Source organism: Sphingomonas sp. GV3 (genome assembly GCF_031082075.1).
Lineage (GTDB): Bacteria > Pseudomonadota > Alphaproteobacteria > Sphingomonadales > Sphingomonadaceae > Sphingomonas > Sphingomonas beigongshangi.
In genome coordinates, this window is sequence record NZ_JARWLE010000001.1 from 1056773 (window position 1) to 1114443 (window position 57671).

Consider the following 57671-nt stretch of genomic DNA (forward strand, 5'->3'; position numbering starts at 1 on the left):
GATGGTCGCCCGCATACCATGGCACCTCCCGCTCCAGGAACACTATGTCGTGCCCTCGCGCCGCGAAGGCGGCGAGCAGTGCGCGATAGGTGTTGGCGTGGCCATTGCCCCATGACGATGCGAGGCTGAGGCCGAGCACGACCAGCTTCATGCCGCAACCTCCATCAGATGGCGGCGGAACAGCATATCGACGTCGCGCGCGCGAAGGTCGTAGGTGTGTTCGGCCAGCACGCGCGCCAGCGCGGCGCGCCCGATCGCCTCCGCCCGTCCCGGAGTCAGCGCCGCAAGATGGTCGGCGACGTCCTGCGCGTCGCGGGCGACCAGAATTTCGCTGTCCGGCTTCAGGAACTGCTCGATCCCCACCCAGTCGTCGGTGATGAGGCAGGCCGCGGCGCCCGCCGCCTCGAACACGCGGGTCGCGGGCGAGAAGCCGATATGCGCCATCGAATCCCGCGCGACGTTGAGCACGGCGCGCGGCGTGCAATTGAACGCGTTGTGCTCGGCGGTGTAGACATGGCCGCGGTGGCGGACGTTGCCGGGCATGGCCTTCGTCTCCCAGCCGTTGCCACCGATCAGAAAGCTCTGATGCGGCAGCGCCGCGGCGGGCTTGAGGAAGAATTCCTCCACCCGCGCCTCGCGGTCGGGCAGCCGGTTGCCGAGGAAGGCGAGGTCGCACGCGAAGCGTTCGTCGCGCGACACCGGATGATGCGTGTCGGGGTCGAGCGCATTGTAGACAGGCACGCACCGCGCCGCGCCGAAGCCGCGATAGGCCTCCACCACCGGGGGGCCGCCGCCATAGGTGAGCACCATGTCCAGATGCGGCAGCGCGCGAAGTACGGGATGACCGGCGTCGGCGCGCATCTCGTCGAGGGTCGCGGCGGCGTCGACATCCCAGAACAGGCGCAACGCACCGGGTCGCGCATGGCGGACGATGCCGTCAAGCAGTTCCGCGTCGAATACGCCGACGCCGTTCGCCTTGACGACGATGTCCGCCCCGCCCGCCTCCGCCAGGACAGCGTTCAGGCCATCGGTCGTCGCGGGATAGACGACCGAGCGGGCATAGGGCGGCGGGTCGATATCGCGATGCTGCTGCCGGTCGAAGGCGTCGGGCTCGTAGAAGGTGATGTCATAGCCGCACGCGTGCAGCGCCTTCAGCATGCCGCGATAATAGGTGGCCGCGCCGTTCCAGTAGCTCGACACGAGGCTGGAGCCGTAAAAGGCGATCTTCATGCGGCGTCCTTTGCGGGATGGGCGGCGATCCTGGCGACGATGGCGAGCAGTTCGTCGACGCGATGCGCGCAGGTGTGGCGGGCGAGAATCGTCTCCAGGCCCGCCTTGGCGAGCGCGGCACGCGCATCGGCGTCGTCGCGCAGCAGACGCAGCGCATCGGCCATCTCGTCGCCGGAACGGACCATCAGGAGGTCCTCGCCGATGCGGAACAGTCCCTCCGTCTCCGACCAGGGCGCCGAAACGAGCGGAATGCCGCAGGCGAGCGCCTCGAACACGCGGATCGTCGGGATGCCGGGCAGCAGCGTCGCATAATAGCGGCGCGGCACATGGACGGTGGCGAGCGCGCTCGCGAACAAGGCGGGCGCGGCGGCGTTGGGCGCCCATCCGTAATAATGCGCGCCGTAGCGGGCGAGGGTCGCGCGGGCCTCGTCCGGATAGCGGACGCCATAGACGTCGAGCGGCAGGCCCGCCTCGCGCGCCGGCGCGAACAGGAAGCGTTCGAGTTCCTCGGTCCGCTCCCCGTCGCCCCAGTTGCCGATCCAGACCAAGCCCTCGCGAATGCCCTCCAGCGCGGGCGGGCGGAAGCGGCGCGTGTCGGCCGCCTCGTGCCACGTCCAGACGCGGCCGCCCCATCCCCAGCCGCGATAGACCTCGCTGAGCGTCTCGCCGAACGCGAGTACGCCGTCATAGCCGGACAGGTCGTAGGCGCGCATCTCCGCCGGTGCGCTGACCGCGCGATGATGCGTGTCGTGGAACAGCAGGGTCCAGCGTGCGCCGCGCGCCCGCAGCGCGCCCAGGTCGGCGACCACCCTATGCGCATTCCATTCATGCACGATGACCAGATCCGCGCCATCGACCAGCGCCTCGACATCGGCGTCCTCCGGATAGCTGACCGAGTTGAGTTCCGGATAGGCGGCCCGATAGGGATCGAGCCCCTCCGGGCCATGGTCCGCGAGCAGGTTGACGAGGCTCCAGCCGTTTTCGGGCGCATAGACCCGTACGTCATGGCCTCGGTCGATCAGTTCGCTGATCACGCCGCGCAGGAAATGCGCGTTGCCGTGGTTCCAGCACGAGGCGAGGCTGTGAGTGAAATAGACGATGTTCATGCGGCGACCCTGCTGGCGGACGGACGTGCGGCGATCAGTTCGCGATAGAGCGCGAGCATGCGGGCGGCGGTGGCGGCGGGCGTGTAGCGCGCGGCGCGGTCGCGGGCGGCGGCGGCCAGATCCCGGCGGCGCGCAGCGTCCAGCATCAACGCCTCGATCGCGTCACACCAGGCGGCATGATCCTCGCCCTGCGCATCGAGCGGCACGAAGAGAGCGGCCTCCTCCCACAATTCGCGAAACGTGGGGGTGTCGGACAGAACGAGCGCGCAGCCGGCCTGCGCCGCCTCCAGCACGGCGAGGCCGAAGGGCTCGAACCGCGCCGCCGACACGAAGATCGGTCGCCGGGCCAGGTGGCCGCCAAGTTGCGCGGCGGACAATTGCCCTAGCGGCCGCAGGTGGTCGAGACGTACCGTCTCGCCATGCGGCCCGCGAACCGCGCCGGCGGCCAGGAACGGGATCGGCAGGCGCGCCGCGACCCGATCGAGCAAGGCGGCGTTCTTGACCCCGTCCCACAGCCGGCCGACGGTGAGCGCAAGATCGCCGGGCGGCGCGTCCGGCTCATCCAGGCAGAGCGGGCTGCGCCCGTTGTGCACGGTGACCGGCGCCTCCGCGAGGCCGTAGCGGCGCTGGACGATCGCGCCATAGGCCGCGCTGGGTGCGACCACGCGATCGACCGCGCGCAGCCCGGTGGCGGTCAGCACACTGTGCCAGCGATAGTCGCGCGCGAGCGGGACGCCGGGCCTCGCCGCCTCCCACCAGGTGCCGACGCACCCGTGCGTGACGGCGATGGTCGGCACCGGCATCGGTCCGGCCGCCGCGAGCGTCGGCATGTTGAGCTGAACCAGATCGACGTCCAGCGCGGCCGCGAGCGCGGCGATCGCCTGTCCTGCGGCGAGCACGGGCGCCGCGTCGGCGCAGAGCCAGTCGAGCGGCAGGTCGGTTTCCATCAGCGTCACCGACCCGACCTGCGCATCCGCCCCGAGGTGGTCGTCGGGCCGGATCATTGCGCGCTGGGACGCGCTGGGCGGTGGCCCAAGGCAGGCCACGATCACCTCGATCCCACCGCGCGCCAGTGCGTGCGCGAGTTCGACGGTATATTCCCAGACGCCGCCGACCGCGTCGGAGGTGACGAGCAGCCTCATCCCGCCGCCTGCACGATCGGCGCCGGCGCGAGGATCGGCCGGTTCAGCTCGCGCTCGACCGCGAGCCATTGCGCCAGCGCCGCAACGCCGTCGCGCCAGCCCACCTTGGGCGAAAGGCCGAGCGCGGTCTCCGCCGCGCGCGTGTCGGCGACGAAATAGCGCTGGTCCCCGGCCCGCCAGTCCGAGAAGCGTACCTCCACCTCGCGGCCGATCAGGTCGCCGATATGCGCCAGCAACCGGCGGAGCGAAATGGCGTTGGCGGGGCCGCCACCCAGGTTGAAGGCGCGGCCGGCGACGCGATCGATCCGGCGCCAGGCGTTGCAATAGGCCTCCACCGCGTTCGACACGTCGAGGATGTCGCGGACCTGGCAACCGTCGCCGTAGAGCGTGATCGGCTGGCCCTCGAGCGCCCGGATCAGGAAGTGGGCGACCCAGCCCTGATCCTCCGTCCCCATCTGGCGCTGTCCGTAGATGCAGCTCATCCGGAGGACGGCGGCGGGTATGCCGTAGCTGCGCGCGTAATCGAGGACATATTGATCCGCCGACCCCTTCGACACGCCATAGGGCGTGTGGAAGTCGAGCGGGCGCCCCTCGCCCACACCATGGTCGCGCACCTCCCGGTCGAGCGGCACGTATCGCTCGCCCTCGCGCGCGAAGGCGAGATCGGCCAGATCGCCATAGACCTTGTTGGTCGACGCGAACACGAGCGGCGTCCCCTGCCCCTTGCGGCGCAGCGCCTCGAGCAGGTTGAAGGTGCCGAGGATGTTGATCTCGAGATCCTCGCGCGGATCGTCGAGACTGGTGGTCACCGCGACCTGTGCCGCCATGTGGAATACCGCCTGCGCCTCCGCGACGGCGCGGGACAAGGCGTCCGCGTCGCGGACATCCGCCCGGATCGCGGTGACCCTGCCGCCGTGACGGTCCTGCAGCCAGGCGAGGTTGCGTTCGACACCCGGCCTCGACAGGCGGTCGTAGACCATGACGTCATGGCCCTCGCCCGCCAGTCGGTCGGCGATGTTGCTGCCGATGAAGCCGGCGCCGCCCGTGACGAGGATCGGCGCCCCGGTCATGCTAACACGCCCCACAGCACGCCGGTTGCGAGCTGATGGGCGTTCACGCAAGCGTCCGGAGCCTGGCGGCGGATCGTAGCGCACGCCCTCACGCGACCAATCCTCTCTTCTCGAGCTCGGCGCGTGCCTGCCCTACCCTGTCCTCCGCCGTCTGCGCCCCGACCCATTCGGCCAGCTCGGCGAGACCGGCGATGAAGTCCGCGCGCGCGGTAAACCCCAGTCGATCCGCCGCCAGCGTCGTGTCGCAGAAACAGTGGCGGATATCGCCGATCCGCGCCTTGCCGACGATGTCCGGCTGGATGTCGTTGCGGCCCATCGCCTGCGCCAGCGCCTGTGCGACTTCGGTGACCGACCGGTCGTGGCCGGAGCCGATGTTGAACGTCTCGCCCGCCGCCTGCGGCAGGACGAGTGCATCGACGAAGGCGCGGGCGACGTCGGTGACGTGGACGAAGTCGCGACGCTGCTCTCCATCCTCGAAGATCATCGGTCGCTGACCGTTGAGCAGGCGCGAGGCGAAGATCGCGAGGACGCCGGTATAGGGATTCGAGAGCGCCTGTCCCGGGCCGTAGACGTTGAACAGGCGCAGGCAGACGCCCTCGATGCCATAAGGCCGCGCCATGATGTGCGTCGTGCGCTCCTGGACATATTTGTTGAGCGCATAGATCGAGGCGAGATTGGGCCGCTTCCATTCGGGCGTCGCCACGGGCGACAGCCGCCGCCCCTCGCCGTCGACGGGATCCCAGTCGGCCATGCCGTCGCGTACCATACCGCGCTCGACATCCTCGCGCAGCGCGCCGTCAGCGTCGCGGTACAGTCCCTCGCCATAGATCGACATCGAGGATGCGGTGACGACGCGGCGGACGGGCTGATCGATCAGCCGCTCGAACAGCACCGCGGTGCCGACGTCGTTGGTGGAGGTGTACCGCTCCACCTCATACATCGACTGGCCTACGCCGACTTCCGCGGCGAGATGAACGACGCTGTCGACACCGTGCAGCGCCCGCGCGACGGTGTCGCCATCGCGGACGTCGCCGCGGATCAGTTCGACCTCGACGGACAGGAGCGGCGGACGATCGACGTCGCCGTGGACCTGGGGGATCAGACTGTCGAGCACGCGCACGCGATTGCCCCGCCGCAGCAGCTCGTCGGCGACGAAGCGGCCGATGAACCCGGCCCCGCCCGTGATCAGAACGGTCTCCGTCATGCCCCGCGCGCCTGCGCACGGAAGCGTACATTGATTGAGATAAAGGACAGCGTTGCTGCGATTGTGTCTGATCGGCTCACCAGGCGCCACTCCCATCGTGCAAAACATTTGTCACGATAACGGAACGAAGGTTCTTCTTCTTTGTTCCTAGTCACTTAGGCAACAAACCTCCTAACCGATGTCAATAACATCGATGAGGGACTCGCGGGGGGAGCGGCGGTTGACGGTCACGTTTCTGCTCATTCGACATGCGGCGCACGTCGATCTCGACAAAAGGCTGTCGGGGCGATTGACCGGCGTCCCGCTGAGTGTGGCCGGCATGGAACAGGCCGCGGCACTCGGCCGCGCCCTCGCGAATACGTCCATCGACCGGATCGAATGCAGCCCGCTGGAGCGGACGCGGCAGACGGCCGAGGCGATCGCCTCGGCCATCGGCGCTCCGGCACCGCAAGAATCGGATGCCCTCATCGAGATCGACATGGGGGATTGGACGGGCGCGTGCTTCGCCGATCTGGCCGGCCAGACGGCATGGGACCGCTGGAACACGGAGCGTGGCACCGCGCGCATTCCAGGCGGCGAGACGATGGCGGAGGCACAGGCCCGCATCGCGAGCCACATGCGCGGGATCGCCGCAACGAGTCCCGACGGCGCGACGATCGCGCTCGTCACGCATTCCGACATGATCCGTGCAGCGGTGGCGGACGTCATCGGCCTCCCGCTGTCGCAGGTCGTCCGTTTCGCGGTCGACCCCGCCTCGGTCAGCCGCGTCGCGGTGGGCGATTGGGGCGGCCATCTGCACAGCCTCAACGAAAGGATCGCCGCATGACCCCCGACACTCTGCGCGCGGAGGTAGGTCGGCTGGCCCCCTGGTTCCACAACATCGATCTCGGTCATGGCATCCGCACCGCGCCCGATCATTTCCTGGGCGACTATCCCAGCTTCAAGTTTGCGCGTTTCGCCGATGCCCTGCCCGCAGACATGACGGGCAAGAGCGTACTCGACATCGGCTGCAACGCCGGCTTCTATGCAATCGAGATGAAGCGACGCGGCGCGGCGCGCGTCCTCGGGATCGACTGCGATGACCGATATCTCGCGCAGGCCAGGCTGACGACGGATACGCTGGGATATGGCGACGTCGAACTGCGCAACCTCTCCGTCTACGACGTGGCGGCGCTGGGCGAGCGGTTCGACCTCGTCATCTTCATGGGCGTGCTCTACCACCTGCGCCACCCGCTGCTCGCGCTCGACCTGATCCGGGAGCATGTCGCCGGCGACCTGATGCTGTTCCAGACGATGCAGCAGGGCAGCGAGGCGATCGAGCCGGTGCCGGAGGACCATCCCTTCCACGTTCCCGGCACGCACCAACCGCCCGCCTATTTCGATGCGCCCGGCTATCCCAGGATGCACTTCATCGAACGCGCGTTCGCCGGCGACTGGACCAATTGGTGGGCCCCCAATGCCGCCTGCAGCCGCGCGATGCTGCGCGCCAGCGGCTTCGCGATCCTCGGCCAGCCGGAACCGGAGGTCTACCTCTGCCGCACCGCGCCCGTTCCTTACGCGGAATACGGCCCGGCGGCCGTCTATCCCGCAACCACGCCGCAGGAGGAGCCCGCATGATCGAAGCCGCGATGATCTGGAACGAACCGAACAACAAGTCGCACTGGGATCCGGAGGTCGATCCCGACTGGTCGCGCTTCGCTGATCTGGTGATCCGCGCCGGCGGCGCGATCCGCGACGTCAATCCGGCCGTCACCCGCGTGCTCGGCGGGATGAGTCCGATCGATCCGGGCTGGGTGCAAAGGATGCGGGGGCATGGCGCACTCGATGCGGTCGACGTGGTGGCCGTGCACGGCTTCCCGCTCGACTGGAACCTGTGGCCGATCCACGCCTGGCCCGACAAGATCGCGGAGATCGAGGCGGTATGCCCCGACAAGCCGATCTGGGCGACCGAGGTGGGCGTGGGTAGCTTCGGCGCGGAGGAGGTGCAGGTGTTCGGCCTGAAGCGCACCGCCGAGCTCTTGCTCGATCGCGTCCCGCGCACTTTCTGGTATTCGCTGTACGATCTGCCGCATGCCTGGGGCGCGACGACGCGACATCGCGAGGCGGAAGGGTCCAGCTATTACCGCCATTTCTACATGGGGCTGATCCGGGAGGACGGCACGCCCAAGCCTGCGCTCGACGATTATGCCGCGGTCGCCGACCGCATGGGGCTGATGCAGTGGTTCCACTTCGAGGACCCGCGCCTGGACGATGCCGTCGCCTGGATGAAGCGGCTCGGCACGAAGCAGCTGCGCACGGGTCTCAGCTGGGCGGACAGCTTCCGTCCGAACGCGGTCGACTGGTTCGATCGCCAGATGGAGGCGCTCGCCGACTTCGACGTGACCGTCACCTTCTGCTTCACGCCCGAACATCTCGGCATTCAGCCGCATCACACCAGCGCGGCGCGCGATCCGCAGGCCTTTGCGGACTTCTGTGCGTGGATGATCGATCGCTACGCCCCGTCACGGCCCGCCGCGGTCGCCGCCGAATGATCGCGCGCGTCCAGTGCGTCGAGCACCTGCTCGGGCGCGACATCGCGCTGGATCTCCTGGTCGGCGGGGTCCTCGATCGGCACGCCGACGGCCGCCGCGACCCGCGCCACGAGGCCGGCCAGCCGCGTCAGCTCGTGCTCCGCGAGGAGATTGATATGGAGGTCGAGATCGGCACGGCGATCGGCGGCGGCCGCCATGCGGTTCTGGCTGATCAGGACGAAGGTCGACAGGAAGATCGCTTCCACCGACGCCTCGGACGCGAGGATGACGAAGGTCGGATCGAACCGCGGCACCGCCGGCAGCCACCCGAGATTGGCGACGACCCACAATCCGTACACCACGAGGTGCAGCAGCACGAAGGTCATCGATCCGGTGAACGCCGTGATGCGATCGGCGACGCGCGCCGGCCATGGCGCCGCCGCCTTCTCCCGCGCCGCACGATCGGTCAACCGCGCGATGTTGGCTTGCAGCGTCGAGGTCATTCCGGGCTCGATCATGGATGATGAATTGATGTTGGATCAGATGGTTGCGCCAAGGATAAGAGCAGCGGTGTTAAGTGCCCCCGGCCAGATCGACGTGGTCGTGGCCCCGCGACCTGAGCCCGGTCCGGGGGAAGTCCGCCTGAGGCTGGAAGGCTGCGGCGTCTGCGCGTCGAACCTCGAACCCTGGGCGGGGCTGCCGTGGTTCGACTATCCCGGCGAGCCGGGGGGACTGGGGCACGAGGGCTGGGGCGTCGTCGACGCGCTCGGTAGCGGCGTCGCCGGACTGGCGGTGGGCGATCGTGTCGCCGCCCTCTCCTACCGCAGCTTCGCCGAGCATGACGTCGCGCGCGCGGACATGGTCGCGCGCCTGCCGGAGGCGCTCGCCGGCCAGCCGTTTCCCGGCGAACCGCTGGGTTGCGCATTCAACATCTTCCGCCGCAGCGCCATCGAGGCGGGCCAGTGGGTCGCGATTGTCGGCATCGGCTTCCTGGGCGCGGTGCTGACCCGGCTCGCGACCGAGGCGGGCGCGAAGGTCATTGCGATTTCGCGCCGGCAGGAGACTTTGGACCTCGCCCGTCATTATGGCGCGGCGGAGACGATCGTGATGGATGACCATTGGGCGATCATCGATCGCGTCAAGGCCCTTACCGGGGACGCCATGTGCACGCGCGTGATCGAGGCGGTCGGCAAGCAATGGCCGCTCGACCTCGCGAGCGCGCTGGTCGGGTTCGGCGGACGGCTCGTGATCGCCGGCTATCATCAGGACGGCCCGCGGCAGGTCAACATGCAGGACTGGAACTGGAAGGGCATCGACGTCGTCAACGCGCACGAACGCGATCCCGCGGTACAGATGCGCGGCCTGCGCGAGGCGATCGACGCGGTGGCGGGCGGCCGGCTCGATCCTACGCCGCTCTATACGCACCGATACCCGCTGGAGGGACTCGGCGAGGCACTGGATGCGACCCGCGACAAGCCTGGCGGCTTCGTCAAGGCGCTGGTCATGATGGCGTGACGCACCCTCGCCGCGGCGGAGGACGGATGTGTCGGAGGATCGAGCAATGAACAGGCCGCGCGTGGGCTTTCTGGGCACGGGCTGGATCGGCCGCCATCGCATGGCGGCGATGATCGCGACCGGGGCGATCGAGGCGGCAAGCGTGTGCGACCCGTCGCCCGAATGCGTCGGCGAAGCGCGGGCGGTCGCGCCCGCCGCGCGCGTCGCCGACGATTTCGACGCGATGCTGGCGCAGGATCTCGATGCCGTCGTCATCGCCACGCCGAGCGCCCTGCACGCCGCGCAATCGATACGAGCGCTGGAGGCTGGCCTCGCGGTCTTCTGCCAGAAGCCGCTGGGCCGCGACGCCGCGGAAGCGCGGGCGGTGATCGCGGCGGCGCGCGCGGCCGACCGGTTGCTCGGCGTCGACCTGTCGTATCGACATACGGCGGCGATGCAGGCGATCCGCCCGTTGATCCGCGACGGCGCGCTGGGCGAGATATTCGCGGTCGATATGACCTTCCACAATGCCTATGGCCCGGGAAAGCCATGGTTCTTCGACCGCAGGCAATCCGGCGGCGGCTGCGTCGTCGACCTGGGGGTGCATCTGGTCGATCTCGCGCTGTGGGCGCTGGCATTTCCGGAGGTCGACGACGTATCGGCCGCACTGTTCGCGAAGGGGCGCCCGCTCGGCCCGGACGGCGTGGAAGATTATGCCAGCGCGCGCTTCCGGGCGGGGGGCGCGGACGTGCGGCTCGCCTGCTCTTGGAACCTCAACGCAGGACAGGATGCGGTGATTTCTGCGCATTTCTACGGCACCGAAGGCGGCGCGGGCTTTCGCAACGTCGGCGGCTCCTTCTACGACTTCACCGCGCAGCATTTCATCGGTACGCAAGCGCGCGAACTGGCCACGTTCCCCGATCCCTGGGGCGCGCGGTCGGCGGCGGTCTGGGCACAAGCCCTTGCCGCCGATCCGCATTTCGACCCCGCGGCCGAAGATTTCGCGCGAAGCGCCGAGGTCCTCGACCGCATCTATGGACGCTGAACCGCCTATGCCCGATCCCGGCCGCTCCGTGTGGCGCAACGACCAAGCCGACCGGTTCGCGGTGGTGATCGACGCCGACCGCTATTTCGCGGTCGCGCGCGAGGCGCTGCTGCAGGCGGAGCGGCGGATCATGCTGATCGGCTGGGATTTCGATGCGCGCATCCGGCTCGCGGGCAGCGGCCAGACGCTGGAGGGGCCGGAGGTGATCGGCAAGTTCCTCTACTGGTTGGTCGAGCGCAATCCCGCGCTGGAATTGTACCTGCTGCGCTGGGACATCGGCGCGCTGAAGGGGCTGTTCCGCGGCACCACCGCCTTCACCGTGCTCAAGTGGATGCGCCACCCGCGCATCCATGTGAAGCTCGACGGCCACCATCCGACGGGATCGTCGCATCATCAGAAGATCGTCGCGATCGACGACTGCCTCGCCTTCTGCGGCGGCATCGACATGACCGCGGAACGCTGGGACACGCGATCGCATCGTGACGACGATCCCGGCCGGGAAACCCCGTCGGGCAAGCCCTACAAGCCATGGCACGACGCGACGACCGCGATCACGGGCCCGGCGGCGGCGGCGCTGGGCGAGCTCGCGCGCGAGCGGTGGCGCGTCGCGACCGGCCACGTCCTCGCCCCGATCGAAGCGAAGGGGCCGTGCTGGCCGACGTCGCTGACGCCGCTGTGCGAGGACGTGACGATCGGCATCGCGCGCACGCGCCCGGAGATGGCCGACCAGTCCGCGGTGCACGAGGTGGAGACGCTGTTCCTCGACCAGATCCGCAGCGCGCGCCGCTACATCTATTGCGAGAGCCAGTATTTCGCGTCGCGGCGCATCGCGGAGGCGATCGCGGCGCGGCTCGACGAGGCGGACGGGCCGGAGATCGTCATCGTCAATCCGGAAAGCGCACAGGGCTGGCTGGAGCCGCTGGCGATGGACACCGCACGCGCGCGGCTGGTCGAGGCGTTGCGCCGCCGCGACCGGCATGGGCGCCTGCGCCTGTACCACCCCTATACGCGCGGCGGCGCGGCGATCTATTGCCACGCCAAGATCACGGTGATCGACGACACGCAGTTGCGGATCGGGTCGGCGAACATCAACAACCGCTCGCTGCGGCTCGATACCGAATGCGACGTGGTGCTGGATGCGTCGGACAATCCGGGTCAGGATCTGGCCGCGACGATCGCGAGCGTGCGCGACGACCTGATCGCCGAACATCTCGACGTCGCGCCCGAACGCGTGTCCGCGGTCCTTGCGGAAACGGGGTCGCTGATCGAGACGATCGAGCGGCTGCGCGGGCCTGGCCGCACGCTACGGCCGTATCAGGTGCCCGATCTGCCCAAGGTCGAGAAATGGCTCGCGGACAACGAGGTGCTGGACCCCGAAGGGCCGGCCGAGATGTTCGAGCCGTTGTTCAAGCGCGGCCTCTTCCGCGGGCGGTTGCGGCGAAGCTGAAGTCAGATCGACTGAAAGCGGTACCGATCCCCTCCCCTCGCCCGGCAACCCACTCGGCATATCGTGAACGGGCGGCCGGGTGGAAGTGAGGCCGGTTCAGCTTCGCGGGATCGCATCCTAAAGATTGGCCTGCTCTTCCTTGGGCAGGTCGGCGTCGGGCGGATAATAGAGTGTCGCGCATTCCTCGCGCAGGCAGCCGCCCTCGATGACGATATCGTCGCGATAGGCGTCGGCTATGAACGACAACGTGTCGACATGTCGAGCCTCGAAATACATGGGGTGGACGTCCTCTCGGCCGGCCCCGTACACGACGCGCCCGACCTTCGACCAGATCGACGCCATCGTGCACATGCCGCACGGCTGGAGCGTCGAGTAAAGCGTCGCGCCGCGCAGCTCGAGCGCCCCCGTCGCTTCGCACGCCCGGCGGATCGCCATCATCTCCGCATGCGCCGTCGCGTCCGGCAGTTCCTCGGTCTGGTTTCGCTCGGCGCCGATGATGCGGCCGTCGAGCACGATCACCGATCCGAGCGGCGAGCTCGCCGGATCGGAGCCCTTCGACCGGGCGACCGCGATCGCCTCGCGCATCCAGCGTTCGTCTTCGTTTGTCATGGCATCACAACGCCGGGACGCGCGAAGCGCTCCGATGCGCGGTCAGCGACCGATGGCCGAGGCGGCCAGACCGCGTACGTCGACGCGTGCCTTGAGCCGGGCGGCGAGCAGCGCGGTGCCGCTCACCTTGCGCTGGACGAACAACGTCTCGACGTGCGGCACGTGCCAGGTGTCGCGGTCGGCTATCATGTCCTTCGCCTCCTCCCGCACCACCGGTACGAAGGCGCGATCGCCGAAGTCGAACGGCCCCGGCCGATTGAGCGCATCGTCGATCGCCGCGATCATCCGGTCGACCGAGGCGCGGTGCCGCGCCGCCGCCGCCGCGCCGAGGAAGCCTGTCTCGATCGCGACCTCGCGGATGCGGGCGCGGTCGCGCGCCAGTCCGGCCTCGATCAGACGGCGATAGGCAGCGACGGTGTCGCCCGGCACGTCGCGCGCCGCACCGAAATCGAGCAGGACGAGCGCGCCCGTTTCCGGCTGCCAGCGGTAATTGGCGAAGTTGGGATCGGTCTGCATCACCCCGAAGTCGAACAGCTCGCGCAGGACGAGCGTGACGAGCGCCGTCATCGCGGCGTCACGTGCGGGCTGATCCGCCTCCGCCAGCGCCTCGATCGGCCGGCCCTCGACGAAATCCATCGCGAGGACGCGGCGCGTGGTGAGCGCGGGTTCGAGCGCCGGCACGACATAGCGGGCATCCCCCGCCAGCCGATCGCGATAGCGGCGCAGCTGCTCGCCCTCGCGGGTATAGTCCGCTTCCTCCGCCAGCTGCCGTTTGGCCTCGGCGAGCAGCGGACGGATGTCGATGCTGTTCGGAAGCAGGTTGGAGACGCGCAGCAGCGTCGCGACATTGTCGACGTCGGCGTCGATACTGTCCGCAACGCCCGGATATTGCACCTTGATCGCCAGAACGCGCCCGTCGGGCATCGTCGCGCGATGAACCTGTCCGATGGAGGCGGCGGCGATCGGCGCGGCATCGAAATGACGGAAGCGGCGTCGCCAGTCCGCGCCCCATTCCTGACGCAGCACGCGGTCGAGCTGCGCGGGCGGCATGCGATAGGCCTGGTTGCGCAGCCGGGCGAGGATCGTCGACAATTCCGCCGGCAGCATGTCGCCCGCGTCCATCGAGATCATCTGGCCCAGCTTCATCGCCGCGCCGCGAAGATGCGACAGGCGATCGGCGACCCGCGCGGCATTGCCGGGGGTCAGGACGAGGTCGCTCATCCGCGGGCGCTCGCCCGCGGCGAGCCGTCGCGCCCCCTCCGCCAGCATGCCGCCCGCGACGCCGCCCGCCAGCCGGCCGAAGCCGCCAAGCCGCGCGAGGCGTCCGCTCGGCACCGCACGATGCCGCGCATTGTGTTCCATGTCGTCGCTCATGCCGGTTCAACGCGGCGAGGCGCACCCGAGGTCCGCGCGTCGGCCGTCATCGCGTGCAGATCAGCGACACCGCGCTTTCGCTATCCGCGAAGCGCAGCCTGAAGCCATGGAGATCGGCGATGGCCTTGACGAGGCTGAGGCCAAGCCCCGCGCCTTCCCGGTCGGTGCGGACACGATAGAAACGCTGCGTGACGAGCGCGCGTTCGTCGGCGGGAATACCCGCCCCGTCGTCGGCGACGGTGACGACCGGGCCCTCGCCGGAGGCGGTCAGCACGACGCGCACGGTGCCGCCAGGCGGACCGAATTTCATCGCATTGTCGATGAGGTTGGCGATGGCCTCCATCAGCAGGCTCGCATCGCCATCGACGGTGCCGACGGGTGTCAGATCGCACGCAAGCGTGATCCCGCGATCCTCCGCCAAGGGGCGATGGAGATCGCACGCGTCGTCGACGAGGGTCGCCAGATCGACCGGCGCGAAACGGCTGCGGCGTGCGTGGTCCTCCAGTTCGCGCAGGCGGAGGAGCGCGGCGACGATGCCGAGCAGGGCATCGACCTGGACCAGCGCCTGGTCGGCGACCGCGGCGAAATCCTGCGCGGTCAAGGCGTCGCGCAGGCCGCGATCGAGCCGCGCGCGAAGGCGCGTCAGCGGCGTGCGCATCTGGTGCGCGATGTCGTCGCCGACACCGCGCATGTCCGTGATCAGCAGCTGCAACCGGTCGAGCATCGTGTTGATGTGCGCGCACAACACGCCGAAGCTGTCGGGGTGCGCGGCCACCGGCAGGCGCTGCGTGAGATCGCCGGACATGATCCGCTCCGTCAGCCGCCGCACGGTGTCGACCTGGCGCGCGGCGCGGCGCCCAGCGACGAGCCCGAAGCCCAGCGCGAGCACCAGCCCCGGCACCAGCCCGAGCAGCAGCGACCGCCAGACGAGGCGCAGCGCCTCTTCGGTGTCGTCGAGGTCCACGCCCGCCAGCAGACGCATGTCTCCCGACAGGGGGCAGACGGTGACGCGCGCCTGGTCGATGCGCTTCCCCGGCAGTTCCGTCGGCGCGACGTCGGCGACGAACGATGCCCCGGCGGGCGTTTCGGCGGGCAGCCGGGCGACATTGCCCGCGATTAGCGCGCCTCTGGCGTCGAACAGGCCCAGGAACCGGTCGCGGTGGATATCGCGCGCGAGCTTCTCGCGCAGTTCCTCGCCGCGCTCTTCGGGCGGGGTGAGACGGAAGAAGGTGCAATCATCGGCGAGCGCATGTTCGATCGCCCGCCGGTGGCTGCCGTTGGCAAGCGCCCAGAAGGCGGCGGCGAGCGCCAGCGACTGCAGCATCAGCAGCGCGGCAAGCGCGCCGCCCCATCGCCATGTCGCGCGGCGGCGCGGGTCAGTGGGGAAGATCAAGGATATAACCCTGGCCGCGGACATTGCGGATCAACTGAACCTCGCCCTCGGCATCGACCTTGCGACGCAGGCGCCCGATATGCACGTCGACGACGTTGCTGTTCGGTTCGAACGTATAGCCCCAGACGTCCTGCAGCAGCATCGACCGCGTCACGATCCGGCCGGGGCGGCGCGCGAGATAGTCGAGCAGCTTGAATTCGCGTGGCAGCAGCTCGAGCGGTCGGTTGCCGCGCGTCGCGCGTCCGGCGAGCAGGTCGAGATCGAGCGGCCCGGCGATCAGGCGGGTGTCGCGGCTTTCATCCGGCCGGCGCAGCAGCGCTTCGACCCGCGCGACGAGCTCGACCAGCGCGAACGGCTTGGCCAGATAATCGTCACCCCCAGCGCGCAGGCCGCGCACGCGATCGTCCAGGCTGCCGAGCGCGCTCAGCACCAGCGCCGGCGTGCGCCGCCCCTCGCCGCGCAGCGTCTCGATCAGCACCAGCCCCTCGCCGTCGGGCAGCTGGCGGTCGACGATCAGCAGGTCGATGCCGCCGGCGCGGGCGACCGATGCCGCCTCGGCCAGCGTCCCCCGGTGCGTGACGCCATGGCCCGCCGATGTCAGCTCGAGCCGGATTTCATCGGCGGTCACCGCATCGTCCTCGATCAGCAGGATCTGGGTCATGCCCGTGCGTGTCGGCCGCCGGGCCATGTCCGTCAACCGACCATCGAAATCTGAACACGGTTTTAGTCGACGTCGAAGGACCCATCCCGCTACGGCGGACGCGGGGCGGGACACGGAGACACTTGCATGCGGCTGGCCGCGCTTCCCCTGTTGCTGTGCGTCGCGACACCCACTTTGGCCCAGACCGCGCCGGCCATCTCCCTCGACGCGCTGACCCAGGACGTCATCGCCAACAACCCCGAACGTCGGTTCTACCAGCAGCAGATCGATGCGGCCGGCGTCGAACGGCAGGCGGCGGGCCGCTGGGCCGATCCGGAGGCGGTGGTCGAATTCGGCCAGCGTCGTGCCAACGACATCACCTCCGGCGCATTGACCGGCGAGGGGATCACCTATGCGGTCTCGGTGGTCCAGCCGATCGAGTTCGGCGGTCGCATCGCCCTGCGGCGCGCGATCGCGGAGCGGCAGGTGGCGCTGGCGAAGATCGGGCTTCAGCAATTCGACGCCACGCTGGCGGCCAGGGTCCGCTCGCTCGGCTATGGCCTGTTCGCGGCGGACGAAAAGGCGAATGCCGCGCGCACCGTCGCGGCGCGGATGCGCACGCTCGCCCGCGTCATCGTGTCCCGCGATCCCGCCGGACCCGCGCCGCAGCTGGAGGCGAGTTCGCTGCAGGCGAGCGCGATCGGCGCGGAACGCAGCGCGGCGGCGGCGGACGCCGAGGCGAATTCCATCCTCTACGAACTCAACCAGCTGCGCGGAGCGCCGTTTGCGGCGCGCATCCGCATCATCCGGCCGGACATGGCGCTGCCGGCGCTGCCGGCGGGTACGATGCTCGCCGCCAACGCCACGGCCAACAATTTCGAGCTGAAAGCCCTGCGCGCGCAATTCGAGCAGCAGGGATTGCGCGTCGATCTGGCGCGCAAGGCGCGGATCCCGACGGTCAGCGTCGGCCCCTATTACGATCGCGCGCGATCGGACATCCGCGAGACCAATTACGGCGTCCGGCTGTCGACCAGCATTCCCCTGTGGAACCGCCAGGCCGGCGACGTCGCCGTGGAGGAGGGCAAGCAGGCGCAGGCCAATGCGACGCTCATCAATGCGGAGCGGCGGATCGCCCGCGACGTGTTCGACCAGGCTGCGCAATATGAGGCGAAGCGCGAGGCGCTGGCGAAATGGGACGGCGATTCCGCGCGGCGGTTCGCCGCGGCGGCGGAGGATGCCGACCGCAATTACCGGCTGGGGGCAATCCCGCTGACGACCTATACGCAGATGCAGCAGGCGTATGTGGAGGCGACGAACGCCGTGCTCGACACGCGTCGCGAGGCGATCGAGGCGCTGCTGCAACTGCGCGCGCTCAACGGCGGCAACGCGCTGACGCGATGAAGACCTGGCTTCTCTGGGTGACGCACCACCGTCTCGCGGTGGCGCTGACGGCCGCGTTGATCGCGGCGATCGGCCTCTGGTCATTTGCGAACCTGCAGATCGACGCGATTCCGGACATCACCGGCGTCCAGGTCCAGATCAACACGCAGGTCCCGGCGCTCGCGCCCGAGGAGATCGAGCGGCTGGTGACGCTGCCGATCGAGCGGGCGATGGGGGGACAGGCCGGGCTGGACCAGACGCGCTCGTTGACCAAGACGGGCCTGTCGCAGGTCACCTTGCTCTACAAGGACGGCACGGATCAGCTGAAGGCGCGGCAACTCGTCACCGAGCGTCTGAACGCCGTGCGCGACCAGCTGCCGCCCGGCAGCACACCGCAGCTCGCGCCGATCACGACCGGGCTCGGCGAAATCTATTACTACACGCTCGAATGGCGCCGCCCGCCGCCCGGAATGGACGGACAGCGCCAGCTGATGGAGCTGTACGAGGCGCAGGAATATACCGTTCGCCCGATGCTCCGCGCGGTAGAGGGCGTCGCCGACGTCAATTCGAACGGCGGGCTGGAGGAACAGTTCGTCGTCCAGCCCGATCCCGTCCGGCTGACGATGCACGGGGTCACCGCCGGCGAGCTCGCCGCGGCGGTGGCGAAGAATGTCGAGAATGCCGGCGGCGGCATCATCAGCCGCGGGCCGGAGCGCTTCACCGTGCGCACGGACGCACGCGTGATGAACGCAGCGCAGATCGGCGCGATACCCGTCAAGTTCGCCGGCGGCGTGCTGCCGCTGACGGTCCGCGACCTGGCGGATGTGGTGATCGGCTCCGCCCCGCGGCAGGGCGCGGCGACGCAGAACGGGCGCGAGACCGTGCTCGGCACCGTCATGATGCTGGTCGGCGAGAACAGCCGCGAAACCGCGGTGGCGGTCGAGAAGGCCCTGCCCGGCATCCAGGCCGCCCTGCCAAAGGGCATGGTGATCGATCGCCAGTACAGCCGCGCCGACCTCGTCGAGCGGACCATCCATACCGTCGAACGCAACCTTGGCGAAGGCGCGCTGCTCGTCGCGCTGGTGCTACTCTTCGTGATGGGCAATTGGCGCGCCGCGCTGATCGTCGCGCTCGTCATCCCACTCGCCTTCCTGGTCACGGTGACCGGGATGCATGCGATCGGCCTGTCGGGCAATCTGATGAGCCTCGGCGCGCTCGATTTCGGGCTCATCGTCGACGGATCGATCGTCGTCGTCGAGAACAGCCTGCGCCTGCTCGCGGTACGGCGGCGGGAAAAGGGAGAGGACCTGGACAGCGAGGAACGCCGCGCGACGATCGCGGAGGCGGCGCGACTGGTCGCGCGGCCGACCTTCTTCGGCATCGCGATCATCGCGCTCGTCTACGTTCCCGTGCTGAGCCTTGGCGGGGTCGAGGGCAAGCTGTTCCAGCCGATGGCGCAGGCGGTGATGCTCGCCATAGGCGCCGGCCTGGTCTGGACCTTCACCATCGTGCCTGCGCTGTCGGCCTGGCTGTTGCGCGCCCCGTCGGGCGGCGAGGACGGGACGCAGGACAAGGGTTTCGTCGGTGTCGCCAATCGCGCCTATACGCCCATGCTCGACCGCGCGCTGGCGCATCCCGCGATCCTGACGATCGCGGCGCTGGCACTGCTCGCGGTCGCCTATCTGGCGTTCAGGTCGCTTGGCTCGCAATTCACGCCGCAGCTCGACGAGGGCGCGATCACGGCGATGGTCTATCGCCCGGTCGGCATGTCGCTGGAGCAGAGCCTGGCGATCGAACGCCAGACGGAGGTCGCGATCCGTCGCGCCTATCCGCAGGTCACGCACACCTTCTCGCGCATCGGGACCAGCGAGGTGGCGACCGATCCGATGCCGCCGAACGAGAACGACCTCTACATCTTCTACGGCCCCGAGAAGGACTGGCCGAAGGGCGACGGCAAGCCGAAGGCGAAGCAGGATCTGATCGCCGGCATCGAGAAGGTCGCGCAACGCGTCTACAAGGGCCAGAACTTCGAATTCGCGCAGCCGATCGAGATGCGCTTCAACGAAATGCTGGAGGGCGTGCGCGCCGACGTATCGGTCAAGATCTACGGCGACGATTACGACGTGCTGGAAAAGGCGGCGGCCAAGGCGAAGGCATTGCTGGAGAAACTACCCGGCACCGAGGGCGTGGAGTTCGAAACAGCAGGCCGTCCGAAAAGCATCGTCGTCGAACTGGACCATGACGCACTGCTGCGTCTCGGGCTCGGCACGCAGGAGGTGAACAACGCCATCCGCGACGCGCTCGCAGGCGCCGAGGTTGGCTTCATCCCACACGGGCCGGCACGTCATGCGATTGTGATCCGCATGCCCGAATCGCTGCGCGCCGATCCGTCCGCCATCCTCGCCCTGCCGCTTCGCGTCGGCGAATACGGCATGGTGCCGCTGTCACGCGTCGCGCGCCTCAGCCAGACGCGGATCGTCGAGCCGATCCTGCATGACGACGGCAACCGCCGCGCTGCGCTGATGGTCAACCTGTCGACGAGCGACCTTGCCGGCTATGTCCAGCGCGCGCAGGCGACGATCGACGGACAGGTCAGGCTGCCGCCTGGCTATCGCATCGAATTCGGCGGCCAATATCATCAGCTGGAGGCGGCGCAGAAGCGGCTGTCGATCGTCGTGCCGGCCGCGCTGATCCTGATCTTCGCGCTCGTCTACGCCGCGCTCGGCAGCGTGCGCGAGGCCGCGATCGTCTATACCGGCATCCCGTTCGCGGTGACCGGCGGCGTCCTCGCCTTGTGGCTGCGCGGCATGCCCTTCTCGATCACCGCGGCGATCGGCTTCATCGCACTGTCCGGTATCGCGATGCTCAACGGGCTGGTGCTGATCGATCATATCAACAGCCTGCGCGACGGGCGGGAGGGCGAACCGCTGCCTCCGGAGGACGCGGTGCGGCAGGGCGCGCACGATCGGCTGCGACCGGTGCTGTCGACGGCGCTCGTCGCCTCGGTCGGCTTCGTTCCGATGGCGATTGCGACGGGCGCTGGTGCCGAGGTGCAACGCCCGCTGGCGACGGTCGTGATCGGCGGCATCATCACGTCGACCATCCTGACGCTGCTGCTGCTGCCGAGCCTGTATGCGTGGGTCGAACGGCGCACCGCGAAGAGGCACGCGGCAAGATGACGGCTCGTCGCTGAGCCGGCGCTAGGCCGCCTTCGGTGGGGCCTCCGGTGCGCCGTGCCAGCGGATCGCGGTGACACGGCGGCCGTGCGGTGTGCGCTCGAGCTGGACCACCACATCGACCAGCCGGGCAATGTAGCGCCGCAGGTCCGGACCATCGATGCGCGCGCCCGATTGCAACGCGAGCATCGCCAGCTGATCGAGCGCACGCTCCGGATCGTCGGCGTGGATCGTGGTCATCGAGCCGGGATGCCCGGTGTTGACCGCCCGCAGAAAGGTCAGTGCCTCCGGGCCACGGATCTCGCCGAGCACGATTCGATCCGGACGCAGCCGCAGGCTCGCCTGCAGCAGGTCGTCGGCATCGACGTCGGCCTCGCTCAGATGGCCACGCGCCGCGATCAGTCCCAGCGCATTGGCATGGCCGAGGATCAGTTCGGCACTGTCCTCGATCGCGACGAGCCGTTCGTGCGCCGGCACCTCGCGCAGCAAGGCGTTGACCAGCGTGGTCTTGCCCGATGCCGTGCCGCCAGAGATCAGGATCGTCTTCCGCCGCGCCACCGCCGCCGCGAGGAAGCCGACATGGTCACCGGCGGCGTAGAGTTGCGCAAGGGTCGCATCCCGCATCCCCTCCATGCCCATCACCGCGCCGTCGAACAGCGCGGCACGGGCAAGATCGGTCAGCGAGGCATCGGCGCGGACCTGACGCCGGAAGGCCATCGCCACGCCGCCGCGCGTCGCCGGCGGCGCGACCACCTGCACGCGCGTGCCGCACGGCAGCGCGGCCGACAGCAGCGGCGCGCCGCGGCTGATCCCCTGATGCGCGACCCGCGCGATCTGCTGCGCGAGTTGCCACAGCCAATCGTCCGTCAAAATCGCGACGTCGTGCCGAGCGGCGGCGCCGCCGTTGCGTTCGACCCAGATTTCACCGGCACGGTTGACGAAAAGGTCCGTGACGTCGGGCGCGTCCAGCCAAGGGCGGAGCGGCGCGAAGAAGGTGTCGAGATAGTCCGGAAGGATCGGCGCGTGGATCATCGGACGGCCGGCACACCCGAAAAGTCGAGATCCCGTGCGACAAACACGCCGATCGCGGCGCCGGCCGGCACCGACACCGTCGGCGGCTCGTCCGCCCCGGGGACGAGGTTCTGGCCCATGACGTTCGACACCTGCGACGAATTGGCGACGATCACCGATCCATTGCCCGGCCGCGACGCGACGTTGACGCCGATCTGCAGCGCCGATTGGAGCGCGGCGTTGGCGAAACGGGCGAGGAAGTGCGTATCGACCCGCCCGGGCATACCGGTGCCGCCGGTCGAATCCGCCGCGGGGGAGTCGATGCGGATCGCCACGCCGTCCGGCCGGATCAGCCTGGTCCATGTCGCCAGCACCCTGCGGCGGCCCGCCGCCGGATCGGCGCGATATTCGCCGACGAGGCGGCTGCCGCGCGGAATGAGGACGCGGCTGCCGTCGAAGCTGCGCACGTCGCGCGCGACGATCGCGCGGATTGGACCGGGTCGGCTGGAGGATACCGGCGTCTCCAGGGTCGCGGGCAGTATCTCGCCCTGGGCGACGACGGAAGGGCGATTGCGGATCAGGCTGGCGCGGACCGCCCCTTCTCCGGGCTTGTCGTCCCCCAGCCCCGCGCCAGCGGTACCGGGGCCGCCGTCGTACACCACGGCCGAGCCCCCCGCGGGCACGCCGCGACCCGCGGCGGCACTAATCGGGCCGCCCGGCATCGGCTGGGTCGGGAAGCGCATGCCGGCGGGGCCGCCTTCGGAACCCGCGATCGGGGCGCTTGGCGGCGCATCGAATGCCGCCTGCGGCATCGCGCCGGCGAGGCGGGGACGGATCGCGATCGGGGTAGCGAAGGGCGCCTCCTCGGCCGCGGCGTCGAGCCGGGCAAAGGCTGAGCCGGCGTTGGAACCCGCGTCGGAACGGGGCTGCAACAGGCTGGCGCTCGCGTCGATCAGCGAGGGTGGCAGCGCGGGCGTCGCCAGTCCGACATAGGTCGCAGCGATGCCGCTGTGCACGCGCGCCGTGCGGCGTCCGTTCAACACCAGCAGCACCGTCAGGCCCAGCGCCAGCGCGAGCAGCGCGAGGACCCACCCCGGCACGCCGCCGGTGGGCGGCGCGACCAGCGGCCGGCAATCCCGTTCGTCCAGCGCTTCGGGGCTGGCGGCCTCCACCGCCGCGACACGCGACAAGGTCATCGGATCGCCACCGCGGGCAGGCGTCGCGCCTCTGCCCGGGCATGCCCGAGGCGCAGCACGTAGCGCGGCCAGACGCGGTCGACGATCCACATGTCATCGACCTGTCGCGCGGTGACGAGGACTTCGCGACCCTGGTCGTCTATCGCATAGATTGCGGGCAGGCTCGACGCATCGGGAAAGGCGAATCGCGTCCGCACGCCGTCGTCGTCGATTGCCGACGGCCGCACGCGCCGATCCCCCGAAACCCGGTATCGGAACGGCGCACTGTCCACCTTTGCCTCGATCGGCCCGCCGGCGGCCACCGCCGGTCTGCTCGCCGGTGCCGGATGGCCATAGTCGAACGCGAGCCGGAACGCAGCCTGTGGATCGGCGGCGAAGGTCGGCCGCAACAGGAAACTATACTGCCGCTGGTCGGTGACCACCTCCAGATTGGTCGTCACGCCGGCGATCAGCGAACGGACGAACAGCCGATCACCGCTCTTGCTGGGCGTGACCTCCCATGCCGCCGCATTGCCAACGGCGACGCTGACCACGCGTTCGTCGGGACCAAGAACGATCGTCGTGACATAGCCACCCGCGACAGGCACGGTCGTCACCGTGTCGGGCACGAAGGGCACCAGCTGCAAGCGCGGGTCCCCCTGCCCCCCTGCCGCGGCCTGCGCGAGCAGCGGCGCGACAAGCGCGGCCAGGCCGAGCCCGATCACAGGCCACCGCCCTGCTGTGCCGTGGCGGCGGGGGCCGGTGGCGTCTCCGCATCGACGCGATACGACTTGACCGCGAAGCCGAGGGGATTGTCGAGCCGATCCTCGATCCGCAGCGGTTCGCCCCGGAATTGGTAGGCGATGGTCGCGGCATAGGGCCGTGGCGTGCCCAGCCGGCCCGAATAGTCGACCGGCGCGACCTCGAACCGGACCAGCGCACTGCCGTCTGACAGCGGCGAAATGCCGCGGATGCGGGCCGCAAGGCCGATCTCGCGCTTCGCGGCGGAGAGCATGGTCGCGGGCGGATTGTGCCGCATCTGTTCGAGGTAGCTCGCCCGCGCCTGACCCGAGGACCAGAGCGCGACCTTGCGATAGGCGGCACGTATGCCGACGGGGTCGAAGCCTTCGCGAGCCGTGACATATTGCGCGAGCAGGGATTGCTGCAGCGCCTGATTGGCGAGCAGGGCGCGCGGCTGGTCCAGGTCGACGCGCTCGACGTTGCCGGTCGTCCGGTCGACGAGCACGGCGATCGGCTCGATCTGCTTGAGCGGCATCGCCAAAGCGAGCGCGGCCGCCTCCAGCGCGGCGATCGCGGCGGCGATGCCCGCGATCGTCCAGGCGAGACGGCGCGAGCTGGCTGCCGAAGCGTCCCGCTCGTCGGCCCAGCCGCGCGCGAGGTCGAAATAGGTGCTGTCGATCTGTTCGGTCATGATCCCAGTTCCAGACGCTTACCGGAGACGCTGCGGCGGCCGGCGCTGCGTAACGCTCCCTCGACCATCCGTATGCCGCGCCGCTGGCCGGTATCGACGATCTCGATGACATTGCCGCTGTGGTTGCCGTTCATGGCGATGGTAACGGCCCTGGCGGCGCTGACCCGCGCATCGGCCGCCCGTGCGATGGCGAGCGCACGCGAAGGCCCGACCGGCACGGGTGGCGCGCGGTGTACGAGCGGCCGCGGCGGGTCGATCGTTGCCGCGGCAGGAGGATTGGCACGCGCGGGCGCGCCCTCGCCTGCCACGATCCGACGCACGGCACGCGGGATGACGAGGCCGCCGGCCATACGCTGTGCCGCGACGATCAGGGCAATGTCGACGAACACGAAAATCCACAGGATCGGCGCGATGCCGGGTATCTGCGCCAATCCGTCGCGCGCGGCGGCGCGGACTGGGCCTGCCAGGACCTGCAGCTCGAACGACACGCTCAACGACACTGCGAGGCTCGCCAGCGCCGTCCCGACGAGCGCACGCAGCCAGCCGAGTGCGAACCCCGCCGAACTTGCGAACAAGGCGGCGGCGCCGGCGATCGGCCCGAGCGCGAGCAGCAACGCGAGGACGAGCCGCACGGCGATCCAGGCGCCGCCGGCGCTGATCAGCAGCAAGCCCGCCGCGCCCTCGCGGCTCGATGCCGGCAGGCCGCTTCCCCCGGGCATGGCGGCGGCGATCCGTTCGGACGGGACGGCCGGCTTGCCCTGCGGCTGAGGGTCGGTGGCGGGTGCGACGATGGGGCTGGCGAGGATCGCGTCATAGGCATTGGCGAGGCGTATCGTCAGCCGCGAGCCGTCGATCGCAGCCGCGGGGAAGATCACGCCCGCCAGTTCCGCCGGGCCTTCAGTGGCGACGCGATAGACGACGCGATCATAAGCGTTCCAACTCGTCGCCAGGGCGATGACGATGCCGATGCGGGCCAGCAGCCGCACCGCATCGGCAGGGTCGACGCCGCCGCCGCTGGCGAGCAGGGAATATCCCTGCAGGGCCACCGCGATGACGAGCAAACCGGTGAGCAGGCTGGCGAACAAGCCGCTGCCGGACAGAGCGTGCCAGCCCTCGCGGCCGAGCAACGTCGCCTGGCAATCGGCGACCGTCAGCAGGCTGCGGACGAGGTCGGCCGCATCGGTGGTGCCGCACCCGTTCATGCCGCCTCCAGCAGGCGCGGCACCCAATGGATGGGATCGTCGCCGACCTCGGCGCGGATCGCGTCGAGCCGCCGCACCGTCGTCTCGCGTCCGGACAGGATGGTCAGCAGATCGGCCTCGCCGGTCAGGTCCAGCTGCGCGACGACGCTGTCGCGCCCATGTTTGATCAGGAAGGCGCGCGACGTGTCGGGCAGCACGCGGATGATCTCGAACTCATGGGCCGTCAGGCCGAAGCCGCCGCAATAATGCTCCGCCTTGGCGCGTGGATTGGGCATGAAGATCTGCGTCGCGGCCTGGTCGACGATCGCGGAGGCGATACGGCTCTCCAGCGCGTCCTCCGCGCTTTGCGTCGCGAAGCCGATGATGCCGTTGCGCTTGCGGATCGTCTTTTCCCAATCCCGGATGCGCGCGACGAACACGTCGTCGTCCAGCGCCTTCCAGCCTTCATCGACGACGATGATCGTCGGGCTGCCGTCCAGCCGCTCCTCGACGCGATGGAACAGGTACATCATCGCCGGGGTCCGCGTGCGGGGGGCGTCGAGCAGCTTCGTCATGTCGAACCCCAGGATCCGGCTGTCGACGCCCAGCGTGTCGCGCGCATTGTCGAACAGCCAGGCGTGCTCACCGCGTCCGATCCATGGCGCGAGCCGCGCGGCGAGGTCTCCGGCATGGGGACGCGTGCGTCCGCGCAGCAACTGGGCGAATGCGCCGAGCCTGCGCAGGTGCGGAGGCGCCGCCATGCTCACCGCGACCGCATGTTCGATCGCGGCGGCGTCTTCGGGGTCGAGCGGCTTGCCATCGTCGACGAGCCGGCCGATCCACTCCACGAGGAAACGGCGATTTTCGCTCGTATCTTCCAGCAGCAGCGGGTTGAGACCGGATGGCTGTCCGGGCCGCAGGACGTCGTAAACGCCGCCCATCGCGCGCAGGAACGGCTCGGCGCCGCGATCCTTGTCGAAGAAGACGACGCGCGGCGACAGGCGTTGCGCCTGCGCGAGCAGGAAATTCAGCACCACCGTCTTGCCCGATCCCGACGGCCCGATGACGGTGAAATTGCCGAGGTCGCCCTGATGGAAATTGAAGTGATAGGGCCCCGCGGCGGTCGTCTCCAGCAAGGCGATGGCGGGGCCCCAGTGGTTGCCGCGCGCGCGCCCCGTGGGAAAGCTGTGCCAGCTGGCGAGGCCGGCGAAGTTGCGTGTCGATACCAGCGCGCGCCGCGCGATGAATGCCTCGTTGCCGGGAAACTGCGCCCAGAAGGCGAGCTCCAGACCGACATCCTCGCGCACTGCGACCATCCCGAGGTCCGTCAGCGTCGCCTGCACGTCCGCCACCGCGGCGTCCACCGCCGCAGGGCTGTCGGCGTGGACGGCGATCGTCAGATGATGCGCGCCGAACCCGGCGCGGCCGGACGCCACCGCATCGCGCGCTTCCGCCAGTTCCTCGCGCAACGCCAGCGCCTCGTCGTCGGCCGCCTTCATGCGGCGCAGGGTCAGGTTGAGCCGCGACAGCGCCGCCGATCGATCGACGAAGGCAAAGCTTTGCGTCACCGTGAGCTCGATCGGCAGGCGGTAGAGGCTGTCCAGCATGCCTGCCGCGGTCAGGCCGGGATAATCCTTGACCGACACGATCGCCTGGAACTGGCGCGGCCCGCGCCCGGTCGCGGACAATTCGAGTGTCTGCGCGCCGAAGCTGACACGCCGGCCCGGCAGGTGCTCGCCGACATCGCCGTGCGGCAGTCGGACGCGCAACGCCTCCGCATTGTAGAGCGCGGCGAGATATTCCAGTGGCTGGGAGCCCGTCCCATGCGGCGTTTCGTACGTGCCGAGCAATGCCGGGCGGTACGCGGCCAGCGCGGCCGTCAGCGCCTCGCGCGCGGCGTCGAGCGCGCGGATTTCCGCGGCCCGATGCGCGTCCAGCTCCCGATCGCGGGCGAGGCGTCGTGCGATCCAGCTTCCCAAGCCCCGCGCGCCGCCTTCGGGCCGGCGGATGATCGCCACGTAGAGAGCATTCGCGAACAAGGCGCGACGTGCGCGGCGCTCACGCCAGATCGCGTCGAGGCTTTCCGAGAAGGCGTCGTCGAATTGGCCCGGCAGGTCGGGGTCGACCCGCCGGCGCAGGACATGATGATAGAGGGCAAAGCGCGACGATCCGATCGCCTGCAGCATCGCATCGCGCAGTTCCTTGCGATAGTCGATCTCTTCGCCGTCCGCCGTCTCGAACAGGAACCCGTCCAGCCGCAGCACCTGCATCAGTCGTCCATCGCGCAGGACGATTGTGTGCGGGTCGATCTGCGCCGCATAGGGCAGCATGCTGCCGGCGGAGCGCTCCTGCGCCGCGCGACGCGCGGGAACTATGCGCGGTACGAGTTGCATCGCCAGTACCAATGATTGCGCACGCGCGGGCAGCGTCGTACGCGAAGGAGCCACAGGTCGATCAGACGCGGTTCGCGCAGGCAGGCCAACCAGCATGCCAGGTGCGCGGCCGCACCCGCCGCGATCACCCACGGCGTGCGAAAGATCAGGAACAATTCCAGCATGCCCACCGCATTGCCGATGACGAAGCCATAGGGCACGCCCGCGAGCATCGTCGGGCGCGTCATCGCGACGAACAGCGGATCGCTGCGCAGACCGTCCATGGTCGAGCCTCAGACGCCGGTCTGCGCGGCAGACTGGATGCCCGCAACGATGCCCGCGGCGCCGAACAGGATGAAACATCCCAGGATCACCGCCGCGCCATGGCGCCAGTTCATCCGACCGGTCAGCATCATCAGGCCGACAAACGCGACCGCGATCACCGCGATCGTGGTGGCGACGGTGCCGAGCAATGTGCCCTGCAGCCACTGCACCGCGCCGACGATCGCGCCCGATCCGCTAGGATCACCACCCATGCCGCCCTGCGCCGATGCGGGCGAGGCCAGAAAGGCCGAGACCGGCATTGCGGCAAGGCGACGTGGCAGCGAAGGGACGTCGAACGTCAGACGAGGCATCGGGCAAACTCTTTCGACCGGGGCGGGCATGATCGCCAGCCTTTCCGTCCGAAATGGGTACACCCGCATTCCTAACATCCCCTAAACTATCCCACCGCAAACGGCGGTGGGATGTCGCGAGGTCATCGGGCGAATATTCCGCCGGCCGTATCGGTGTAGACCAGCCGCGTCGCATTCGGCGTCGCGACGGAGACTGCGCGAATGCCCAAGGGCGTCCACGCCTCGACCGCGTCGTCGCCGTTCTTCCGCCAGACCGATCCGTCGACGCTGACGACCGTGACGGTGCCGCTTGCCGATGCCGAGATGGCGTTCGCATTGCGCCCGACCTTCACCGGCGCGGACACCATGTCGGACCGCCACACGTTGCCGTCGAGCCCGACGTAATAGAGGGAGCCACGCTTCACGAGAGCGATCTGTTTGGCATAGACGCCCGGCGCCTGCGTCCATCGCACTGTATCGTCGTCGCCGCTCTTCACCCAGACGGTGCTGAACGTCGCGTTGATGACCGCGACCGTGCCGTCGGAAGCGGCGGTCACGCTCTTGGCGTCACCACCGACGACCCGCCAGCGACCGGTCGCCCAGCGGTAGACCTGCCGATCGGTGCCCACGCCATAATAGCGATCCGCCCCGATCGTCGCGGCATCGACATACTGGCCCGGCAGCATGGCCCAGTTGATCCCCATCTGCGACACCCACAGCTGATTGTAGATGTTGACGGTGGCCAGCGTCCCGTCCGCCGCTGCATCGAGCGTGCGGGCCCCTGCCCCGATCTGCGCGCCCCCCTGGCCGATGACCGGCGCGGCCGGCTGCGATGGCAGCGAAGGCGGCGGTGGTGGCGCGGGCGGCGGCGGCGGAGGCGGAGGCGGCGGGGGCGGCGGCGGTGGCGGCGGAGCCGGGGTCGGTGTCGGGGCGGGCGTCACGATCGTCGCCGGAGGCGCGGCAGCCGCGATCGAGACGATCGTGGCGGTCGAGGGCACGCCCGCGGTATTGACGACCGCAAGCTCATAATAGCCCGGCGGCGCCAGGTTCGCCGAGGCGGGCAAAGTGACGCGAATGCCGCCGTTGACCGGCACGAACGCGAGCTTCATCCGCCGCTGGTTGGAATTGAAGCTGTGCGTGCTCGATGCGGTCGCGATCAGCGACACCTCGCGGACCGGGTCACCGGTGGCGAGCTGCACGTCGATCGTCTCGCCATAATTCGCGCTGTTGCGGGAAAGGCTGACCATGCGCGGCCGCTGCGCCAGCACGGAGCCTCCGCCCTGCCTGGAGAAGAGATAGGCGGGATAATAGACATCAGCGTTCAGGTTGGTGACGGGTCCAGGTACGCCGCCGCCGGCGACGAGCACCGCGCCGTCCAGCAAAAGCGTCGCCGTCGAGTGATAGCTTCGGTAATTGCTCGTCGCGGCGCCGGTACGCCAGCTGTTGCTGTTCGGGTCCCAGGTCTCGGTCGTGTAGACGCCGGCCTCGAAGCGATCGCCCTGCCCCGTGCCGCCGGTCACCAGCACCTGCCCGTCGGGCAGGACTGTCGCCGAGGCCCATTGCCGGGCCGCGTTCATCGGTCGCGCTTCGGTGATCGCGACGTTGCCCGATCCGATGTTATTGATGTCGAAGATCGTCGCGCTGTTGCTCGACAGCGAGTCGTACCCGTTGAAATAGCCGCCACCGCCGACCTGCAGGATCTTGCCCGTGTCGTACATGACCGCGGTGGAGGTCGGACCGGCATTGACACGATTGGTCAGATCGGGCGCCGTCTTAAAGGTTGCCAGCGTGCGGATCGACCCCTGCCCTTCGGTCCGCAGCTCCCAGATTTTGTCGGTGGATATGCCGAACACCGAGCCGGTCGGCGAGACCCACTGGCGCGGATACCACCAGCGCGCGTTGTTCGCGCCGAATGCGTCGGTGCTGAAGGCGCCGAGCAGGCTGCTCCAACCCTGACCCGGGGTATAGACCTCCGGCGTCGACGACACGTCGTTGGCGACCGAGGCGCGATTGGGATCGGCGGCCGTATAGGGCGCGCCGCCGCCGGTGATGAGAGCGCGGCCGTCGGGCAGCTTGGTTACCGTCGCATACCAGCGTTGCGCGGTCAGATTATAGTCCCGGGTAGGCGCCGAGGATCGCCAATCGACGATCGTGCTCTCGCGGCCGGAGAAGCCGCTCGAGTAGCTGGCCCCGCCGGAGACCAACAGCCGACCATCGGACAGCAGCGTCGCGGAGGAACAGAAGCTGTCGACGTTTTGCGCGTTGGGCAGGATCTGAAACGCGCTCTGATCCAGACCCTTGCGGGGATCCCAGAAGACCAGGGTCCGTCCATCCTGCGCCGTTCCGCCGGGCGCCGCACCATAGGTCAGCACGCGGCCATCGGGCAGCATCGCCGCGTGGATGGCGACGATCGGCCACGACGCCGTCCGCGACCACATGCCGGCCTGCGCCGCATCCGCGGGGATCTGCAGGTTGGCGAGCAACGGGTCGGGCGTCTGATCGACGAGGACCGGAAAGATGGGTGCGGGTGTCTGCGATTGCGCGAACGCGGGTGACGCGGTCAGCATGGTCGCCGCGAGCATCGCGCGGAACATGGCACGACGGGCGAGCGGATGACGAATCTTTGTCATTGGCGCGATTCCTTGACTTGCGGAATAGGATCGATCGATGGGGAGAGGCGGCACCGCCCTCATGCGCGGGCGCCCGACAGGGTCATCAGGTCAGCGCGAAGCTGCGCCGCGGCGAGGGGTGCGCCCGAGTAACGCTGCAGCATGCGGCCGCGCGCATCGAACAGGCGCACCTCGCTGCTATGCAGCGCCTGGCTGGTCACATCGGGGCGGATGGCGGCAAAGGCGCGGGTGACACGCAGGATATCGGGCAGACTGCCGGTCAGCAGGCGCCACCGGCGATCGGCGATGCCCATCGTCTTCGCATAGCTACGCAATGTCGCCGGGGTATCGTTGGCGGGGTCGACACTGATCGACAGGATGGTCAGACGATCGCGAACGGCGGCCGGCAGGGTGCGCCGAAGCTGGACGAGATGTGCCGTCTGGGTCGGACAGGTCGATCCACACCCGGTGAAGATGAAATTGACGAGCACCAGCCGGCCTCGCACGGAGCCGGGATCGAAGCCGCGTCCGTCCTGATCGACGAGCCCGGCAAGCACCCCGGGGAAGACGTTGGAAGCCCGCCCAGCCGATGCCGCGGCGGGACCGGGACCGAGGGGGAGGATCGTGATGAACAGTAGCAAGGCGGCGATCGGCGACTTCATGATTGAGTCCGATATCGATTGATCTTGTCCGACGGCTGCTCCATCCGATCTCGACCGGTCAACGATCGCGGACGACGGTTAACGTCCCGCTTGTGTCCGGGTGATACAGGACAAGGTTAACGCGGCGGCCTCGACGTGCGGCGAGTTCGCCACGCCGACACGCCGCTCACCGGTCCAATCGATTGTTATTGCCACTCAATCTAAGGGTATCGCGGTCGTCGCCGGCCGCGTCGGATCAGCTTCCGACCGACCGGAGCTAATCGCGTCGACCTGCGGATTTTAAGGTATTCGAGACGCGATCGATCAACAGCGCGCCCGCGGCCGTTGGTCGCGTTAGGCAGCCCTGTTAAGATTTGCCGGTTTCGCGCCGCGATGCGTACACCGCCCTGCGATGCGATTCGCCCCTGCCCGACTGGCTTTGGCAGCGTCGGCGGGAGACCATGCGTCGGGCCGTCACCGCCGGCCCCTGCGGCGCATCATGTCGGCCGACCAAGGCACCGGTCGGCGCGGCGTCACTCCCCGCGTTGCAGGGCGCGGTCACGACCGGCGCGACGCCACCGGGCACTCACTTCCACTTCATCGAACAGGTGGCCTCCCAGCAACGTTGCAGCGCTGCCCAGGCTGGCCGACAGAAACGCGATCAGCGCCAGCAGGAAGGCAAAGGCATCGGCGCCGCCTGAGGCGATATGCAGAGCGATCAGGCGTCGCAACGCCAGGCCGGAAATTACCAAAAGGCATAAACCCCCTGCCCGTAAACCAAGATCGGCGCGCCGCGACCGATGCCAGACCATGCCGCCCTCCTCGTTGCGACGATCCAGCTATCGGTCGGGGCATAGCATTGCGAGAGCGAATGGAGGCTTTCGCATAGTGCGGGCATAGCCGCGCGCCGATCAGAATTTGCCGGCCCCCGCGGTGGCGATGATCGCAGCCGACAGCCCCGTCGTCGGCTTCGCGACATAGGCGTAGGAGGCAATCGGCAGCCAGCTTGCTCCCGACACCAGTGGATATTTCGCGAGAAGCGGCGTCGCCACATCGACGCTTGCGCCGTTCAGCACCGTTCCCGTCGCCACGAAGGTCGCGGCACAATCCGCCGTCGTGTACCCCAAGCCGACGCAGCCACTGGTGCGCGCCGCGCTGACCGACACGCTCCACAGGCTTGCCGCCGCGGCCGCCGCGTCTCCCCCCGTGATCTGAAACACGTTGTTCTCGGCGTAGATCTTTCCGCTCTGCCCCACCGTCCAGCCGACCAACCAGGGATAATCCGCCGCGGGATCGAGCGTCCCCTCGTAATAGTTGTTGTAAACGTGGACCTGTCCGAAGCGAACGCGCGGCTGACGCTGGCGCAGGCTGCGGAAGTAATTGTCGTGGAACGTCACCTTGAGCACGCTCGGATTCTCGGCGGTGCGGCTCGCCGTGTCGGTGCCGCCGATCAGGAAAGACTTGTCGTGGTTGAAGAACAGGCTGTTCGAGATGGTGACGAGATTGCCGAGCTTGGTGACATCGACAAGCCCGTCGTGATGCTGGACCTTGAAGTCGCTGCCGCGATAGTCGACGCCCCCGACCGTCTCGGTCCAGACGGAGGGATAGGTCTTGTCGAGGCGGGCGCCGTCGCTGAACGTGCTGCGATCGATCCAGATATGCGTCGCATACAGCACGGAGATGAGGTCGTAGGCCGAGTTCCAGCGGCCGGTCGTGGAATCGGTCGGGTCCCATTGCGGGAAGAAGTCGAACGCGTCCTCGAACGTGACGTTGCGGACGACGATATTGTCGACGGGCGCGCTGCTGGTGCCGAGGATGAGATTGCCGTGGACGATGCGTGCGTCGCTGCCGAGCCCGATGATCGAGGTGTTCGACGGCACGTTGACCATCACCACCTTCTTCTGCGCGGCAGCCGCACAGGCGCGGGCGCTTTCCGGCGTGCCGGAGACGATCGTGGCATTGCCCCAGACACTGGGCCGGAACGCCGCATAATAGGCCGCCCACAGCGCGGCCTCGCTGGCGAAGCCAAATTGCGTCGCGGCGCACGAGCCCTTCACGAAATCGTCGGCACGCTGCTCGACGAGGGCCTGGTTGACGTTGAGGCTGATCGTCCCCTTGACGTAGATGATCTTCCGATCGGCATCGAGCGTGCCCGTCACGCCCCCGTCCGCGGCGATCGTCGCGGTGCCGCCGTAGAGCGCCTGCAGCAGCTCGTTGCGGTTGGTGACGGTATAGGTCCTCGCCGCCGTCGCACCGTCGCCGCCGGTCGTCCCCCCTGCCGTGCTCGCCCAGCCGTCCGCACCCAATGAGCCGATCGCGGTGGCGCTGGGCGAAGGCGACGCAGACGGCGAGGGAGACGGGTTCGTCCCGCCGCCATCACTGCCGCACGCCACGAGTACGAGCGCGGACGCGGGGATCAGCCAGCGCCCCAGTCGTCGATCGGTCATGTCTCTCTCCCTTAACGGCGGCTCTGTCGCGATCGGCCGCTCATCCCAATCCGTGCGTCTGTGCCCAGCGATGAAAGAGCTCCGGCCAGATCGCGACCGGCCGCCCCTGCGCGCGGCGCAGGCCGAAGCCGTGACCGCCCTCCGCGAACAGATGCGTCTCGACGGCGACGCCGGCCGCCTTCAGCGCCGCGCGCATGGCGAGCGTATTGTCGATCGGCACGACATCGTCATCCTCGGCGTGCACCATGAAGCAGGGCGGCGTCGCGCGCGTCACGTTGTGGGCGGGCGTATGCGCCCGCTCGCGCGCGGGCGACGCATCGGCGCCGATCAGCAGGTCGCGCGACCCCTTGTGCGCCATCGGCGCCGCCATCGACTGGACGGCATAGATGGGAGCCGCCACGTCGGGACGCGCCGACAAGGCATCGGCCGCATCGACCGGCGCATAGACGCGCGCGTCGTATCGCGTGGCGAGATCGCCGCAGACATGGCCCCCCGCCGAAAATCCCATGGCCGCGACCCGATCGGTCCTTAATCCATAGCTGGCGGCCCGCTGACGGATCAGCCGCATCGCGCGCTGGGCATCGGACAAAGCGACGTCGGGTCCCGCCGCCCAGCCGTCGCCCGGCAGACGGTAGAACAGGACGAAGACGGTATAGCCGCGCGCCGCCAGCCAGCGTCCGATCTCATAGCCCTCCTTGTCGACGACGACCCAGCGATAGCCGCCGCCCGGCGCGACCAGGACGGCGGTGCCATTGGGCGTCGCGGGGCGGAACACGGCGAGACGAGGCCGCACGATGCCGCGTACCGCGCGATCGGGGGCCTGCGCATCCTTGCTGCGATCCTCGACGGTCTCGACCGGGGGCGTCGCCGGCATACCCGGCGCCAGGCCTGGCCAGAGCGCGATCGTCTCGTCGGGCTCGACGCGCGCAGGCGTCGGGGCAGCGGGCAGACGTCCCGCAATACTGGTGGCGAAGGTGGCGACGAGCGCCTGCCTGCGATCGATCGAAGCCATCACGTGTCCCGATGACGAAGCGGCGCGCCGGCCGCGATCGGCCGGCGCGCCAGGGGAGGATCACATCTTGAAGCGCGCGCCGATCAGCACCGTGCGGCCGAAGTGGTTGTACTCGTAGTTCCGATTGGCATCGAGGTCGGTGTAGCGATCGCGATATTCGTCGGTCAGGTTCGTGCCTTCGAGCGAGACCTCGACGTTCGGCGTGAGCTTGTAGCGGACGGAGGCGTCGACGTTGATCGTCGAGTTATACCCTTCGAACACGTTGCCCGTACCGCTGTTGGCGTCGATGTACGGCCCGCGGTAGCTGACCGATCCGCGCGCGCTGAACTTCGCATCCTCGTAATAGAGCGTGCCGTTCCAGGCGCGCTTGGACAGGCCGAACAGCGTCGCGGTGCGGCGCGTGGCGACATTGGGGCCGAACGTGCAGGCCGCGGCCGGATTGGCGGCGGGGACGCAGTCGTTTACCGTGGGGCCGGACACCGAATAGGTCGCCGTGGAATCGATCAGCGTCGTGTTGGCGATCACGCCGAAGTTCTTCAGGAACCCGGGCAGGAACCGCAACGCCGTCTGGAACGAGAGCTCGACGCCCTTGAGCGACGCACCCGTGCCGTTGGTGACCGAGTTGATCGTCCACAGCTGCCCCTCCGGGTTCGCCTTGGCGGGCGAGCTGGGCGGGATGATCGAGGTGGGCAGACCGGTCGAGGCGAAGGTTCCGGTCGTCGTCACCGAAACGGGGAAGCTGTCGACGTTCTTCTTGAACAGCGCGACGGAGAAGAGCGACTGCGGCGCGAAATACCATTCGGCCGCAAGGTCGTAGGACGTCGCCCGGAACGGATCGAGGTTCGGATTGCCGAACGTGATCCGGTAGTTGAAGCCGTCGATCGAACCGCCGGGCGTCAGGTTGCCCAGGGTCGGGCGCGTGATCACCTTCGAGATCGCACCGCGAACGATGATCGATTCCGTCGGGAACAGCGCGACGTTGAGCGCCGGCAGCCAGTCATCGTAGTTGCGCTTCACGGTGACGGGCGTACCGCTGCTCAGTCCGCTCGAGGTCTGGTCGGTGTGCACGTAACGCACGCCGGCATTGGCCGCGTAGCGCAGGCCGAGGATGTCGCCCTTCACATCGAACTCGAGATAGCCGCCCTTCACCGCCTCGATCACGCTGCGGATGTTGCCGGCATCGGGCGTCAGCGCGCGATTGTAGAGGCCGGTATAGGCCGCCGAGGCCGCGATGTTGGGAATGAGCCATGTGGTCGTCGTGCCACCCGGCTGGCCAGCATTGCCGAGCGTGAAGCTTTCGGACAGCCCAGTCGCCGGATAGCCATAGACCGCGCCAGCGCCGAACTGGCTGGGCGCCGTGCAGGTGATCGTGCCGAGCACGGCGTCCTTGCCCGCCGCCGGGCAGACGACCGCGTCGCGGGTATAGCCCTTGGTATCAAACGAGAAGCGCCGGTAGACGCCGCCCGCCTTGATCTGGAAGCCGTCCGTCACATCCCATTCGGTGCGCAGCTGCGCGTTGCGGAACCTGTTGACCGTGTCGGACGGCCGGTCGCGGATTTCGGCGAGCTGGAAGTTCGCCGGATCGGTCATCGAGGTGCCGAAGCTCAGCACCGGGCTGCGCGAATTGGTATAGTCGTAGCTGTAATTCTGCGCCGACCGGTTGTCGAAGACGAAGGTCGTCTCGATCGGGATCGACGCGTCCGATTTCGATATGCCGCCCAGGAAGGTAAAACGGAACTTGTCGGTGACGTTCTGATCCCAGCTGCCGCCGATCTGGTAGAACTCCGTTTCCGACCGGCGCAGATAATGTTCGGTGCGAACATAGGCGTCGTTCAGCGTCGCGGCGACCATGTTGCCGTTCGAATCGTACTTGGGGTTGAGCACGTCGATCGAGCGTTCGTTCGACCGGAGCAGCACCTCGCCCCACTTTTCCTCGCGGTCTTCCTTGAAGCGCGAGTAGAGGCCGTCGATCGACACCTTCGTCGCCTCGCTCGGTGCGAACTGGATGCTGCCGGTGATGCCCAACCGCTCGCGATCATGGCGGATCTCGCCGTAGCGCGGGATGCGCGGATGGAAGGCGAGCGCCGCCTGGGTACAGGCCGTGCTGGGCCGGTAGAAACCGCCGGCATTGGCGACGCGCGTGCTGCTGGTGTTGCTGGAATAGAAACAGGGAACGCCATCGACCGAGTCGAAGCGCGCCTGTGCCCAGCGCGTCGTGTTGTTGCCGAGCTCGAGGTTGTTGGTCTTGCTATAGGCCGCGGAGACCGAGGCGCCGAACGTGCCCGCCTCGTTCTTGTAGGACAGCAGGCCGGCGATGCGCGGCCCCCAGTTCTTCGAAAGGTCGTTGTAGCTCGCCTGCGTCGAGCCGACGAGCGTCACGCCCCGCTTCCCGCCCAGCGGATTGCCGGTGTTGAGGTCGACAACCGCACCGAGCGAGCCCTCGTCGAGGGAAGCCTCGGCGGTCTTGTGGACGACGATCGAGTTGAACAGCTCGGACGCGAAGACGTTGAAGTCGAACGCGCGATCGCGATTGGCACTGGCGCCGTCGGTGGAGGTGGCGACCGTCTCCATGCCGTTGACGCGGACGCGGGTGAACTGCGCGCCGAGTCCGCGGACGGTGATCGCCCGCCCCTCGCCCGCGTCGCGCTGGATCGAGATGCCCGGGATCCGCTGCAGCGATTCCGCCAGGTTCTGATCGGGGAATTTCGCGATATCCTCCGCGACGATCGCGTCGACCGCCGCGACCGACTCGCGCTTGACGTTGAGCGCCGCGTCGAGGGACCGGCGAAAGCCGGTGACGACGATATCGGGCGCATTGGCGTCGTCCTGCTGCGGCGCGGTGACCGCGGCCTCGTCCGCCGCCTGCGGTGCCGCCTCGCCCGGCGTGGCGGCGGGCGGGACGACCGCGGTCTGCGCCGGAGAGGGATCGACATGGGGCGGATTGCCCGGCGTGGGCGTAGCCGGAACCTGCGCGGCCTGCGCCAGCGCGATACCCGGCATGGCAAGCGCGAGCATCAGCGCACCAGCCGAAATCCCCCGCAACTGACGCGTGCGCGCCGTCTTCAGCACCGCGAAACCGTCCGCCATCTCACTCTCCCCTGTGCCCCCTGACGGAGGCGACTCGTTCTGACACCGGTTACGCACATGACGTAAGCAACCGGGTGCAAATCCATGTCCAGGGAGGGCCTTTCACGCGAAGCCGTCGCGCTTTTCCTCGATCCTCCCCGGGGTTAGCGGGTCTCGGCCCGCTTCGCCCACGCTGTTTGTGCGCGCTACGGTAACCGGTGTCAACACCGTTTGGGATGGTCCTTCGAAACAATTTGAGGGTCCTTCGCGGCTGCGCCGGATCAGGTACCCGGCTGGACGTAGGGAACGCGCGCGAACAATTCGCGCTGCCAGCGCCGAGGGTCCTGCTCCACGCGGGACCGCGTGTCGAAGATCATCGTCGCGCGGCTGTCGAGCGCATAGCGGGGCCAGCGCATCAGTCCGGCATGGTTGGGATCGCCGGTGCGGGCGAAGGCGACGAAACTGTCCTGCATGGCCGCGCTGGCGCTACGAGCATCCGCCGCGGTTCCGGTCTGCGATCCGGCCGCGCCCAAGGTGCCGAACACGAGCGGGATGTCCATCGTGTGGAAGGCGCGGCGCCGCGGATCGGTACGCGAGGTGAAGTCCACCTGATAGACGAAAGCGGGCACCCCGGCGGCGGCGCGCGCCTCCGCCTCGATCACCTGGCCCCGCCAGCTTCGGCCCGCGGTGGTCGCGTCGTAGAAGATGTCGGTGGGCGACCAGTCGGGATAGCGCGCGCGATACTGCGCGACGACCCATTCGGGAAGGATGTCGATCTTCAGCTCCGGCGCCATCCGATCGGCGAGATTGTCCCAGGTCAGGCCACGCACCAACGGCGAGTCGGGCGACAGGAACGCGCGCGTCTCGTCATGCACGTTGCCGAGCATCATGGGGATGGGATTGCCGATCGGATCGGCATCGGGCCAGAAGGGATGGCGCGTCAGCCATGTCATGTCGAGCACCGGGCCGAAATACAGCCCGCCGCCCAGGATCGGATCGCGCGCGTCGAGCGCCTCGACAAGCCGCGGCACCGGCACCGCGAACAAGGCCGACAGATCGCGCTCGGGCACCTTCAACGCCGCCAGATACGCGCGCGCGCGCTCGGTGGCGTGGAGCGGACCGGACGCGGTGACCTGTTGCCCGCTCATCGTCGCCGCGCGGTGGAACAGGCCGCGTGCCGCCACCATGCCCATCATCGTCGCGATCTTCGCGCCGCCACCCGATTGGCCGAACACCATCACGCGGGACGGGTCGCCGCCGAACGCGACGATATGGTCACGCACCCATTTCAGCGCGAGGATCAGGTCAAGCTGGCCGGCATTGCCGCTGTCCGGGAAGCGAGGGTCCAGCCGGGCAAGATAGAGATAGCCAAGCGCGTTGAGACGGTGATTGACCGTGACCACGACGACGTCGCCCCGGGCGGCGAGTAGCTGCCCGTCGTTCAGCGGGTCGGTGACGCTGCCATTCGAATAGGCGCCGCCGTGGATGTAGAGCATCACCGGCTTGCGCGCCCGCGCATCCGGCTCGGCGGTCCAGATATTGAGGTAGAGGCATTCCTCGTCCTGCGGGGCGTAGGGGCCGCGCTGCGGACATACCGGGCCGAAGGCGTCGGCGGCGAAGGTCCGCCCGGGCGCGGCGAATGCGACGGGCGCGCGGAAGCGCGGCGCGCTGCCATAGCGAATGCCCCGAAAGGCGCGGACGCCGCCTTCGCGCGTGCCGACGAAATCGCCGGCCCGCGTGTGGACGGCGCCCGTCACCGCGGCATGGCCGGCGCTCGCGGCGAGCGCCGCACCCGCGCCGATGACGCCGCGCCGCGTCCAGCCATCAGCGACGGACATCGAGGCCTCCGTCGAGATAGGCCTGGATATCCGCCTCGCGGAACAGCGACGCGTCGCCGGGCAGCGAATGCTTGAGCGCGGCGAGCGCGAGGCCGGTCCGCGCCTGCGTCTCCAGGTCGTCGCCGCGGCGGAGCGCGTGCAGCACGCCCGCCGCGAAGGCGTCGCCCCCGCCGATCCGGTCGACGATACCGGCCAGCTCGACGTCGGCGGTCTGGACCTGCGCATCGCGCGTGTCGATCCGCGCGGCGAGGCGATGCAGGTCGACATGCGCGACGTGGCGCGCGGTCGACGCGATCATCTGCAGGCGCGGAAAGGCGGCGAAGGCGGCTTCGGCCGCGGCGCGGCGGCGGTCCTCGCCGTCTCCGTTGAAATCGTCGCGACCGAGCAGCAGCGCGACGTCGCGATGGTTGCCGAACATGACGTCGGCATGGTCGACGAGGCGGGTGAGGATCGAGCGCGGATCGCTGTCCCAGCGCTCCCACAACTTGCCCCGCCAATTGCCGTCGAACGACACGGCGATGCCGCGCGCGGTCGCCGCCTCCGCCGCCGCGATCGCGGCCTCCGCCGGAACGGGCCCGAGCGCGGGCGTGATCCCCGACAGATGCAGCCGGTCGACGCCGGCGAGGATCGCCCCCCAGTCCCATGACGCGGCCGGCGCCTCCGCGAAGGCCGAACCGGCGCGGTCGTAGATCACTTCGGTGGCCCGCAGGCCTGCGCCGGACGTGACGAAGTACAGGCCCATGCGCGCGCCGCCGAGCTGGATCGCGGTGGTGTCCACGCCATGGCCTCGCAGCGTCGTGATCGCATGGCGTCCAAGGTCGTTGTCGGGGACGCGGCTGGCGAAACCGACGTCGTGGCCAAGCCGCGCGAGCTGCGTCGCGACGTTCGCCTCCGCCCCGGCGACCCAGACGTCGAAGCGCGGCGTCTGCAAGAGCAGCTCGCGGCCGGGGGGCGAGAGCCGCAGCATGATCTCGCCGAACGCCAGGAATCTGCCCATGCCACCCTCTCCTTACTTTCGTCCCACTCCTGCCTCGCAGGCGACGGGAGGCGGGGCAGCGCGGCAGCGCCTGCCCCTTCCGCCGCGCGCGTCGAGAGCTCCCCCCCCCGCCCGCGGCGCGCGGCGGATCGTTACCGTGTCACCGCGCCAGCCAGCCGCCGTCGACCGCCAGGATATGGCCTTGCACATAGGCGGCCGCATCGCTCGCCAGAAACACCGCGGCGCCGCCGAGATCGGCCGGATCGCCCCAGCGGCCCGCCGGGATGCGATCGACGATCGCGGCATTGCGCGCCGCGTCCGCCTGCAGCGCGGCGGTGTTGTTGGTGGCGATATAGCCGGGCGCGATGGCGTTGACGGTCACGCCATGCTTCGCCCATTCGTTCGCGAGCAGCTTGGTGAGGCCGCCGATGCCGCTTTTCGACGCGGTGTAGCTCGGCACGCGGATCCCGCCCTGGAAGGTCAGCATCGACGCGATGTTGATGATCCTGCCGCCGCCGCTGGCGATCATGTGCCGCCCGGCCGCCTGGCACAGGAAGAACACCGACTTCAGATTGGTATCGACGACCGCGTCCCAATCCGCCTCGGTGAAGTCGACCGCGTCGGCGCGGCGGATGATCCCGGCATTGTTGACGAGGATGTCGAGCCGACCCAGCTTGGCGACGGTTTCGTCGACGACGCGCGCGACGGGCTCGATCGTGGAGAGATCGGCGCTCACGATCTCCGCGCGGCGCCCGGCCTGGCGAATGCGGGCGACGGTTTCCTCGGCGGGCGTGCGGCCAACGCAGGCGACGTCGGCGCCCGCCTCCGCGAGCGCCACCGCGATCGCCTGGCCGATGCCCGTATTGGCGCCGGTGACGACCGCGACCCTGCCGCTGAGATCGAAGGGGTTGCTGCCCATTGCGATCAGGCCAGCTGGCAGATGTCGAGGACGTTCATGTCGGTATAGTCCTGGTTCTCACCCGCCATCGCCCAGATGAAGGCATAGGCCTTGGTGCCGGCGCCCATGTGGATCGACCAGGGCGGACTGATCACCGCCTCCTCGTTCGCCATGACGATGTGGCGCGTGGCCTCGCCCTCGCCCATGAAATGCATGACGCGATCGGTGTCGAGATTGTCGAGCTCGAAGTAGAAATAGATCTCGCTGCGCCGCTCGTGCACGTGCGGCGGCATCGTGTTCCACACGCTGCCGGGCTTGAGCACGGTCAGGCCCATGACCAGCTGCGCGCTGTCGCACACGCCCGGAATGACGAGCTGGTAGATCGTGCGCTCGTTCGACTCCGCCAGGCTGCCGCGCTCGAGCGCATTGGCGTCGGCGATGCCGAGCTTTCGCGTCGTGAACGCCCGATGCGCCGGGCAGGAGGCGAGGTAGAACCGCGCGCCCGCGCCGGAGAATTCCACGTCCTTCGCGCCCATCGTGACATAGAGGCAATCCTTGTTGCCCAGCGTGAACGTCTCTCCGTCGACGGTGACGCCCCCCTCGACGCTGCCGACGTTGACGATCGCGAGTTCGCGGCGTTCGAGGAAGGGATGGCCCTTGGCGGACGCGGGCTCCGTCTGGTCCGGCAGCCTGACGGCGCCGTCCGCGACCGCCACGCCGCCGATCACGAACCGGTCGGCGTGCGTATAGTTCAGCACGCATTCGCCGTCGCGGAACAGCCCCTGGATGAGATAGCGGTCGCGCAGTTCGTCGTTGGAGACGCATTCCATCATGTCGGGATGCGTGGCGTAATAGGTGCGGTCGAACATGGCGTTTCCTCAGGCCGCCGCGGCGGCGGGTTCGGGTTGATCGATACGATAGGCGCGGCGGACGAGACCGCTGGTCAGCTCGTGCGCGAGCTCGGCCGCCTCCCAGTCCTCCAGCCGATGCTCGGCGACGAGGCGGGCAAGGAACGCGCAGTCGATGCGGCGCGCGACGTCGTGGCGCGCGGGGATCGACAGGAAGGCGCGCGTATCGTCGTTGAAGCCGACGGTGTTGTAGAAGCCCGCGGTCTCCGTCGTCATCTCGCGGAAGCGTCGCATCCCCTCGGGACTGTCGTGAAACCACCACGCCGGCCCCAGCTTCAGGCAGGGATAATGGCCGGCGAGCGGCGCCAGCTCGCGCGCGTAGCTGCTCTCGTCGAGCGTGAACAGGATGATCGACAGGTCACGCTGCGTCCCGACGACGTCGAGCATCGGCTTCAGCGCATGGACGTAGTCGGTGCGGGTCGGAATGTCCGCGCCCTTGTCGCGCCCATGGCTGGCGAACAGGCCGGCATTGTGGTTGCGGAACGAGCCCGGATGGATCTGCATCACCATACCATCTTCCACGCTCATCCGCGCCATTTCGGTGAGCATCTGCGCGCGGAAGAGCTCGGCATCGGCGGCGTCGGCATCGCCGCCGACGATGCGCCCGAACAGCGTCTCGCATTCGGCGGTCGAGAGGTTTGCGGTCTGCGCGGTCGGATGGCCATGATCCGTCGCGGTGGCGCCGGCGGCGCGAAAATCCGCCCGGCGCTTGCGATGCGCGGCGAGATAGCCGCGCCAGTCGTAGACGTCCTCGCCGGTCAGTTCGGCGAAACGGCGCATCGCGCCCGCGAACTGCTCATGCTCGACGTCGATCACGCCATCCGGGCGATAGGTGGTGACGACCCGGCCGCCCCAGCCCGAGGCGCGGATGCGGTGATGCGCGTCGAGACTGTCCTGCGCGCCCTCGGTCGTGGCGAGGAAATCGATATGGAATGAATCGAACAACGCGCGCGGTCGGAAGGCGGGCGTCGCGAGCCGGTCGCCGATCGCGTCATAATAATGGTCGGCGGTGCCGGCCTCCAGCATCTGGTCGAGCCCGAACACGTCGGCGAAGACATGGTCGAGCCACAGGCGGGACGGCGTTCCGCGGAACAGATGATAGTGGCTCGCGAACAGCCGCCACGCCGCGCGCGGATCCGTTGCAGGAACGCCGGCGCGATGCGGGATCGCCAGCGCGTCGAGGTCGACGCCCTGGCTGTACAGCATACGAAAGATATAGTGATCGGGCGCGAGCAGCAGCTCGGTCGCGTTCGACCAGGCGGCATCCTCGGCAAACCACCGTGGGTCGGTATGCCCGTGGGGACTCACGATCGGCAGGCCGGCGATGTCCGCGTAGAGCGCCCGCGCGATCGCACGGGTGTCCGCATCAGCGGGAAACAGGCGGTCGGGATCGAGGCGTAGCGCCCTTGGCATCGTGATCCTCTCGAAAACGCTTATCGATTAGCGATGGGCCATGGGGTAACCGGTGTCAGGCGCAGGCGCAACCCCCGTGCTCATTCGCGCGGCACGGCAACCGAGCCGCGCCGGATGAGCGTGGACAGGAACAACGACGGCTCCTCCACCGCCGGCTCCTGCTCGACGCCGCCGGCGATCAGCTTGAGCGCCGCGGACCGCGCCATCGAGGCGATCGGCCATCGCACCGTCGTCAGCGGCGGCCAGACATGCGCGGCGATCGGCGTGTCGTCGAACCCGACGATCGAGAGGTCGCGCGGAATGTCGAGTCCGCGCTGGCGCGCGGCATGGATGACGCCCGCCGCCATCTCGTCGTTCGAGGAGAAGATCGCGGTGGGGCGTGGCACGACGTCGAGCAGCCGCTCGGCCGCGACCAGCCCCGAATCGAACGTGTAGTTGCCGTCGGCGATCATCGAGCGCGGCAGGGCGATACCCGCCGCCGCCAGCGCATCCTCGAACCCCTGCCGACGTTCGCGCGCCGACCGGAACCCGTGCGGACCGGCAACGAGGCCGATGCGGCGATGGCCCTGCTCGATCAGGAACGAGACCGCGGCATGGACCGCCTCGCGGTCGTTCGAGGCGACCATATGATCCGTGTCGTCGAGCATCGCCGACCCCATGCGCACGTACCGGCAACCGATGTCGTCGCACAGCCGCGCGACCGAATCGTTCTCGCTGATCGGGGGCATCAGCAACACGCCGAACAGACGTTGCCGCTCCAGGAAATGACGCAGGTCGTCGAGCATCGTCGCCGAGCCGCGATCCAAGGGCCGCACGACCATTTCGAACTCCGTCCCGTGGAGCGCCTCCAGCATGCCCTGCTGCACGTTCATGACGGTCTGCGCATTGGGATTGTCGTGGACGAGCCCGATCAGGAAGTTGCGACGGAGCGCCAGCGCCCGTGCCTGGGGATTGGGGATGTAGCCGAGTTCGGCGATCACCTCTTCGACACGCCGCCGCGTATCCTCGTTGAGGAGAGGCGAGCGGTTGATGACCCGGCTGACCGTCTTCTTGGAAACGCCGGCGATCCGCGCGACATCGTTGATCGTGGACTGCCCGGTCTTCTGCATGGCGCGAGGTGTATCGTGGCGATCGTGATCCCGCCAGTCCCGCCGCCTTGCTTTCGCGGCGCAACGGGACCAAAATGTGACACCGGTTACCAAGGATCAGGCATGACAAGGGCTTTGCGGGTCGCTCCCGAGGACACGGTGGCGACGATGCTGGACGACGGTGCGGCGGGTGAGATCGTTTCGGTCGATGGCGGTTCGATCGCCTTGGCGGAAGACGTCGGCCGGGGCCACAAGGTCGCGCTCGTCCCGATCGCGGCAAACGCGGCGGTGCTGAAATACGGTTCGCCGATCGGCCGCGCCACGCAGCCCATCGCCGCGGGCCGGCATGTGCACAGCCACAATCTGGCGACGTTGCTCGACGCGACGCTGGACTATCGCTTCGCGCCGCAACCGCCGGCCGCCCTTCCCTCCGCGCCGGAGGCATCGTTCCTCGGTTACCCTCGCGCGGATGGCCGCGTCGCGACACGGAACGAGATCTGGATACTGCCGACGGTGGGATGCGTCGCACGTACCGCCGCGCGTATCGCCGCGCGCGCCGCCCCTATGGTCGAAGGGTTGATCGACGGTGTCCACGTCTTCGCGCATCCGCATGGCTGTTCGCAGCTGGGCGACGATCTGGGTGGAACGCGGGCGATCCTGGCCGGGCTGGCCAGCCATCCCAATGCGGGTGGCGTGCTGATCGTCGGTCTGGGGTGCGAGGAAAACCAGGTCGCCGCCCTGATCGAGGCGATCGCGCCGCATCATCGTGCCCGCATCGCCACGCTGATCGCGCAGGACTGCACGGACGAGGTCACCGATGGCGTCGACGCGGTCGTCGCGCTCGCCAGGGCTGCGGAGGCGAAACGCGTCCCCCGCCCGCTGTCGGACCTGGTGATCGGCGTCAAGTGCGGGGGGTCGGACGGCCTGTCGGGACTTACCGCCAATCCGCTCGTCGGCCGTATCAGCGACCGCGTCGCCGCCGCCGGCGGGCAGGTCATCTTCACCGAAATCCCCGAAATCTTCGGCGCCGAGCAGATGCTCATGGACCGCGCCGTCGATCACACGGTGTTCGACGGCATCGTCGGCGTGGTCAACGGCTTCAAGCAATATTTCCTCGACCATGGCGAACCGGTGTCCGAGAACCCGTCACCGGGCAATGTCGCCGGAGGAATCACGACGTTGGAGGAAAAGTCGCTGGGCGCCGTACAGAAGGCGGGCCGCGCGCCGATCGCGGACGTGATCGGCTATGGCACCGCGGCGACCCGGCGCGGGCTGACGCTGCTGGAGGCGCCCGGCAACGACGCGGTGTCGTCGACCGCGCTCGCAGCCGCGGGCGCGACGGCGATCCTGTTCACGACCGGGCGCGGAACGCCGCTCGGCTTCCCCGTGCCCACGCTCAAGATCGCATCGAACAGCGACCTTGCCCGGCGCAAGCCCGGCTGGATCGACTTCGACGCGGGCCGGGTGCTGGACGAGGGGTTCGACGCGGCATCGGCGGCGCTGCTCGACACGATCGTCGCGGTCGCGTCGGGGACGGCGACGGCGGCCGAGCGCAACAGCGAACGCGAGATCGCGATCTGGAAGCGGGGTGTCACGCTATGAGACTGTCACGGACCACATTGGCCAGCATCCCCGCGGGCATCGCGACGCCCCTTGGGCGAGCGGAGCCGGCGATCGGCATCGTGCATTTCGGGCCGGGCGCCTTTCACCGCGCACATCAGGCGAGCTATATCGACGATCTGCTGGCGCGGGATTCGCGCTGGGGAATCGCCGCGGCATCGCTGCGCAGCGCGGGAACGATCGAAGCGCTGGCGGCACAGGACGGGCTGTACACGCTCGCCGTGCGGGACGCGACGCCGACCATGCGCGTCATCGGTGCGCACAAGCGCTTCCTGGGCCCTGGCGACCATCGGGCGCTTGCCGGACTGCTGGCGGACCCGGCGGTCCAGCTGGTGACGATGACGGTGACGGAAAAGGGCTATTGCCTGCGCGCCGACGGGACGCTGGACCTGACGCATCCGGACATCGCGCACGACCTAGCCGGAGGCGTGCCGCGCAGCATCGTCGGATGGCTGGTGGCTGGCCTGTCCGCGCGGCGCGCGGCCGGCGCGCCGCCGTTCATGCCGATGCCCTGCGACAATTTGGCCAACAACGGCACCAAGTTGCACGCGGCGCTCGTCGCCTTCGCCGCCGAACGCGATGCGGATCTCGCCGCCTGGATCGCCGCCGGCGTACGCGTGCCCTGCACCATGGTCGACTCGATCACGCCTGCGACGGACGCGGCGCTGATCGCCGACACGACCGCGGCGCTGGGGATGGAGGATGCCATACCTGTGCAGCGCGAGGCGTTCCGGCAATGGGTGATCGAGGATGTCGGCGGCGAGGCGCTCGCGGCGCTGGCGAGCGTCGGCGCGACGGTGACGAACGACGTGGCCGGTTACGAGCGGGCAAAGCTTCGCATCCTCAACGGCTCACATTCGACGCTGGCCTATCTGGGTCTTTTGCGCGGCGCGACGGATGTCGCGGGGGCCATGGCGGACGCCGAGCTGGCGGACTTCGTCGCGCGCATGATCCGGCAGGACATCGTGCCGACGCTGCCGGACCTTCCCGGCCTGGATCTCGGTCAGTATGCGGAGGCAATCCTGGCGCGGTTCCGCAACCCCGCGATCGTGCATCGGCTCGATCAGATCGCGCAGGACGGATCGCAAAAGCTGCCCTACCGCCTCGGCGATACGCTGGCGGCCAACCGTGCGGCGGGGCGGATGCCGGATCATGCGGTGCGGGCCCTTGGCGGATGGGTCGCGTTCCTGATCGCGCGGGCGAATACTGACACCGGGGTCATCGATCCCGCGGCGGAGCGTTTGCGCGCGATCGCGGCGGCGCGGGACCCCTATGCCGTCGTCGACGGTCTCGTCGCCGCGGGTTTCCTGGTTCCCGCCGCGCTGTCGGGCGATCGCGCCGTCCTGTCCGCGATCGGCGATGCGGCGAGCGCGGCGTCGGAAAACCGCTGGACGGATTTTTTCGCGTGAGCGTCAGGTCGGGCGGCTTGTCAATGACACCGGTTTCCCTTACCGATCGAGCAACACCGGAAAGGTGGGACGAACATTCGGGAGGGGCGGCCGTGAAGCCGGACAGCGATACGGCGCAGATTGCGCAGGCCTTTGTCGAGGCACGACGAACGGCGACCGCCTTGCCGGATTATCCGGGCCGTATCCCGGCCGATCTCGCGCAGGCCTATGCGGTGCAGGATGCGGCGCTTTCGCTGTCGTCCCGGCGTGTGGCGGGCTGGAAGGTCGGCCGCATCAATCCGCCCGTCGAAGGTTTCGACCGCCTCGCGGGCCCCATCTTCGTCGACCAGGTCACCGACGTCGCGCATTGCGAGATGCCGATCTTCGTCGATGGCTTCGGCGCGGCGGAAGCGGAGTTCCTGCTGCGCATCGGCCGCGTGCCGGATGCGGCGCAAACCGGCTTCACCCTCGCCGACGCGCGGGCGATGATCGACGCGGTGCATGTCGGGATCGAGATCGCGAGCTCGCCCTTTCCCGGCATCAACACGAACGGCCCGACCGCGACCATTTCCGACTTCGGCAACAACAACGGCCTCGTGATCGGCGCGGCGATCGAGACCTGGCGCGAGACGGACCTCTCGCTCTGGCCGGTGCAGCTGTTCGTCAACGACGCGGTGATCGGCGAGGGCATCGCCGCCGACATGCTCGACGGCCCGTTCGGCGCGGCGGCCTTCCTGTTCCGGCATCTCGCCGCGCGCGGTATCCGTCCGGAAGCGGGCCAGTGGATTTCGACCGGCGCGGTGACCGGCGTCCACCAGGTCGGCGTCGGCGATCGCGTCGAGGCGCGATTCGACGGGCGACTTTCCGTTCACTGCACGATCACGGCACAATAACCGATACGGCCCGCACAAGAGGCCGCGCAACACAGGAGAGACAGGCCGATGGCAACGATCGACACGCCGGAGGTCGGGGCGGACCCGACGAGCGCCGCGGCCGGTGTCGGGCGCTATCGCTGGGTGATCTGCGGCCTGCTGTTCGCAGCCACCGCGATCAACTATGTCGACCGGCAGATGATCGGCGTGCTCAAGCCGACGATTTCCGCTGAACTCGGCTGGTCGGAGACCACCTATGCCGACGTCATCTTCTGGTTCCAGGCGGCCTATGCCATCGGCTATCTGACCTTCGGCAAGATCGTCGACGCGGTCGGGGCACGGATCGGCTATTCGATCGCCTTCGTCATCTGGACGATCGGCCACACGTTGTGCGGCTTCGTCGGATCGGCCTTCCAGTTCTCGGTCGCGCGCTTCGTCCTCGGGATCGGCGAGAGCGGCAACTTCCCGGCGGGCCTCAAGTCGGTGACCGAATGGTTTCCGGCGAAGGAGCGCGCGCTGGCGACCGGCATCTTCAACGCCGGGGCCAATGTCGGCGCCGTAGTCACGCCGTTGATCGTGCCGGCGATCACCCTCGCCTTCGGCTGGCGCATGGCGTTCATCGTCACCGGCATCGCCAGCCTGGCGTGGCTGGTCGCCTGGATCGCGCTCTACCGCCGCCCCCGCGAAAGCACCAAAGTGTCACCGGCCGAACTGGCCTATATCGAAAGCGATCCCGCCGATCCGGTACGCAGGATCGGCTGGCTGAAGCTGCTCGGCTATCGCGAGACCTGGGCCTATGCGCTCGGCAAGTTCCTGATCGATCCCATCTGGTGGCTGTTCCTGTTCTGGACGCCGGATTTCCTCGCCAAGACCTACCATCTCGACCTGGTCAGCTTCGGGCCGCCGCTGGTCGTCATCTATCTGATCTCGGACCTCGGCAGCATCGCGGGGGGCTGGTCGTCGTCGCGGCTGATGAAGCGTGGCTTCACCGCCAATGCGGCGCGTAAGTCGACGATGCTGGTCTGCGCCCTGCTGGTGATGCCGATCTTCTTCGCCCAATATGTCGACAATCTGTGGCTGGCGGTCGCGATCGTCGGGCTCGCCACCGCCGCGCACCAGGCGTTTTCGGCCAATCTCTACACGATCCCGTCGGACATGTTCCCGCGCGGCGCGGTGGGATCCGTGGTCGGGATCGGCGGTACCGTCGGCGCGATCGGCGGCATGATGATGGCCAAGTTCACCGGCTACATCCTACAGACGACGGGCAGCTACACGATCATCTTCGCGGTGGCCGGCAGCGTCTACCTGCTCGCGGTCGCCGTCGTCCATCTGCTCAGTCCACGCCTCGCCCGCGTCGACGCGCTCTAAGGGTCTCTCCCGATGACGGTCCGCCCCCTCACGTCGCTGCTCGCGCTGGCGACGGCCTCCCTCGCCGCGCCGACCGCTCTTGCCCAGACCGGCGCCGCCGAGCCCGGCCTTTTGTTCCACGCGCCGCTCGACACAGGCTTCGACGCCACCGTCGCGGCCGGCGACGCGACCCCGAATTTCCGCGCCAACGTGTCGATCGTGCCGGATGGCGCGGTCGGCGGCGCGGCGCGCTGGGCGGACGACGGCTATGTCGCGTGGCGCGCGCCGGGCAACATGCGTAGCGCCCGGGGCACGCTGGCCTTCCACTGGCGCGCGCGCCAGCCGCTGGGAGAAGCGCCGTTCGTCATCTTCCGGGCCGGTTTCGCCGATCACAGCAGCTGGGACATGGCCTTCCTGCGCATCGACTGGAACGGCCACGGCTTCGACGCTTTCGTCACCGACGCCAATCTCTCCCGCATCCGGCTATCGTGGCGCATGCCCGCCGTGCCCGACGCACAGGCATGGCAGCATATCGCCTTTGCCTGGGACGAGACGGTCGGCGTACGCCTCTACGTCGACGGGCGCGAAGTCGCGCGCAAGGACCAGAAGGCGGATCTCGATACCGGGCTCGACCAGTTCGGGCTCGCGGGACGGGTGATGTCGCCGCATCAGGTGCAGAGCCGCTACAATTTCATGCGCGGCTCCGACGTCGACGACATCCGCGTCTACGACCGGATGCTGTCGACCGCGAACGTCGCGGCGCTCGCGGCAAAGACCACGGCGGGCCCCCTTCCCACCCCCGACGCCGCCGCCGAGCGTCAGGCGTGGCTGCACCGCTATGGCTGGGACAAGGCGCTGCCCCCCCTGCTCGATACGCCCGTCACGCGCATCCGCAAGGTCGAGTTCGCCGATGCGAAGGACCTGAAGGAGTGGATGTGGAAGGGTGTCGACGGCATCGCCGAGACGACCTGGCCCGGCGTCTACAATCGGTCGCGCCTGCCAGGGCGCGACGATTATTTCGAGCTGCCCGACTGGAACGTCTATGTCGAGGGCGGCAAGCGCTACGATCTGACCGTGCCCGCGGGCGAGCGCGTCAATCGCGTCGAGCTGCGCGGTGCCGCCTATGGCACGCTGAGCTGGAGCGACGGCGGCAAGGATATGGTGCTGGCGACGCGGCCGAAAGGCGTCGTGCGCAGCGTTGACCAGTTCGCGTCGCGCACCGGCGGCACGCTGCATTTCACCAACGTGATGCAGGAGCAGCCGATCCAGGAGCTCTGGGCCTATGACGTGGGCGCGGGTGCGGAGCCGGGCGGCAGCTTCAAGCTGGACTATACGATCCGCGCCGACGCCGCGCCGACGTTGGCCGCCCTCGCCCCGTTGAACGCGTTCATCGCCGGACGCTTCGCTCCGGACGAGCGCGCGACCGTCGTCGCGATGCCGACCGCGGGCGTCAAGGCGGCGGTGGGCGCCGCGGCGGCGGCGGGCGCCGGCGGCGGCGTGGCGCGGCGTGAGGGCATGGCGCCGATCGTCCATGTGCTGATCCCCGCCAGTCTCGGCGACGCGCAGCCGGACCAGCCGGTCGCACGCGCGTTCGATTATGGCTGGCAAAACCTCCGGGATGGTCTCGACGGTGTCGCCATCGACCTCCCCGCCCTTGCCGGCAGCAGGCCGGTCGCGCTGAACATCCGGATCAAGGATCCGATCTGGCCGGAGCGCGACATGATCGACGTCTCGGTCTCCGTCACCCCGGGCAAGAAGCGCACGCTCTGGCTCGACCTGCGCGACCGGATTTTGTCGAACGACAGCCTCTATCTCTCGATCGCCGCGTCCGATCCGGCTTTCTCCGCGGCCAGCCTCGACGGCACGCGCATCCGCCTGGTGTTCAAGCCTCGCGCCGAGGCGCTCAAGGAGCATGTCGCGGATCGCTTCAACCAGGTGAAGGACAATTGGGGTTTCCTCGTCGAGGAGCATACCGCGTCCAAGCGCATGGGACTGTACCGGCGGCTCTACGCCGACATCACCGACCTGCTGCGGGTCGATCCGGACAACGCGCTGGCGCAGGCCTATTGGGCGGATATCGACTATCGCCCCGAAAACCTGCCCGCCTTCGCCCAGCCGGCACCGACGAAGGGGGAGCCTCTGTGGGCATTCCGGCAGCTGGAGGACCTGCGTTATGTCCGCCGCTTCGTCGACTGGTGGATCGACCATCGGCAGGTACCTTACGGCGACTTCGGCGGCGGCATCTCCGACGACACCGACCTGACGCAGCAATGGCCGGGCCTCGCCCTGATGGGCGTCGAGCCCGACAAGGTGAACGCCTCGCTCCGCGCGCTGTCCGACGCGGTCTACGCCAATGGCATGCGGGTCAACGGTCTCGGCTATATCACCACCGACGAACTGCATGCCTATGAGGAAGGGCTGAATTCCGACGCGGAGCGGCTGTATCTCAACTGGGGCGAGCCAAAGGCGGTCGAGCGGCTGATGGCGACGACGCGTGCGCTGCAGGACGTGATCCTGAAGAACCCGGCCGGGCACATGCACTTCGCCTCGAGCTGGTATGGCGGCCGCAAGATCTATCGCGACGCGCCCTGGGCGTGGCAGAAGCCCTATGCCTTCACCGTCATGCATGCGCCGATCCTGGTCGGCTTGTACAACGGCAACAGCGCCGCCCGCGGACTGGTCACCGGGGTGATCGACGGCTGGATGGCGCACGGCACGCAGGACGCGAAGGGTGGCTGGAGCTATCCGAACGAGATCCACTGGGACGACGACAAGGAACGGGTCGGCGACGGCGGCGGCCTGACCACGCCGCTGCAAAGTGCGTGGAGCGCGTGGCGCTTCACGGGCGACACGAAATATCTCCGGCCGATCCAGAGCCGCATCGCCAAGGCGGGACCGGCCGCCCTTGCGGAGTTCAACGAGAACGGCTTCGCCGTCCTGCCAGGCGGGGCGACATATCGCGACGCGCTCGCGGCGCAGACGAAGGACGATCCGTACTCGCTGTACACGCGCTGGGATGCGACGGGAGACGTTGCCGCGCTGGAGGCGCTGCACGCCGACGCGATCGCCGACAAGGCCCGCCACGAATATATGTACACCGAGGGCCATTGGTGGTCCGATCGGGTCGAGCAGCCCAACGAGATTCTGCAGCGCGAGCGGCTCGGCGGCATCGCCCTGCGCCGCAACCAGACCTGGCCGGGCAATACCGTGTCGTGGCGCTTTACCGAACCGGACGCGGCGGGCGAGGTCGCGATCCTGATGCCGGGCGCGACGCCGGATCGTTTCCGCGTCATCGCCTATAATCGGACCGACCAGGTGCAGCAGGCGGTCATGACGTGCTGGTCGGTGACGGCGGGGCAATGGACCGTGCGTCGCGCGACAAGCGGCGACGGCGGCAGGACGCTGTCGCCGGATGGCGCGCCATCGAACATTTCGCTGGAGCGCAGCCTGGGAACGACCGTCGCCTTCGCCCCGCACACGACCACCGTCTACGATTTCGCGCTGGCCACGCCTTCGACTCCCGTCGAGCGGCGCGCGGACCTCGGTATCGGCGCCGACGATATCGTTCGCGACCATGGCGGTCTTTCGGTCACCGTGCACAGTCTCGGCGCGCTGCCGACGCCGGGCGGGACGCTGACGGTGCGCGGCGGCGACGGCGCGATACTCGCGACCGCGGCAATCCCACCGCTCGACGCGCCGACCGACCTCAAGCCGCGCACCGTCGTGGTGCACGTGGCGCTGCCACGCGGGACGGCGCGGACGGTCGCAGTCGCCCTGCCCGGCAATGCGGCGGAGGTGACGCGGCTCAACAACGAGGTGGTGCTGGATACCGGACGATGACGCCGTCGCGGCGCGGTGTGCTGACCGGCATCGGCGCCGCGGCCGTCACGCCGGCGGGCGCGACGACGCGGGGCGGCAACACCGAGATCGGATTGGCGCTGGATGCAGCGATGGCGCTGCCTGTCGATGACGCACTGTCCCGACTGGCGCCGTTCCGCCTTGACGACGCAGGTCCCGGCCGGCGCCTGGACCTGCAGGCCGCGCGGGCAGGGCTGGCGATCGATCGCGCGCTGACGGCGGCGCGGGGCGAGGCCGCATCCTTCTCGCTGCGGTTGCAGCGCATCGTCGGCAACGACGCTACGTTGGATCGCGTCGCGCGCGACCTGGACGACGCGCACCGCGCATCTACCGCCGCCGCCGACCGCCTGTTCCAGCGGCTCGGCATCGCCGGTCGCAGCAGTGGGGCGAGGTTCGAGGCGTTGTGGCGCAACCCGCGCTGGCTGTTCGCCGACGACGACGCGGGACGCGCATCGGCGGTGACGGCGATGTGCGCCACGCTGGCCGCGATCCGGCCCCGGCTGCCCCACGTGCTCGGCCCGCTGCCGCCCGAATGCCTCGCCGTCGACGTCCGCGCGCTCGACGCGGCGGAGATCGCCGCCGGCAAGGGCGGCTATCGCGTCCTGCCGTCCGCAGGCAGCCAGGGTCTCTACGTCGTCGACCTGAAGGAGGTGCGCCGCCGCCCCCTTTTCACATTGCCCAGCGTCGTCGCCCACGAGCTGCTGCCGGGTCATATGACGCAGATGCCGCTCGAAGCCCTTGCCCGGCCCCATCCGCTGCGCCTGCGCTATGCCGCGGCCTTTTCCGAAGGCTGGGGCATCTATGCCGAGCGGCTGATGGCGACAGACGGCCTCTACACCTGCCCCGAGGACATGCTGGGGCACCTCCACTGGATGCTGTTCCGGATCGCGCGCGGCCTGGCCGATATCGCTATCCACGTCCGGGGCATCGCGCCCGATCAGGCAGAAGCCGCGATGCGGGAGACGCTGGGCGAGCCCGCCTATTTCGCCCCCTTCGCGGGCGACGTGGCGCGGATCGTCGCGGAGCCCGCGACCCGGGCGGGCGAGGCGTGGCTGCCGCTGCGCCTCGACCGCACGCGGCCGACGTCGCGCGCCGGCTGGCCGGCCTGGCACGCCGGACTGTTACGCCACGGGCGCCTGCGCACGGACATGATCCGGTCGCGCTGATGCGCGGCGCGTCACAGGGCGAAGCGCAAGGTCCCGCCGATCGTCCGCGGATCGCTGGGCGTGCCGACGATGAGGCCGGAATTGCCCGCCTGGATCGTCAGGTTCTGAATGTACTGCGAATCGAACAGGTTGCGCGCCCATACGATCGCCTCCAGCCCGCTGGCGAAGCGGTAGCCGATGTTGGCATTCGTCAGATTGTACGCGCGGATATAGGTGAAGCGCGACAGGGAAGGATCGCCGTTGAAGCCGCTCCGCGAGGCAGTGTCGACATGCACTAAAACCTCGCCGCGTCCGAGGCGACGCTGATAATCGATCCCCCCGGTCAGCGCGAAGCGGGGCAGCGAGGCCAGGCGCCGGCCGGTCAGGCTGCATTTTGTCGTCGCGGCGGTCTGCACCTCGAGCGGACAGGGGCCCGCCGGATAGTCGCTGTAGATCCCGTCCGAGAAAGCGATGCCGGTGCGGACATTGAGTCCCGGCAGGATCAGGGCGGTCATGTCCGCCTCCACGCCTTTCACCTCCACCGCCGGGATATTCGACAGGTAACCGCGCAGCTGCACCGTCTGCGTCAGCGAGTTCTCGACGATGGTCGCCTGGAAATCGCGGACTTTCGTCAGGAAGCCGTCGATGTTGAAGACCAGGCGGTCGCCGAGCAGGCGGTTTTTCAGGCCGATCTCGTAGGTCTCGTTGCGCTCGGGGCGAACGACCGCGGTGGCGGAAACCGGCTGGTTGTTCGCATCGAGCGGCAGGCCCGACATGTTGATCCCGCCCGACTTGAAGCCTCGCGCATAGCTCGCATAGGCCATGGTCGCGTCGGTGACCTGCCAGGCGAGGTTGCCGCGCCCGGAAAGGCTGCCGTCGCTGTCGCGCGCGGCATAGCTCTGCGGGCGCAGCACCCCCAGCCGTGCGGCGATCAGCGCGGCGTTGGCCGTCGCCGGTCCACCGGAAACGATGGTGCTGTAATAGCCGTGCTTGTCTTCCTGCGTGTAGCGAAGGCCGACGGTCGCGGTCAGGCGCGGCGCCAGCCGGTAATTGACCTCTCCGAACGCCGCATAGCTGGCGCTGCGGAAGTCCGTGCGGCCATCCTGTCCATAACCGTCGAGCAGATTGCCCGGCACCGGCGTATTGTTCGCCCCGGTTACCGTCCCGATCAGATATCGCGCCGCGGCGGGTCCATAGATGCTGATCGGTCGCCCGGTCAGCCGCTGACCGAAACCGTAGAGCCCGACGACATAGGTCATGGCTCCGCTGCCGTTGGAGGCGAGCCGGAGTTCCTGGCTGAACTGGTCCTGGCGCGAGGGAATGTGCTGTGACAGCTGTACCGGCAGGCCGGTATAGTCACGGTCGTTCTCCGCATCCCAGTTCCAGAAGCGCCAGGCGCTGACCGAGGTCAGCGTGGCTGGCCCCAAATTCCAATCGGCGATCGTGCTGATGCCGCCCTCGTTGGTGTCGACGCCGAGCGGACCGTCGATATCGGTCTTGCGTGCATAGGGATCGGTGCTGGGCGGCGCGTAGCCGAATTGCGCCGCGAGCCCACCGGGGCCGCCGAACTGACGGCTGGCGGCGCGCAGGCTGGAGCCCGTGCGCAGATAGACCTGCGTGCAGCAATAGGCCTGGAAATTGGTGAAGTCGGCGATGACGCGCAGGCGGAACGCGTCATCCGGCGCGAACAGCAGCTGCCCGCGCACCGCCTGCGTTCCCAGCGTGTTGGCGGCGCGGCCGGTGCGGACATTGTCGAGAATGCCGTCGCGCCGGGTCGAAACCCCGGAGATGCGATAGGCCAACGTGTCGGTGATCGGCCCCGACGCCCAGCCCCTGGCCTGAACGAAGTCGAAGCTGCCATAGGACAGCTCGGCGAACCCCTCGCGCGTGAAGGTCGGCGCGCGGGTGGTAATGTTGAGCGCGCCCGCGGTGGTGTTCTT

The 57671-nt window shown here is 68.8% G+C and carries 46 protein-coding genes (2 of these 46 running past the window's edge); 14 read left to right on the forward strand and 32 right to left on the reverse strand.

The genetic code is table 11. The features are described 5' to 3' along the window. From RF701_RS04830 to RF701_RS04855, 6 genes are all read right to left on the reverse strand, one after another. On the reverse strand, positions 1 to 151 hold the start of the coding sequence (locus RF701_RS04830) for a glycosyltransferase (RefSeq protein ID WP_308814252.1). 977 nt of this gene lie to the left of the window's left edge; the window shows 151 of its 1128 coding nt (coding positions 1-151); its start codon is at positions 149 to 151; its stop codon lies off the left edge, out of view. After that, on the reverse strand, positions 148 to 1230 hold the full coding sequence (locus RF701_RS04835) for a glycosyltransferase (protein ID WP_308814253.1): 1083 nt from the start codon (positions 1228 to 1230) through the stop codon (positions 148 to 150). The genes RF701_RS04830 and RF701_RS04835 overlap by 4 nt, the downstream gene beginning before the upstream one ends. Further along, positions 1227 to 2336, reverse strand: coding sequence for a glycosyltransferase (locus tag RF701_RS04840; RefSeq protein WP_308814254.1), 1110 nt, complete (start codon positions 2334 to 2336; stop codon positions 1227 to 1229). The genes RF701_RS04835 and RF701_RS04840 overlap by 4 nt, the downstream gene beginning before the upstream one ends. After that, complete coding sequence (locus tag RF701_RS04845) at positions 2333 to 3478, reverse strand: glycosyltransferase family 4 protein (protein WP_308814255.1); 1146 nt, start codon at positions 3476 to 3478, stop codon at positions 2333 to 2335. Before RF701_RS04845 ends, RF701_RS04840 begins: the two co-directional genes overlap by 4 nt. Further along, a complete protein-coding gene (locus RF701_RS04850; RefSeq protein ID WP_308814256.1) occupies positions 3475 to 4548 on the reverse strand; it encodes an SDR family NAD(P)-dependent oxidoreductase in 1074 nt (357 codons plus the stop codon). Before RF701_RS04850 ends, RF701_RS04845 begins: the two co-directional genes overlap by 4 nt. Positions 4549 to 4636: 88 nt before the next feature. Next, the gene (locus RF701_RS04855) at positions 4637 to 5752 is read right to left on the reverse strand and encodes an NAD-dependent epimerase/dehydratase family protein (protein WP_308814257.1); all 1116 of its coding nucleotides are present in this window, start codon (positions 5750 to 5752) and stop codon (positions 4637 to 4639) included. Between the two features lie 220 nt (positions 5753 to 5972). Between RF701_RS04855 and RF701_RS04860 the strand changes: the two genes are divergently transcribed. Genes RF701_RS04860 through RF701_RS04870 form a run of 3 tightly spaced genes read left to right on the forward strand, consistent with a single transcriptional unit; the run spans position 5973 to position 8283 of the window. Further along, positions 5973 to 6578 carry a histidine phosphatase family protein gene (locus RF701_RS04860; RefSeq protein WP_308814258.1) on the forward strand — a complete coding sequence of 202 codons (606 nt, stop codon included), beginning with the start codon at positions 5973 to 5975 and terminating at the stop codon, positions 6576 to 6578. Further along, the gene (locus RF701_RS04865; RefSeq protein WP_308814259.1) at positions 6575 to 7369 is read left to right on the forward strand and encodes a TIGR04290 family methyltransferase; all 795 of its coding nucleotides are present in this window, start codon (positions 6575 to 6577) and stop codon (positions 7367 to 7369) included. Before RF701_RS04860 ends, RF701_RS04865 begins: the two co-directional genes overlap by 4 nt. Beyond that, entirely contained in the window at positions 7366 to 8283 is a 918-nt protein-coding gene (locus RF701_RS04870) for a beta-xylosidase (RefSeq protein WP_308814260.1), read from the forward strand. Before RF701_RS04865 ends, RF701_RS04870 begins: the two co-directional genes overlap by 4 nt. Here RF701_RS04870 and RF701_RS04875 read toward each other — a convergent pair. Beyond that, positions 8244 to 8780 carry a DUF1003 domain-containing protein gene (locus tag RF701_RS04875; RefSeq protein WP_203310901.1) on the reverse strand — a complete coding sequence of 179 codons (537 nt, stop codon included), beginning with the start codon at positions 8778 to 8780 and terminating at the stop codon, positions 8244 to 8246. The genes RF701_RS04870 and RF701_RS04875 overlap by 40 nt on opposite strands. A 52-nt stretch (positions 8781 to 8832) precedes the next feature. On the opposite strand from RF701_RS04875, the gene RF701_RS04880 reads away from it, so the two are divergent. From RF701_RS04880 to RF701_RS04890, 3 genes are read left to right on the forward strand one after another with little or no spacing between them, the layout of a single operon-like run. Then, positions 8833 to 9777 (forward strand): zinc-binding dehydrogenase, encoded by a 945-nt coding sequence (locus RF701_RS04880; RefSeq protein WP_308814261.1) that lies wholly within the window; start codon positions 8833 to 8835, stop codon positions 9775 to 9777. 46 nt (positions 9778 to 9823) lie between these two features. Further along, a complete protein-coding gene (locus tag RF701_RS04885) occupies positions 9824 to 10801 on the forward strand; it encodes a Gfo/Idh/MocA family oxidoreductase (RefSeq protein WP_308814262.1) in 978 nt (325 codons plus the stop codon). A gap of 7 nt (positions 10802 to 10808) precedes the next feature. After that, on the forward strand, positions 10809 to 12248 hold the full coding sequence (locus RF701_RS04890) for a phospholipase D-like domain-containing protein (protein WP_308814263.1): 1440 nt from the start codon (positions 10809 to 10811) through the stop codon (positions 12246 to 12248). Between the two features lie 117 nt (positions 12249 to 12365). Here RF701_RS04890 and RF701_RS04895 read toward each other — a convergent pair whose 3' ends face one another. The 4 genes from RF701_RS04895 to RF701_RS04910 are packed head-to-tail and all read right to left on the reverse strand — an operon-like array spanning position 12366 to position 16285. Then, on the reverse strand, positions 12366 to 12857 hold the full coding sequence (locus tag RF701_RS04895) for a nucleoside deaminase (RefSeq protein ID WP_308814264.1): 492 nt from the start codon (positions 12855 to 12857) through the stop codon (positions 12366 to 12368). A gap of 42 nt (positions 12858 to 12899) precedes the next feature. Continuing rightward, complete coding sequence (locus RF701_RS04900) at positions 12900 to 14231, reverse strand: AarF/ABC1/UbiB kinase family protein (RefSeq protein WP_308814265.1); 1332 nt, start codon at positions 14229 to 14231, stop codon at positions 12900 to 12902. Positions 14232 to 14277: 46 nt separating this feature from the next. After that, positions 14278 to 15624: an ATP-binding protein gene (locus RF701_RS04905; RefSeq protein ID WP_308814266.1), complete on the reverse strand. Its 1347-nt coding sequence runs from the start codon at positions 15622 to 15624 to the stop codon at positions 14278 to 14280. Then, positions 15608 to 16285: a response regulator transcription factor gene (locus tag RF701_RS04910; RefSeq protein ID WP_308814267.1), complete on the reverse strand. Its 678-nt coding sequence runs from the start codon at positions 16283 to 16285 to the stop codon at positions 15608 to 15610. The genes RF701_RS04905 and RF701_RS04910 overlap by 17 nt, the downstream gene beginning before the upstream one ends. Before the next feature lie 126 nt (positions 16286 to 16411). Here RF701_RS04910 and RF701_RS04915 point away from each other — a divergent pair, with 126 nt between their 5' ends. Further along, a complete protein-coding gene (locus RF701_RS04915; RefSeq protein ID WP_308814268.1) occupies positions 16412 to 17665 on the forward strand; it encodes a TolC family protein in 1254 nt (417 codons plus the stop codon). Continuing rightward, entirely contained in the window at positions 17662 to 20823 is a 3162-nt protein-coding gene (locus RF701_RS04920; protein WP_308814269.1) for a CusA/CzcA family heavy metal efflux RND transporter, read from the forward strand. The genes RF701_RS04915 and RF701_RS04920 overlap by 4 nt, the downstream gene beginning before the upstream one ends. A gap of 21 nt (positions 20824 to 20844) precedes the next feature. Here the strand turns inward: RF701_RS04920 and virB11 are convergent, their stop codons facing one another. The 20 genes from virB11 to RF701_RS05020 all read right to left on the reverse strand — a co-directional run bounded on the left by virB11 (position 20845) and on the right by RF701_RS05020 (position 45522). After that, positions 20845 to 21852 carry a P-type DNA transfer ATPase VirB11 gene (gene virB11, locus RF701_RS04925; RefSeq protein WP_308814270.1) on the reverse strand — a complete coding sequence of 336 codons (1008 nt, stop codon included), beginning with the start codon at positions 21850 to 21852 and terminating at the stop codon, positions 20845 to 20847. Next, a complete protein-coding gene (locus tag RF701_RS04930; protein ID WP_308814271.1) occupies positions 21849 to 23027 on the reverse strand; it encodes a TrbI/VirB10 family protein in 1179 nt (392 codons plus the stop codon). The genes virB11 and RF701_RS04930 overlap by 4 nt, the downstream gene beginning before the upstream one ends. After that, on the reverse strand, positions 23024 to 23731 hold the full coding sequence (locus tag RF701_RS04935; RefSeq protein WP_308814272.1) for a TrbG/VirB9 family P-type conjugative transfer protein: 708 nt from the start codon (positions 23729 to 23731) through the stop codon (positions 23024 to 23026). Before RF701_RS04935 ends, RF701_RS04930 begins: the two co-directional genes overlap by 4 nt. Then, positions 23728 to 24438: a type IV secretion system protein gene (locus RF701_RS04940; RefSeq protein ID WP_308814273.1), complete on the reverse strand. Its 711-nt coding sequence runs from the start codon at positions 24436 to 24438 to the stop codon at positions 23728 to 23730. The genes RF701_RS04935 and RF701_RS04940 overlap by 4 nt, the downstream gene beginning before the upstream one ends. Then, the gene (locus RF701_RS04945) at positions 24435 to 25640 is read right to left on the reverse strand and encodes a type IV secretion system protein (RefSeq protein WP_308814274.1); all 1206 of its coding nucleotides are present in this window, start codon (positions 25638 to 25640) and stop codon (positions 24435 to 24437) included. The genes RF701_RS04940 and RF701_RS04945 overlap by 4 nt, the downstream gene beginning before the upstream one ends. Next, positions 25637 to 28012: a VirB4 family type IV secretion system protein gene (locus RF701_RS04950; protein ID WP_308814275.1), complete on the reverse strand. Its 2376-nt coding sequence runs from the start codon at positions 28010 to 28012 to the stop codon at positions 25637 to 25639. Before RF701_RS04950 ends, RF701_RS04945 begins: the two co-directional genes overlap by 4 nt. Next, on the reverse strand, positions 27991 to 28275 hold the full coding sequence (locus RF701_RS04955; protein WP_308814276.1) for a VirB3 family type IV secretion system protein: 285 nt from the start codon (positions 28273 to 28275) through the stop codon (positions 27991 to 27993). The genes RF701_RS04950 and RF701_RS04955 overlap by 22 nt, the downstream gene beginning before the upstream one ends. Positions 28276 to 28284: 9 nt before the next feature. Beyond that, on the reverse strand, positions 28285 to 28626 hold the full coding sequence (locus tag RF701_RS04960; RefSeq protein WP_308814277.1) for a TrbC/VirB2 family protein: 342 nt from the start codon (positions 28624 to 28626) through the stop codon (positions 28285 to 28287). Between the two features lie 122 nt (positions 28627 to 28748). After that, positions 28749 to 31235, reverse strand: a complete 2487-nt coding sequence (locus tag RF701_RS04965) for a galactose oxidase-like domain-containing protein (RefSeq protein ID WP_308814278.1) — start codon at positions 31233 to 31235, stop codon at positions 28749 to 28751. A gap of 59 nt (positions 31236 to 31294) precedes the next feature. After that, a complete protein-coding gene (locus RF701_RS04970; protein ID WP_308814279.1) occupies positions 31295 to 31876 on the reverse strand; it encodes an SCO family protein in 582 nt (193 codons plus the stop codon). A gap of 512 nt (positions 31877 to 32388) precedes the next feature. Then, complete coding sequence (locus tag RF701_RS04975; protein WP_210358380.1) at positions 32389 to 32667, reverse strand: hypothetical protein; 279 nt, start codon at positions 32665 to 32667, stop codon at positions 32389 to 32391. A gap of 99 nt (positions 32668 to 32766) precedes the next feature. Beyond that, positions 32767 to 34302 (reverse strand): pectate lyase, encoded by a 1536-nt coding sequence (locus RF701_RS04980; protein ID WP_308814281.1) that lies wholly within the window; start codon positions 34300 to 34302, stop codon positions 32767 to 32769. Between the two features lie 40 nt (positions 34303 to 34342). Next, positions 34343 to 35314: an alpha/beta hydrolase gene (locus tag RF701_RS04985; RefSeq protein WP_210358378.1), complete on the reverse strand. Its 972-nt coding sequence runs from the start codon at positions 35312 to 35314 to the stop codon at positions 34343 to 34345. Positions 35315 to 35374: 60 nt separating this feature from the next. Next, a complete protein-coding gene (locus tag RF701_RS04990) occupies positions 35375 to 38401 on the reverse strand; it encodes a TonB-dependent receptor (RefSeq protein WP_210358377.1) in 3027 nt (1008 codons plus the stop codon). A gap of 260 nt (positions 38402 to 38661) precedes the next feature. Next, positions 38662 to 40218, reverse strand: a complete 1557-nt coding sequence (locus RF701_RS04995; protein ID WP_308814282.1) for a carboxylesterase/lipase family protein — start codon at positions 40216 to 40218, stop codon at positions 38662 to 38664. Continuing rightward, entirely contained in the window at positions 40205 to 41215 is a 1011-nt protein-coding gene (locus tag RF701_RS05000; protein ID WP_308814284.1) for a sugar kinase, read from the reverse strand. The genes RF701_RS04995 and RF701_RS05000 overlap by 14 nt, the downstream gene beginning before the upstream one ends. A gap of 139 nt (positions 41216 to 41354) precedes the next feature. After that, a complete protein-coding gene (kduD, locus tag RF701_RS05005) occupies positions 41355 to 42113 on the reverse strand; it encodes a 2-dehydro-3-deoxy-D-gluconate 5-dehydrogenase KduD (protein ID WP_210358374.1) in 759 nt (252 codons plus the stop codon). Positions 42114 to 42118: 5 nt separating this feature from the next. Beyond that, complete coding sequence (gene kduI, locus RF701_RS05010) at positions 42119 to 42961, reverse strand: 5-dehydro-4-deoxy-D-glucuronate isomerase (RefSeq protein ID WP_308814285.1); 843 nt, start codon at positions 42959 to 42961, stop codon at positions 42119 to 42121. A gap of 9 nt (positions 42962 to 42970) precedes the next feature. Then, positions 42971 to 44413, reverse strand: a complete 1443-nt coding sequence (gene uxaC / locus RF701_RS05015) for a glucuronate isomerase (RefSeq protein ID WP_308814286.1) — start codon at positions 44411 to 44413, stop codon at positions 42971 to 42973. An 80-nt stretch (positions 44414 to 44493) separates the two neighbouring features. Next, complete coding sequence (locus tag RF701_RS05020; protein ID WP_203310872.1) at positions 44494 to 45522, reverse strand: LacI family DNA-binding transcriptional regulator; 1029 nt, start codon at positions 45520 to 45522, stop codon at positions 44494 to 44496. Positions 45523 to 45624: 102 nt separating this feature from the next. Between RF701_RS05020 and RF701_RS05025 the strand changes: the two genes are divergently transcribed. From RF701_RS05025 to RF701_RS05050, 6 genes are all read left to right on the forward strand, one after another. Then, positions 45625 to 47103 (forward strand): altronate dehydratase family protein, encoded by a 1479-nt coding sequence (locus RF701_RS05025; protein WP_308814287.1) that lies wholly within the window; start codon positions 45625 to 45627, stop codon positions 47101 to 47103. Further along, positions 47100 to 48530: a mannitol dehydrogenase family protein gene (locus RF701_RS05030; RefSeq protein ID WP_308814288.1), complete on the forward strand. Its 1431-nt coding sequence runs from the start codon at positions 47100 to 47102 to the stop codon at positions 48528 to 48530. Before RF701_RS05025 ends, RF701_RS05030 begins: the two co-directional genes overlap by 4 nt. Before the next feature lie 92 nt (positions 48531 to 48622). Then, on the forward strand, positions 48623 to 49402 hold the full coding sequence (locus RF701_RS05035) for a 2-keto-4-pentenoate hydratase (protein ID WP_210358371.1): 780 nt from the start codon (positions 48623 to 48625) through the stop codon (positions 49400 to 49402). A gap of 48 nt (positions 49403 to 49450) precedes the next feature. Further along, the gene (locus tag RF701_RS05040; RefSeq protein WP_308814289.1) at positions 49451 to 50749 is read left to right on the forward strand and encodes an MFS transporter; all 1299 of its coding nucleotides are present in this window, start codon (positions 49451 to 49453) and stop codon (positions 50747 to 50749) included. A 12-nt stretch (positions 50750 to 50761) separates the two neighbouring features. Next, positions 50762 to 54568, forward strand: coding sequence for a LamG-like jellyroll fold domain-containing protein (locus RF701_RS05045; protein WP_308814290.1), 3807 nt, complete (start codon positions 50762 to 50764; stop codon positions 54566 to 54568). Next, positions 54565 to 55752 carry a DUF885 family protein gene (locus RF701_RS05050; protein ID WP_308814291.1) on the forward strand — a complete coding sequence of 396 codons (1188 nt, stop codon included), beginning with the start codon at positions 54565 to 54567 and terminating at the stop codon, positions 55750 to 55752. The genes RF701_RS05045 and RF701_RS05050 overlap by 4 nt, the downstream gene beginning before the upstream one ends. Before the next feature lie 11 nt (positions 55753 to 55763). Here the strand turns inward: RF701_RS05050 and RF701_RS05055 are convergent, their stop codons facing one another. Then, positions 55764 to 57671, reverse strand: the 3' portion of a protein-coding gene (locus RF701_RS05055) for a TonB-dependent receptor (protein WP_374758593.1). Its footprint extends 483 nt past the window's final position; only the last 1908 of its 2391 coding nucleotides appear in the window; the start codon falls outside the window, past its right edge; the stop codon is at positions 55764 to 55766.

What these genes read in the sequence shown, in the direction of transcription:
- RF701_RS04945 (WP_308814274.1), bottom strand. Translation starts at nt 25,640, where the DNA reads ATGAACGGGTGCGGCACCACCGATGCGGCCGACCTCGTCCGCAGCCTG.
- RF701_RS05020 (WP_203310872.1), bottom strand. Translation starts at nt 45,522, where the DNA reads ATGCAGAAGACCGGGCAGTCCACGATCAACGATGTCGCGCGGATCGCC.
- RF701_RS04970 (WP_308814279.1), bottom strand. Translation starts at nt 31,876, where the DNA reads ATGAAGTCGCCGATCGCCGCCTTGCTACTGTTCATCACGATCCTCCCC.
- RF701_RS04895 (WP_308814264.1), bottom strand. Translation starts at nt 12,857, where the DNA reads ATGACAAACGAAGACGAACGCTGGATGCGCGAGGCGATCGCGGTCGCC.
- RF701_RS04835 (WP_308814253.1), bottom strand. Translation starts at nt 1,230, where the DNA reads ATGAAGATCGCCTTTTACGGCTCCAGCCTCGTGTCGAGCTACTGGAAC.
- RF701_RS04840 (WP_308814254.1), bottom strand. Translation starts at nt 2,336, where the DNA reads ATGAACATCGTCTATTTCACTCACAGCCTCGCCTCGTGCTGGAACCAC.
- RF701_RS04975 (WP_210358380.1), bottom strand. Translation starts at nt 32,667, where the DNA reads ATGGTCTGGCATCGGTCGCGGCGCGCCGATCTTGGTTTACGGGCAGGG.
- RF701_RS04955 (WP_308814276.1), bottom strand. Translation starts at nt 28,275, where the DNA reads ATGGACGGTCTGCGCAGCGATCCGCTGTTCGTCGCGATGACGCGCCCG.
- RF701_RS04900 (WP_308814265.1), bottom strand. Translation starts at nt 14,231, where the DNA reads ATGAGCGACGACATGGAACACAATGCGCGGCATCGTGCGGTGCCGAGC.
- RF701_RS04915 (WP_308814268.1), top strand. Translation starts at nt 16,412, where the DNA reads ATGCGGCTGGCCGCGCTTCCCCTGTTGCTGTGCGTCGCGACACCCACT.
- RF701_RS04940 (WP_308814273.1), bottom strand. Translation starts at nt 24,438, where the DNA reads ATGACCGAACAGATCGACAGCACCTATTTCGACCTCGCGCGCGGCTGG.
- RF701_RS04930 (WP_308814271.1), bottom strand. Translation starts at nt 23,027, where the DNA reads ATGACCTTGTCGCGTGTCGCGGCGGTGGAGGCCGCCAGCCCCGAAGCG.
- RF701_RS05000 (WP_308814284.1), bottom strand. Translation starts at nt 41,215, where the DNA reads ATGGGCAGATTCCTGGCGTTCGGCGAGATCATGCTGCGGCTCTCGCCC.
- RF701_RS04950 (WP_308814275.1), bottom strand. Translation starts at nt 28,012, where the DNA reads ATGCAACTCGTACCGCGCATAGTTCCCGCGCGTCGCGCGGCGCAGGAG.
- RF701_RS04890 (WP_308814263.1), top strand. Translation starts at nt 10,809, where the DNA reads ATGCCCGATCCCGGCCGCTCCGTGTGGCGCAACGACCAAGCCGACCGG.
- RF701_RS05040 (WP_308814289.1), top strand. Translation starts at nt 49,451, where the DNA reads ATGGCAACGATCGACACGCCGGAGGTCGGGGCGGACCCGACGAGCGCC.
- RF701_RS04865 (WP_308814259.1), top strand. Translation starts at nt 6,575, where the DNA reads ATGACCCCCGACACTCTGCGCGCGGAGGTAGGTCGGCTGGCCCCCTGG.
- RF701_RS04845 (WP_308814255.1), bottom strand. Translation starts at nt 3,478, where the DNA reads ATGAGGCTGCTCGTCACCTCCGACGCGGTCGGCGGCGTCTGGGAATAT.
- RF701_RS04920 (WP_308814269.1), top strand. Translation starts at nt 17,662, where the DNA reads ATGAAGACCTGGCTTCTCTGGGTGACGCACCACCGTCTCGCGGTGGCG.
- virB11 (WP_308814270.1), bottom strand. Translation starts at nt 21,852, where the DNA reads ATGATCCACGCGCCGATCCTTCCGGACTATCTCGACACCTTCTTCGCG.
- RF701_RS04960 (WP_308814277.1), bottom strand. Translation starts at nt 28,626, where the DNA reads ATGCCTCGTCTGACGTTCGACGTCCCTTCGCTGCCACGTCGCCTTGCC.
- RF701_RS04885 (WP_308814262.1), top strand. Translation starts at nt 9,824, where the DNA reads ATGAACAGGCCGCGCGTGGGCTTTCTGGGCACGGGCTGGATCGGCCGC.
- RF701_RS05025 (WP_308814287.1), top strand. Translation starts at nt 45,625, where the DNA reads ATGACAAGGGCTTTGCGGGTCGCTCCCGAGGACACGGTGGCGACGATG.
- RF701_RS04850 (WP_308814256.1), bottom strand. Translation starts at nt 4,548, where the DNA reads ATGACCGGGGCGCCGATCCTCGTCACGGGCGGCGCCGGCTTCATCGGC.
- RF701_RS04995 (WP_308814282.1), bottom strand. Translation starts at nt 40,218, where the DNA reads ATGTCCGTCGCTGATGGCTGGACGCGGCGCGGCGTCATCGGCGCGGGT.
- RF701_RS05045 (WP_308814290.1), top strand. Translation starts at nt 50,762, where the DNA reads ATGACGGTCCGCCCCCTCACGTCGCTGCTCGCGCTGGCGACGGCCTCC.
- RF701_RS04875 (WP_203310901.1), bottom strand. Translation starts at nt 8,780, where the DNA reads ATGATCGAGCCCGGAATGACCTCGACGCTGCAAGCCAACATCGCGCGG.
- RF701_RS04990 (WP_210358377.1), bottom strand. Translation starts at nt 38,401, where the DNA reads ATGGCGGACGGTTTCGCGGTGCTGAAGACGGCGCGCACGCGTCAGTTG.
- RF701_RS04985 (WP_210358378.1), bottom strand. Translation starts at nt 35,314, where the DNA reads ATGGCTTCGATCGATCGCAGGCAGGCGCTCGTCGCCACCTTCGCCACC.
- RF701_RS04855 (WP_308814257.1), bottom strand. Translation starts at nt 5,752, where the DNA reads ATGACGGAGACCGTTCTGATCACGGGCGGGGCCGGGTTCATCGGCCGC.
- RF701_RS05030 (WP_308814288.1), top strand. Translation starts at nt 47,100, where the DNA reads ATGAGACTGTCACGGACCACATTGGCCAGCATCCCCGCGGGCATCGCG.
- RF701_RS04965 (WP_308814278.1), bottom strand. Translation starts at nt 31,235, where the DNA reads ATGACAAAGATTCGTCATCCGCTCGCCCGTCGTGCCATGTTCCGCGCG.
- uxaC (WP_308814286.1), bottom strand. Translation starts at nt 44,413, where the DNA reads ATGCCAAGGGCGCTACGCCTCGATCCCGACCGCCTGTTTCCCGCTGAT.
- kduD (WP_210358374.1), bottom strand. Translation starts at nt 42,113, where the DNA reads ATGGGCAGCAACCCCTTCGATCTCAGCGGCAGGGTCGCGGTCGTCACC.
- RF701_RS05050 (WP_308814291.1), top strand. Translation starts at nt 54,565, where the DNA reads ATGACGCCGTCGCGGCGCGGTGTGCTGACCGGCATCGGCGCCGCGGCC.
- RF701_RS04870 (WP_308814260.1), top strand. Translation starts at nt 7,366, where the DNA reads ATGATCGAAGCCGCGATGATCTGGAACGAACCGAACAACAAGTCGCAC.
- RF701_RS04910 (WP_308814267.1), bottom strand. Translation starts at nt 16,285, where the DNA reads ATGACCCAGATCCTGCTGATCGAGGACGATGCGGTGACCGCCGATGAA.
- RF701_RS04980 (WP_308814281.1), bottom strand. Translation starts at nt 34,302, where the DNA reads ATGACCGATCGACGACTGGGGCGCTGGCTGATCCCCGCGTCCGCGCTC.
- kduI (WP_308814285.1), bottom strand. Translation starts at nt 42,961, where the DNA reads ATGTTCGACCGCACCTATTACGCCACGCATCCCGACATGATGGAATGC.